49 protein-coding genes and 2 pseudogenes (2 of these 51 running past the window's edge) are annotated in these 57,205 nt (G+C 64.4%); 25 read left to right on the top strand and 26 right to left on the bottom strand.

Going from position 1 to position 57,205, the window contains the following annotated elements; all coding sequences use genetic code 11:
• Positions 1-1,924 carry the 5' portion of a [protein-PII] uridylyltransferase gene (locus tag LB532_RS16520; RefSeq protein ID WP_140643651.1) on the bottom strand. 878 nt of this gene lie to the left of the window's left edge, so 1,924 of the gene's 2,802 nt are visible here — the first part of the coding sequence; it begins with the start codon at positions 1,922-1,924; its stop codon lies off the left edge, out of view.
• 184 nt (positions 1,925-2,108) lie between these two features.
• Here LB532_RS16520 and LB532_RS16515 point away from each other — a divergent pair, with 184 nt between their 5' ends.
• The 3 genes from LB532_RS16515 to LB532_RS16505 all read left to right on the top strand — a co-directional run bounded on the left by LB532_RS16515 (position 2,109) and on the right by LB532_RS16505 (position 6,072).
• Positions 2,109-4,613, top strand: a complete 2,505-nt coding sequence (locus LB532_RS16515; protein ID WP_140643649.1) for a heavy metal translocating P-type ATPase — start codon at positions 2,109-2,111, stop codon at positions 4,611-4,613.
• A 44-nt stretch (positions 4,614-4,657) separates the two neighbouring features.
• Positions 4,658-5,050, top strand: coding sequence for a DUF305 domain-containing protein (locus LB532_RS16510; protein WP_140643648.1), 393 nt, complete (start codon positions 4,658-4,660; stop codon positions 5,048-5,050).
• 176 nt (positions 5,051-5,226) lie between these two features.
• Positions 5,227-6,072, top strand: coding sequence for an aldo/keto reductase (locus LB532_RS16505; protein WP_140643646.1), 846 nt, complete (start codon positions 5,227-5,229; stop codon positions 6,070-6,072).
• Positions 6,073-6,156: 84 nt separating this feature from the next.
• Here LB532_RS16505 and mutS read toward each other — a convergent pair whose 3' ends face one another.
• Complete coding sequence (gene mutS / locus LB532_RS16500; RefSeq protein WP_140643644.1) at positions 6,157-8,919, bottom strand: DNA mismatch repair protein MutS; 2,763 nt, start codon at positions 8,917-8,919, stop codon at positions 6,157-6,159.
• 217 nt (positions 8,920-9,136) lie between these two features.
• Between mutS and LB532_RS16495 the strand changes: the two genes are divergently transcribed.
• On the top strand, positions 9,137-11,416 hold the full coding sequence (locus tag LB532_RS16495; protein WP_140497115.1) for an NADP-dependent malic enzyme: 2,280 nt from the start codon (positions 9,137-9,139) through the stop codon (positions 11,414-11,416).
• 49 nt (positions 11,417-11,465) lie between these two features.
• Here LB532_RS16495 and LB532_RS16490 read toward each other — a convergent pair whose 3' ends face one another.
• Positions 11,466-12,167, bottom strand: coding sequence for a hypothetical protein (locus tag LB532_RS16490; protein ID WP_140643642.1), 702 nt, complete (start codon positions 12,165-12,167; stop codon positions 11,466-11,468).
• A gap of 397 nt (positions 12,168-12,564) precedes the next feature.
• Positions 12,565-13,557, bottom strand: coding sequence for an adenosine kinase (locus LB532_RS16485; RefSeq protein ID WP_140640172.1), 993 nt, complete (start codon positions 13,555-13,557; stop codon positions 12,565-12,567).
• A 199-nt stretch (positions 13,558-13,756) separates the two neighbouring features.
• Here LB532_RS16485 and LB532_RS16480 point away from each other — a divergent pair, with 199 nt between their 5' ends.
• Both LB532_RS16480 and LB532_RS16475 read left to right on the top strand, forming a co-directional pair.
• Positions 13,757-14,659: an EamA family transporter gene (locus tag LB532_RS16480; protein WP_140640171.1), complete on the top strand. Its 903-nt coding sequence runs from the start codon at positions 13,757-13,759 to the stop codon at positions 14,657-14,659.
• A gap of 157 nt (positions 14,660-14,816) precedes the next feature.
• Entirely contained in the window at positions 14,817-15,530 is a 714-nt protein-coding gene (locus LB532_RS16475; protein WP_140640170.1) for a sulfate transporter family protein, read from the top strand.
• An 11-nt stretch (positions 15,531-15,541) separates the two neighbouring features.
• Here the strand turns inward: LB532_RS16475 and LB532_RS16470 are convergent, their stop codons facing one another.
• From LB532_RS16470 to LB532_RS16450, 5 genes are all read right to left on the bottom strand, one after another.
• Complete coding sequence (locus LB532_RS16470) at positions 15,542-16,540, bottom strand: proline racemase family protein (protein ID WP_140640169.1); 999 nt, start codon at positions 16,538-16,540, stop codon at positions 15,542-15,544.
• Between the two features lie 13 nt (positions 16,541-16,553).
• Positions 16,554-17,354 carry an isocitrate lyase/phosphoenolpyruvate mutase family protein gene (locus LB532_RS16465; RefSeq protein WP_140640167.1) on the bottom strand — a complete coding sequence of 267 codons (801 nt, stop codon included), beginning with the start codon at positions 17,352-17,354 and terminating at the stop codon, positions 16,554-16,556.
• 153 nt (positions 17,355-17,507) lie between these two features.
• Positions 17,508-18,167 carry an HAD family hydrolase gene (locus LB532_RS16460; RefSeq protein WP_181169383.1) on the bottom strand — a complete coding sequence of 220 codons (660 nt, stop codon included), beginning with the start codon at positions 18,165-18,167 and terminating at the stop codon, positions 17,508-17,510.
• A complete protein-coding gene (gene dut, locus LB532_RS16455) occupies positions 18,167-18,652 on the bottom strand; it encodes a dUTP diphosphatase (RefSeq protein WP_140640163.1) in 486 nt (161 codons plus the stop codon). Before dut ends, LB532_RS16460 begins: the two co-directional genes overlap by 1 nt.
• 97 nt (positions 18,653-18,749) lie before the next feature.
• Positions 18,750-19,220, bottom strand: coding sequence for an Lrp/AsnC family transcriptional regulator (locus LB532_RS16450; protein WP_140497095.1), 471 nt, complete (start codon positions 19,218-19,220; stop codon positions 18,750-18,752).
• A gap of 116 nt (positions 19,221-19,336) precedes the next feature.
• On the opposite strand from LB532_RS16450, the gene LB532_RS16445 reads away from it, so the two are divergent.
• From LB532_RS16445 to LB532_RS16435, 3 genes are all read left to right on the top strand, one after another.
• On the top strand, positions 19,337-19,585 hold the full coding sequence (locus LB532_RS16445) for a DUF6356 family protein (RefSeq protein WP_140640161.1): 249 nt from the start codon (positions 19,337-19,339) through the stop codon (positions 19,583-19,585).
• A gap of 14 nt (positions 19,586-19,599) precedes the next feature.
• Positions 19,600-20,394 (top strand): class II glutamine amidotransferase, encoded by a 795-nt coding sequence (locus LB532_RS16440; protein ID WP_140640159.1) that lies wholly within the window; start codon positions 19,600-19,602, stop codon positions 20,392-20,394.
• Positions 20,395-20,573: 179 nt separating this feature from the next.
• Positions 20,574-21,947 (top strand): amidase, encoded by a 1,374-nt coding sequence (locus LB532_RS16435; RefSeq protein WP_140640157.1) that lies wholly within the window; start codon positions 20,574-20,576, stop codon positions 21,945-21,947.
• Here LB532_RS16435 and LB532_RS16430 read toward each other — a convergent pair.
• Positions 21,941-23,113: pseudogene (locus LB532_RS16430) on the bottom strand (FAD-dependent oxidoreductase); the annotation flags it as partial. The gene LB532_RS16435 and the pseudogene LB532_RS16430 sit on opposite strands and share 7 nt — an antisense overlap.
• A gap of 11 nt (positions 23,114-23,124) precedes the next feature.
• Positions 23,125-24,933, bottom strand: a complete 1,809-nt coding sequence (locus LB532_RS16425; RefSeq protein WP_181169382.1) for a winged helix-turn-helix domain-containing protein — start codon at positions 24,931-24,933, stop codon at positions 23,125-23,127.
• Between the two features lie 204 nt (positions 24,934-25,137).
• Between LB532_RS16425 and LB532_RS16420 the strand changes: the two genes are divergently transcribed.
• The 5 genes and pseudogenes from LB532_RS16420 (at position 25,138) to LB532_RS16400 (ending at position 28,891) form a co-directional block, all read left to right on the top strand.
• The gene (locus LB532_RS16420) at positions 25,138-25,419 is read left to right on the top strand and encodes a DUF4242 domain-containing protein (RefSeq protein WP_140640151.1); all 282 of its coding nucleotides are present in this window, start codon (positions 25,138-25,140) and stop codon (positions 25,417-25,419) included.
• Between the two features lie 16 nt (positions 25,420-25,435).
• Entirely contained in the window at positions 25,436-25,969 is a 534-nt protein-coding gene (locus LB532_RS16415; protein WP_140640149.1) for a hypothetical protein, read from the top strand.
• Between the two features lie 154 nt (positions 25,970-26,123).
• Positions 26,124-26,855 carry a methanethiol S-methyltransferase gene (mddA, locus tag LB532_RS16410; RefSeq protein WP_140640147.1) on the top strand — a complete coding sequence of 244 codons (732 nt, stop codon included), beginning with the start codon at positions 26,124-26,126 and terminating at the stop codon, positions 26,853-26,855.
• A gap of 135 nt (positions 26,856-26,990) precedes the next feature.
• Positions 26,991-27,179: pseudogene (locus LB532_RS30330) on the top strand (DUF1127 domain-containing protein); the annotation flags it as partial.
• A gap of 119 nt (positions 27,180-27,298) precedes the next feature.
• On the top strand, positions 27,299-28,891 hold the full coding sequence (locus LB532_RS16400) for a peptide chain release factor 3 (RefSeq protein ID WP_140550224.1): 1,593 nt from the start codon (positions 27,299-27,301) through the stop codon (positions 28,889-28,891).
• Positions 28,892-29,061: 170 nt separating this feature from the next.
• Here the strand turns inward: LB532_RS16400 and LB532_RS16395 are convergent, their stop codons facing one another.
• Entirely contained in the window at positions 29,062-29,529 is a 468-nt protein-coding gene (locus LB532_RS16395; protein WP_140497085.1) for a VOC family protein, read from the bottom strand.
• A gap of 269 nt (positions 29,530-29,798) precedes the next feature.
• On the opposite strand from LB532_RS16395, the gene ilvD reads away from it, so the two are divergent.
• From ilvD to LB532_RS16380, 3 genes are all read left to right on the top strand, one after another.
• Positions 29,799-31,643, top strand: a complete 1,845-nt coding sequence (ilvD, locus tag LB532_RS16390) for a dihydroxy-acid dehydratase (RefSeq protein WP_140640143.1) — start codon at positions 29,799-29,801, stop codon at positions 31,641-31,643.
• 272 nt (positions 31,644-31,915) lie between these two features.
• Positions 31,916-33,196 (top strand): amidohydrolase family protein, encoded by a 1,281-nt coding sequence (locus LB532_RS16385; protein WP_140640141.1) that lies wholly within the window; start codon positions 31,916-31,918, stop codon positions 33,194-33,196.
• A gap of 207 nt (positions 33,197-33,403) precedes the next feature.
• Complete coding sequence (locus LB532_RS16380) at positions 33,404-34,327, top strand: DMT family transporter (RefSeq protein ID WP_140640139.1); 924 nt, start codon at positions 33,404-33,406, stop codon at positions 34,325-34,327.
• Here the strand turns inward: LB532_RS16380 and LB532_RS16375 are convergent.
• On the bottom strand, positions 34,324-35,226 hold the full coding sequence (locus LB532_RS16375; RefSeq protein WP_140640137.1) for a phosphotransferase family protein: 903 nt from the start codon (positions 35,224-35,226) through the stop codon (positions 34,324-34,326). The two genes, LB532_RS16380 and LB532_RS16375, sit on opposite strands and share 4 nt — an antisense overlap.
• 104 nt (positions 35,227-35,330) lie before the next feature.
• Between LB532_RS16375 and LB532_RS16370 the strand changes: the two genes are divergently transcribed.
• Positions 35,331-35,963 carry a class I SAM-dependent DNA methyltransferase gene (locus LB532_RS16370; protein ID WP_181169387.1) on the top strand — a complete coding sequence of 211 codons (633 nt, stop codon included), beginning with the start codon at positions 35,331-35,333 and terminating at the stop codon, positions 35,961-35,963.
• Here LB532_RS16370 and LB532_RS16365 read toward each other — a convergent pair whose 3' ends face one another.
• Positions 35,964-38,417: an FAD-dependent oxidoreductase gene (locus tag LB532_RS16365; RefSeq protein WP_140640133.1), complete on the bottom strand. Its 2,454-nt coding sequence runs from the start codon at positions 38,415-38,417 to the stop codon at positions 35,964-35,966. It abuts the gene before it with no gap.
• Positions 38,418-38,421: 4 nt separating this feature from the next.
• Complete coding sequence (locus LB532_RS16360) at positions 38,422-39,300, bottom strand: phosphotransferase family protein (RefSeq protein ID WP_140640131.1); 879 nt, start codon at positions 39,298-39,300, stop codon at positions 38,422-38,424.
• A 443-nt stretch (positions 39,301-39,743) separates the two neighbouring features.
• Here LB532_RS16360 and LB532_RS16355 point away from each other — a divergent pair, with 443 nt between their 5' ends.
• A complete protein-coding gene (locus LB532_RS16355) occupies positions 39,744-40,514 on the top strand; it encodes a DeoR/GlpR family DNA-binding transcription regulator (RefSeq protein ID WP_140550215.1) in 771 nt (256 codons plus the stop codon).
• Position 40,515: 1 nt separating this feature from the next.
• Here LB532_RS16355 and LB532_RS16350 read toward each other — a convergent pair whose 3' ends face one another.
• Positions 40,516-41,415 (bottom strand): NAD(P)/FAD-dependent oxidoreductase, encoded by a 900-nt coding sequence (locus LB532_RS16350; protein WP_140640129.1) that lies wholly within the window; start codon positions 41,413-41,415, stop codon positions 40,516-40,518.
• On the bottom strand, positions 41,405-41,854 hold the full coding sequence (locus tag LB532_RS16345; protein ID WP_140640127.1) for an RrF2 family transcriptional regulator: 450 nt from the start codon (positions 41,852-41,854) through the stop codon (positions 41,405-41,407). The genes LB532_RS16350 and LB532_RS16345 overlap by 11 nt, the downstream gene beginning before the upstream one ends.
• Before the next feature lie 89 nt (positions 41,855-41,943).
• On the opposite strand from LB532_RS16345, the gene LB532_RS16340 reads away from it, so the two are divergent.
• The 6 genes from LB532_RS16340 to LB532_RS16315 all read left to right on the top strand — a co-directional run bounded on the left by LB532_RS16340 (position 41,944) and on the right by LB532_RS16315 (position 48,871).
• Positions 41,944-42,870 carry a LysR substrate-binding domain-containing protein gene (locus LB532_RS16340; protein WP_027023699.1) on the top strand — a complete coding sequence of 309 codons (927 nt, stop codon included), beginning with the start codon at positions 41,944-41,946 and terminating at the stop codon, positions 42,868-42,870.
• Between the two features lie 123 nt (positions 42,871-42,993).
• Positions 42,994-44,148, top strand: coding sequence for an ABC transporter substrate-binding protein (locus LB532_RS16335; RefSeq protein ID WP_140640125.1), 1,155 nt, complete (start codon positions 42,994-42,996; stop codon positions 44,146-44,148).
• A 204-nt stretch (positions 44,149-44,352) separates the two neighbouring features.
• The gene (locus tag LB532_RS16330) at positions 44,353-45,351 is read left to right on the top strand and encodes an ABC transporter ATP-binding protein (protein ID WP_140640123.1); all 999 of its coding nucleotides are present in this window, start codon (positions 44,353-44,355) and stop codon (positions 45,349-45,351) included.
• Between the two features lie 240 nt (positions 45,352-45,591).
• Positions 45,592-46,557 carry an ABC transporter permease gene (locus tag LB532_RS16325; protein WP_140640119.1) on the top strand — a complete coding sequence of 322 codons (966 nt, stop codon included), beginning with the start codon at positions 45,592-45,594 and terminating at the stop codon, positions 46,555-46,557.
• Positions 46,547-47,362: an ABC transporter permease gene (locus LB532_RS16320; RefSeq protein WP_140640117.1), complete on the top strand. Its 816-nt coding sequence runs from the start codon at positions 46,547-46,549 to the stop codon at positions 47,360-47,362. Before LB532_RS16325 ends, LB532_RS16320 begins: the two co-directional genes overlap by 11 nt.
• A gap of 81 nt (positions 47,363-47,443) precedes the next feature.
• Complete coding sequence (locus tag LB532_RS16315) at positions 47,444-48,871, top strand: gamma-aminobutyraldehyde dehydrogenase (protein WP_140640115.1); 1,428 nt, start codon at positions 47,444-47,446, stop codon at positions 48,869-48,871.
• Positions 48,872-49,022: 151 nt separating this feature from the next.
• Here the strand turns inward: LB532_RS16315 and LB532_RS16310 are convergent, their stop codons facing one another.
• The 9 genes from LB532_RS16310 to fdhF form a co-directional block, all read right to left on the bottom strand.
• Entirely contained in the window at positions 49,023-50,432 is a 1,410-nt protein-coding gene (locus LB532_RS16310) for an FAD-binding oxidoreductase (RefSeq protein WP_140640113.1), read from the bottom strand.
• A 286-nt stretch (positions 50,433-50,718) separates the two neighbouring features.
• The gene (locus tag LB532_RS16305) at positions 50,719-51,033 is read right to left on the bottom strand and encodes a hypothetical protein (protein ID WP_140640111.1); all 315 of its coding nucleotides are present in this window, start codon (positions 51,031-51,033) and stop codon (positions 50,719-50,721) included.
• Between the two features lie 39 nt (positions 51,034-51,072).
• The gene (locus tag LB532_RS16300; protein ID WP_140497301.1) at positions 51,073-51,435 is read right to left on the bottom strand and encodes a nuclear transport factor 2 family protein; all 363 of its coding nucleotides are present in this window, start codon (positions 51,433-51,435) and stop codon (positions 51,073-51,075) included.
• An 85-nt stretch (positions 51,436-51,520) separates the two neighbouring features.
• Complete coding sequence (locus LB532_RS16295; protein ID WP_140640109.1) at positions 51,521-52,000, bottom strand: carboxymuconolactone decarboxylase family protein; 480 nt, start codon at positions 51,998-52,000, stop codon at positions 51,521-51,523.
• A gap of 108 nt (positions 52,001-52,108) precedes the next feature.
• Positions 52,109-53,662: an alpha/beta fold hydrolase gene (locus LB532_RS16290; RefSeq protein WP_140640108.1), complete on the bottom strand. Its 1,554-nt coding sequence runs from the start codon at positions 53,660-53,662 to the stop codon at positions 52,109-52,111.
• A 112-nt stretch (positions 53,663-53,774) separates the two neighbouring features.
• Positions 53,775-54,086 (bottom strand): formate dehydrogenase subunit delta, encoded by a 312-nt coding sequence (locus tag LB532_RS16285; protein ID WP_140640106.1) that lies wholly within the window; start codon positions 54,084-54,086, stop codon positions 53,775-53,777.
• Positions 54,076-54,906, bottom strand: coding sequence for a formate dehydrogenase accessory sulfurtransferase FdhD (fdhD, locus tag LB532_RS16280; RefSeq protein ID WP_140640104.1), 831 nt, complete (start codon positions 54,904-54,906; stop codon positions 54,076-54,078). The genes LB532_RS16285 and fdhD overlap by 11 nt, the downstream gene beginning before the upstream one ends.
• Entirely contained in the window at positions 54,906-55,358 is a 453-nt protein-coding gene (locus tag LB532_RS16275) for a hypothetical protein (protein WP_140640102.1), read from the bottom strand. The genes fdhD and LB532_RS16275 overlap by 1 nt, the downstream gene beginning before the upstream one ends.
• A 14-nt stretch (positions 55,359-55,372) precedes the next feature.
• Positions 55,373-57,205 carry the 3' portion of a formate dehydrogenase subunit alpha gene (gene fdhF / locus LB532_RS16270; protein ID WP_140640100.1) on the bottom strand. It continues 1,077 nt past the right edge of the window, so only the last 1,833 of its 2,910 coding nucleotides appear in the window; the start codon falls outside the window, past its right edge; its stop codon occupies positions 55,373-55,375.

Genomic DNA, 57,205 nt, shown 5'->3' with positions numbered 1-57,205 from the left:
ACTGGCCCTTCCAGCCGTTCCAGACTCCCGGTCCGACGCCCCTGATGTCGCAGACGGTGAGGATGAGAAGCAGCTTCAGCCGCTCGACGGACTGCACGATCGAGGCGAAGTCCTCGATCGTCTTGCGATCGTTGAGATCGCGCGTCTGCGCCGTCATCGACATGACCAGATGGTTCTCGACCAGCCAGGCCACCGTTTCCGTGTCCGCCGTCGAAAGTCCCATATGCGGGCAGATGCGCCGGGCTATCCGGGCGCCGGCTTCCGAATGGTCCTCCGGCCTGCCCTTGGCGATGTCGTGCAGCAGCACGGCGACGTAGAGCGCCTCGCGGCTTTTTCTCAGTCCCGGCATCAGCGAATGCGACAGCGGATGCACCTTCTCGCCGTCGCCGCGCTCGATCTCGGCCAGCACGCCGATGCAGCGGATCAGATGCTCGTCGACCGTGTAGTGGTGATACATCGAGAACTGCATCATAGCGACGATCTTGCCGAAATCGGGGATCAGCCGGCCGAGCAGCCCCGCCTCGTTCATGCGGCGCAAATTGAGCTCGGCATTGCGGTCCGAGGTCAGGATGTCGAGGAACAGCCGATTGGCCTCCTCGTCGCGCCGCAGCGACTTGTTGACCAGGCCGAGCGAGCGGGTGAGCAGCTTCAGCGCGTCGGGGTGGAATTCCAGCCCGTGCTTGTCGGCGAACCAGAACAGCCGCAAGAGATTGACCGGGTCGCGCTCGAACACCTGGTCGTCGGCGATGTTGATGCGGTGGTTGTCGACGATGAAATCCGACGTGCCGGCAAGCTTGCGCTTGCGGCGCTGGAAGGTGAGAAAGATGCGGTTGAAGCCCGGCACATGCTTGGCCTGCTCCTCTTCGAGCGCGGCGCAGAAGATACGGGTCAGGTCGCCGACATCCTTGGCGACGAGGAAATAGTGCTTCATGAAGCGCTCGACCGCCGACAGGCCGGGATGGGTGGTGTAGCCCAGCCGCTCCGCGATCTCGCGCTGGATATCGAAATGCAGCCGCTCCTCGGCCTTGCCGGTGAGGAAATGCATGTGGCAGCGCACGGCCCACAGGAAATCCTCGGCCTTCTGGAATTCGCGGTATTCGGCCTGCGTGAAGACGCCCTTCTCGACCAACTCCTCGCCGGTGCGCACGCGGTAGAAATACTTGCCGATCCAGAACAGCGTCTGCAGGTCGCGCAGGCCGCCCTTGCCGTCCTTGACGTTGGGCTCGACCAGATAGCGGCTTTCGCCGGCCTTGGCATGGCGCTCATCGCGTTCGGCGAGCTTGGCCTGCACATATTCCGGTCCGGTGGTGCGCACCACCTCGTGGTCGAAGCGCAGCATCAGTTCGTCGTAGAGCTTCTGCTCACCCCACAGGAAGCGCGCTTCCAGGATCGAGGTGCGGATGGTGATGTCGGTGCGCGACAGCCGCAGGCATTCCTCGATGTTGCGGGTCGCGTGGCCGACCTTCAGCCCCAGGTCCCACAGCATGTAGAGCATGTATTCGACTGTCTGTTCGCCCCACGGCGTCTGCTTGTAGGGCAGCAGGAACAGAAGGTCGATGTCGGATCCCGGCGCCAGCGTGCCGCGGCCATAACCACCGACCGCGACGACGGCCATGCGTTCGGCGACCGAGCGGTTTTTCACCCGGTAGACATGGGTCGCGGCGAAATCGTAGAGCGCCCGGATCAGCTCATCCATCAGGTGCGACAGCCGCTCGGCGCAGGCATTGCCGCCGCCATCCTGCTTCAGCATGGCCTCGGCGACCTTTCGGCCCGCGGCGAGCCGGCCCTTGAGAAGCTGGAGAACCCCGGCGCGGGCCGCCGATCCGGAGCCGTCCCCGGCCGTGGCCGCCGTCAGAGCGGTCATCTCGCGGCGCAAGGCGTCGCCGTCGATCAGTTCATCGAGCTTCAGGGAGATTTTCGCCATGGTACCGGTTGGCCTTGCCTTTTGGGCGGCGTCTATAGCGCGTTTCCGCGGCGCTGGGTATGGGGGCGGGTTGACGCGTTTCCATGGTGGACACCCGCGACAATAAAATTCAAACCAGTCCTTGACCTTCCAGTTACTGGAAGGACTACCTCCGGCTCGAAGCAGTTTGATAGAGGCATTCGAAATGACGCATTCAGATCACGATCATCACGCGCATGGTGGTTGCTGCGCGGCAAAAGGTGCGGCCGTGGATGCTGGCGCCGTCACGCGCGATCCGGTCTGCGGCATGACCGTCGATCCAGCCGCCGGCAAGCCGACATCGGAGCATGGCGGCCGTCACTATCATTTCTGCAGCGAAAGCTGCCGTTCGAAATTCCAGGCCGAGCCGGAAGCATACCTGACCGCAACCGACCCCGTCTGCGGCATGAGCGTGGACCGCGCCACGGCAAAGCATTTTCTGCGCCATGACCGCCAGGGCTTCTATTTCTGCTCCGCCGGCTGCAAGTCGAAGTTCGAGGCGGCACCGCAAACCTATCTCGGCGACAGGCCGGCGCCTCAGGCGATGCCGAAGGGCACGCAATACACTTGCCCGATGCATCCCGAGATCATCCGCGACAAGCCCGGCTCCTGTCCGATCTGCGGCATGGCGCTCGAGCCGATGGGCGTTCCGACCGGTGACGAGGGGCCAAATCCCGAACTGGTCGATTTTACCAGGCGGTTCTGGGTCAGTGCAGTGCTCTCGGTGCCCCTTCTCATCGTCGCCATGGCGCCGATGATCGGTCTGTCGTTCGAGAAGCTGGTCGATGACCGGACAAAGGTCTGGATCGAGCTGGCGCTCGCAAGCCCCGTCGTGCTTTGGGCAGCATTTCCGTTCTTTCACCGCGGCTGGGACTCGATCCGCAACCGCAACCCGAACATGTGGACGCTGATTTCGCTCGGCGTCGGTGCGGCCTATCTCTACAGCGTCGTCGCGACGCTGTTCCCGGACATTTTTCCGCATCAGTTCCGCGGCCATGGCGGGGCGGTGCCGGTTTATTTCGAGGCCGCCGCCGTCATCGTCGCGCTGGTCTTTCTCGGCCAGGTGCTGGAACTGCGCGCCCGCGAAAAGACCGGCTCGGCGATTCGCGCCTTGCTAGATCTCGCGCCCAAGACCGCCCGCCGCATAGGAGAGGACGGTTCCGAGAGCGATGTGCCGCTGGACAGCGTCAAGGCCGGCGAGCGCCTGCGCATCCGGCCCGGCGATGCCGTGCCGGTCGACGGCACCGTGCTCGAAGGCCGCTCTTCCATCGACGAATCCATGATCACGGGCGAACCGTTGCCGGTCGAGAAAGCCGAAGGTGATACCCTCACCGGCGGCACGCTCAACAAGAACGGCTCGCTGATCATGCGCGCCGAGCGCATCGGCGCCGAGACCACGCTCTCGCGCATCGTCGAGCTGGTCGCCAAGGCGCAACGCTCGCGCGCGCCGATACAAGGGTTGGCCGATCGCGTTTCCTTCTACTTCGTCCCGGCTGTCGTTCTGGTCGCCATCGCTGCCTTTGTCGCCTGGGCGATCTTTGGGCCCTCGCCCAGCCTGATCTTCGCCATCGTCTCGGCGGTCTCCGTGTTGATCATTGCCTGTCCCTGCGCACTCGGCCTCGCCACGCCGATGTCGATCATGACCGCCACCGGACGTGGCGCCCACGCCGGCGTGCTGATCAAGGAGGCCGCCGCGCTCGAACGCTTCGCTTCCGTCGATACGCTGATCGTCGACAAGACGGGGACACTGACCGAAGGCCGGCCGAAACTGACGGATGTCGTAGCCGCCGATGGGTTTTCGGAGGAGGAATTGCTGGGCCTCGCCGCGAGCCTGGAGAAGGGCTCGGAGCATCCCCTGGCCGAGGCTATTGTCGAAGGCGCCGCGACCCGCGGTGTAAGGGTCGCCGAAGCCAGCGGCTTTGAGGCGGTCACCGGCAAGGGTGTTTCCGGTGCCGTTTCGGGCAGGAATGTAGCGCTCGGCAACGCCGCGATGATGCGTGATCTCGGCGTCGGCGTGTCCACCGTTTCGGCCGCGGCCGAGGCGCTGCAAGGCGATGGCAAGACGGCGATGTTCGTCGTCGTGGACAGGAAATTGGCCGGCATCGTCGCCGTCGCCGATCCGGTCAAGGCGACCACCGCCGAGGCGATCAAGGCCCTGCACGACAGCGGCTTGAGGATCATCATGGCGACCGGCGACAATGAGCGCACGGCAAACGCGATCGCCAGGAGTCTCGACATCGACGAAGTCCGCGCCGGCCTGTTGCCGGAACAGAAGGGCGCGCTGGTCGAGGAATTGCGCGGCAAGGGCGCCGGCGTCGCCATGGCCGGCGACGGCGTCAACGACGCACCGGCCTTGGCCGCCGCCGATGTCGGTATCGCCATGGGCACCGGCGCCGATGTCGCCGTCGAAAGCGCCGGCATCACTTTGGTCAAGGGCGACCTCAACGGCATCGTGCGTGCCCGCACACTGGCTCAGGCGACTATCCGCAATATCAGGCAGAACCTGTTCTTCGCCTTCCTCTACAATGTGCTTGGCGTGCCGGTCGCGGCCGGCGTGCTCTATCCGCTGACCGGCACGCTGTTGTCGCCGATGCTGGCAGCGGCGGCGATGAGCCTGTCCTCGGTTTCAGTGATCGCCAACGCGTTGCGGCTGAGGACATTGAAACTTTGAGCCGATCCCCCAAATACGAAAACCCAATGAACAGGAGACCGTCAATGACCTTGGCCAAGAAAATCGTACTGCTGCTGATGGCGGCTGGAATGCTGGTTGCCGTCTTCCTCGAAAGCGTTCCCGCACAGAGCGAGGAGATGAAGCACGACATGGCCGGCATGGCGACGGGGGCGGAAGGCCCATCGACCGCAGGCTACAAGGCGGCGATGGACAAGATGCACGCCGACATGATGGCCTCCAAATACACCGGCAATGCCGACGTCGATTTCGTCCGCGGCATGATCCCGCACCACCAGGGCGCCATCGACATGGCCAAGGTCGAACTCGCCAACGGCAAGGATCCCGAGATCCGCAAGCTGGCCGAGGCCGTCATCGCGGCGCAGGAAGCCGAGATCAAGCAGATGCAGGACTGGCTCGCCGCCCATCCGGTGAAGTAAGCTTTCGCGGCTCGGGCGAGAACGCCTCCGGATTTCTCGCCCAGAGCGGTTCAGCGTGATGGAATCGCCGACCCGCTCTAAATCTTGTTTACGCAATTCCGGACGGAAAGCCGCTACACACTTTTCCTGGAATTGCCCCAGACTGTGACGCGATCCGGTCTAAACTGGAGCCTGCCATGCCCTCGAGCGTCAGAACCACCACGCTGCCCTCCGGCGAAGCCGTTCCCGTTCTCGGCCAAGGCACTTGGAAGATGGGCGAGGATTCGCGCCGCCGCGCCGAGGAGGTGAATGCCCTCAAGCTAGGTCTCGATCTCGGCGTCAAGCTGATCGACACCGCCGAGATGTACGCCAGCGGCGGCGCCGAGGAGGTGGTGGCGGAAGCCATCGCCGGGCAGCGCGCCGAGGTCTTCCTGGTCTCGAAGGTGCTGCCGTCCAACGCCTCGCGCGCCGGTGTGCAGCGCGCCTGCGAGAACAGCCTGAAGCGCCTCGCCACCGACCGTATCGATCTTTATCTGCTGCATTGGCCAGGCAGCGTGCCCCTGGCCGAAACCGTCGAAGCCTTCGAGGCGCTGAAGAAAGCCGGCAAGATCCGCCACTGGGGCGTCAGCAATTTCGACACCGGGGAGATGGAAGAGCTGGTCGGCCTGCCCGACGGCGGTAACGTCCAGACCAACCAGGTGCTCTACAATCTGGTCCGGCGCGGCCTTGAGTTCGATCTGGCGCCTTGGAGCCGGAAACGCGGCATCCCTTTGATGGCCTATTCGCCGGTCGAGCAGGGCGCCTTGGCGCGCAATGCCAGTTTAGACGCGGTCGCCGCCCGCCACGGTGCGACCGCGGCACAAATCGCACTGGCCTGGGTGATGCACCAGGATGGCGTCATCGCCATTCCCAAGGCCAGCAGCCAGGACCATGTCCGCCAGAATGTCGCGGCGCTCGACATCGAGCTCACAGGCGAGGACCTCGCCGACCTCGACCGCGCCTTCCCGCCGCCGAGCCGCAAACGCGGGCTGGAGATGATCTGAGCGTTGTCGGTGAAGCTGCCAATCTCCCCCCTCGAGGGGGGAGATTGGCGGTTTCGGCGATACCGCCATGCCAGCAGGTTCAATCTACATTCCCGCCAGCCCCTTCAATCGATAAAGCGCTTCCAGCGCTTCCCTCGGCGTCATCTCATCGGGATTGATGTCACCGAGTGCGGCGCCCAGCGCGTCGCTCTTGACCGGCTTTGGCGCTTCCCGCTTCACCGCCACGGAAAACAGCGGCAGATCGTCGACCAGGCGGTTGGTCTTGCCCGAAACCTCGCCTTCCTCGAGCTGGTGCAGCACTTCCTTGGCACGGTCCACCACCGCCTCCGGCAGGCCGGCGAGCCGCGCCACCTGGACGCCGTAGGAGCGGTCGGCCGCGCCCTTGCCGACCTCGTGCAGGAAGACGACGTCGTTCTCCCATTCCTTGACCCGCATGGTGACGTTGTGGAGCCGCGCCAGCTTACCGGCAAGCGAGGTCATCTCGTGGAAATGCGTGGCGAAGATCGCCCGGCAGCGGTTCTTCTCGTGCAGATATTCCACCGCGGCCCAGGCGATCGACAGGCCGTCGAACGTGGCGGTGCCGCGGCCGATCTCGTCGAGGATCACCAGCGCGCGTTCGCCGGCTTGGTTGAGGATCGCCGCCGTCTCGACCATTTCGACCATGAAGGTCGATCGGCCGCGCGCCAGATCGTCCGAGGCGCCGACGCGGGAAAAGAGGCGGTCGACGACGCCGATATGGGCCGATGTCGCCGGCACGAAAGAGCCGGTCTGGGCCAGGATAGCGATCAGCGCGTTCTGCCGCAGGAATGTCGATTTACCGCCCATATTGGGGCCGGTCAGCAGCCAGATCGCGCCGTTCTTGGCGCTGCCCTCCGGCGACAGGTCGCAGTCATTGGCCACGAACGGCCCTTCGCCCGAGCGCCGCAGCGCCTGTTCGACCACGGGATGGCGCCCACCCGAAATCTCGAAGGCAAGGCTGGCATCGACCAGCGGCCGGCACCAGGCCTCGCTCTCGGACAAAAGCGCCAACGCCGCCGACACGTCCAGCACGGCGAGAGCATCGGCCCCGGCGCGGATCTTCTCCGCTTCGCCGACCGCTTCCGCCGTCAGCGCGTCGAAGGCGGCAAGCTCGATGCTCAGCGCCCGGTCGGCGGCATTGGCGATCTTCGTTTCAAGCTCAGCCAGCTCCGTCGTGGTGAAGCGCATGGCGTTGGCCATGGTCTGGCGGTGAATGAAGCGCGCCTTGGCGCCATCGCTGCCGGTCATCACGGCGTGATGGTTGGCGGTCACCTCGATATAGTAGCCGAGCACATTGTTGTGCCGGATCTTCAGGGACCGAATGCCGGTCTCCTCGATCAGCGAACGCTCCAGCCCGGCGATCACTTTTCGCGACTCGTCGCGCAGCGCCCGCATCTCGTCGAGCTCGGCGTTGTAGCCGCCTCGGATGAAGCCGCCGTCGCGCTTGAGCAGCGGCAGTTCCTCGCCAAGCGCATGCGTCAGATGCCCAGCAAGCGCTTGCGGCAGCGCCCGGATCGCTGCGAGCGCCGCCGCCAATTCACGGGGCAGGGCGGTCGCGGCAAAGATCTCCGCGATCGCGCCGGCGGCCTCGAAGCCGGCGCGCAGCGCGCCGAGGTCGCGCGGGCCGCCGCGGTTGAGCGCCAGCCGCGACAGCGCGCGCGGCATGTCGGCGACGCTCTTCAGGCTCGCCCGCACCGCCTGGCAAAGCTGCGTCTCGGAACGGAAGAACGACACCGAATCCAGCCGCGCGGCGATTGCCGCCGGGTCGGTCAGTGGCGCCATCAGCCGGTCGGCGAGCAGCCTGGCGCCGCCGCCGGTCACCGTGCGGTCGATCGCCTTGAACAATGAGCCTTCACGGCTGCCCGACAGCGTGCGCAGCAGCTCCAGGTTGCCGCGCGTCGCCGGGTCGATGAACAAAGTCGAGCCGGCCTCCTCGCGCTCGGGACGCGACAGCGGCGGCCGCTCGGCCTTCTGCGTCTTTTCGACATAGGCGATGGCGCCCGAAATCGCCGACAGTTCGGCACGCGAAAACGCACCAAAGCTGTCCGGCGTCGCCACCTCGAAGAAGCGGGCGATGCGCCCAGCGGCCGAGGCCGAATCGAACAGGCTCGGCGGCTGCGGGTTGGCGACGCGGCCGAGCACGTCGAATACCGGTCGCAATTCGGGATCGTGGAACACCGGCTCGGCGACGATCAGCTCGCGCGGATCGACGCGGAAAATGTCGGCGAGCAGCCGGTCGGCGGTGGTGTCGGTGACCCGGAAAGCCCCGGTCGAAATGTCGATCCAGGCCAGGGCAAAGCTTCCTTGGTTCCCGGTCGCGCCGCCGCGCTCCCCGCCTCTTGCATCGCCGCCGCCCTTCACCCGTCCCAGCGCCATCAGGAAACTCGATTCCGACGGCGCCAGCAATTTGTCCTCGGTGATGGTGCCAGGCGTCACCAGCCGTACCACATCGCGGCGCACCACCGATTTGGAGCCGCGCTTCTTGGCTTCGGCCGGATCCTCGATCTGCTCGCAGACGGCGACACGGAAACCCTGCGCGATCAGTTTCTGCAGATAGTCATCCGCCGCATGCACCGGCACGCCGCACATCGGGATGTCGTGGCCCTGATGCTTGCCGCGCTTGGTCAGCACGATGCCGAGCGCCCCGCTCGCCTTCTCCGCATCCTCGAAGAACAGCTCGTAGAAATCGCCCATCCGGTAGAACAGCAGCGAATCCGGGTTCGCCGCCTTGATCTCGATGAACTGCTCCATCATCGGGGTCACGCCGCCAGCGGCTGCCGGCGTGATCGCCTCGGGAGCGTCCGGTTCGTTTTGAATGTGCATGTTCATGCGCTCACGCTAGCAGATGTGGCGGCGGGGTTTAATGCCGGCCATTGGAAAAGCAGGGGAAGAACGGAGATCAACCACCATTGAACGCCATGCGTCCTTCCGACGCCAGTTCGGCAACGCTTGGCGGTTTACACGCGGCGGCGCGTGGTCTTAATTCGGAATCACACAAGGCACCCGCCTCAAGGAGGTGCCGCATGGCGAGGAAATCAAAAGCATCATGGCAAGGAAAACCGAAAACAGCGGTCCGTCCGTCAGCGCGCAGGAAGCGCTCGAATTCCACGCCATGGGGCGGCCCGGCAAGCTCGAGATCGTCGCCACCAAGCCGATGGCCACGCAGCGCGATTTGAGCCTCGCCTATTCGCCTGGCGTCGCCGTGCCGGTGCTGGCTATCGCGGAGGATCCCAGCCGCGCCTTCGACTACACGTCGCGCGGCAACATGGTCGCCGTCATCTCCAACGGCACCGCCATCCTGGGCTTGGGCAATCTCGGCGCGCTGGCCTCCAAGCCGGTCATGGAGGGCAAGGCGGTGCTGTTCAAGCGCTTCGCCGATGTCGATTCCATCGATCTCGAGGTCGACACCGAGGACGCCGACGAGTTCATCAACTGCGTGCGCTTCCTTGGGCCCTCCTTCGGCGGCATCAACCTGGAGGACATCAAGGCGCCGGAATGCTTCATCATCGAGCAGCGGCTGCGCGAACTGATGGACATCCCGGTCTTCCACGATGACCAGCACGGCACCGCCATCATCTCGGCCGCCGGCCTGATCAACGCGCTGGAGATCACCGGCCGCGACATGAAGACCACCAGGATGGTCTGCAACGGCGCCGGTGCGGCCGGCATCGCCTGTATCGAGCTGATGAAGGCGATGGGCTTTGCGCCCGAGAACATCATCCTGTGCGACACCAAGGGCGTGGTCTTCCAGGGCCGCACGGAAGGCATGAACCAGTGGAAGTCGGCGCATGCGGTCAAGACCGACGCGCGGTCGCTGGCCGAAGCGCTGGATGGCGCCGACGTCTTCCTCGGCCTTTCCGCCAAGGGCGCGCTGACCACCGCCATGGTGCGTTCCATGGCCAAGAACCCGATCATCTTCGCCATGGCCAACCCCGATCCCGAGATCACGCCCGAGGAAGTGGCGGAGATCCGCACCGACGCCATCATGGCGACCGGGCGTTCTGACTATCCCAATCAGGTCAACAACGTGCTCGGCTTTCCCTATATCTTTCGCGGTGCGCTGGATGTGCGGGCCACCACCATCAATGACGACATGAAGATCGCCGCCGCGCGTGCGCTTGCCGACCTGGCACGCAAGGACGTGCCCGACGACGTCGCGGCAGCCTACCAGGGCAACCGGCCGAAATTCGGCCCCAACTACATCATCCCGGTGCCGTTCGATCCGCGCCTGATCTCGGCCATTCCGCTGGCCGTCGCCAGGGCGGCGATGGATTCTGGCGTCGCCCGCAAGCCGATCCTCGATCTCGACCGCTACGCGCAGGAGCTGTCGGCCCGCCGCGACCCGATCGCCTCGACCTTGCAGCGCATCTACGACCGCGTGCGCCGCCAGCCCAAGCGCATCGTCTTCGCCGAGGGCGAGGAGGAGCAGGTGATGCGCGCCGCCGTCTCCTATGTGAACCAGCGGCTCGGCACCGCCATCCTGCTCGGCCGTGACGACGTCATCAAGGAGAACGCCAGGCACGCCGGCATTGATCTCGACAAGCAGGGCCTGGAGATCATCAATGCGCGCCTGTCGCGCCGCAATTCGGTCTATACCGATTATCTCTACGAGCGCATGCAGCGCAAAGGCTTCCTGTTCCGCGACTGCCAGCGCCTGATCAACAACGACCGCAACCATTTTGCCGCCTGCATGGTGGCGCTGGGCGATGCCGACGGCATCGTCACCGGCGTCACCCGCAACTATTCCACCGCGCTCGACGATGTCAGGCGCGTTATCGACGCCAAGCCCGGCCACCGCGTCATCGGCGTGTCGATCGTTTTGGCGCGCGGCCGCACCGTGATCGTCGCCGACACAGCCGTGCACGACATGCCGAACGCCGAGCAGATCGCCGACATCGCCGAGGAGGCGGCAGGCTTTGCCCGCCGCATGGGCTATGAGCCGAGGCTCGCCATGCTCGCCTATTCCACCTTCGGCCATCCCCACGGCGAGCGCTCCGAGCGCATCCAGGAAGCCGTGCGCATCCTCGACAAGCGCCGCGTCGATTTCGAGTATGACGGCGAGATGGCCGCCGACGTCGCGCTCAACGCCCGCGCCATGGCGCAATACCCGTTCATGAGGCTGACCGGCCCGGCCAATGTGCTGATCATGCCGGCCTTCCACTCTGCCTCGATCTCGACCAAGATGCTCCAGGAACTCGGCGGCTCGACGGTCATCGGCCCGCTGCTGGTCGGGCTGAACAAGCCGGTGCAGATCGTCTCGCTGAACGCCAAGGACAGCGATATCGTCAACATGGCGGCGATCGCGGCCTACACGGCGGGGACCTGAGGAAGGGGTTCGCGCGTCGGACGCGAAGCAGCGGCGGATCTGATCGCGCTTAACCCGCGGAAAAAACCCGCGCCGCCTCAACGACCTCCTTAACCTGATCTTGCCTCAGCAGGTCGATGGGAATGCGCTCGTCGAGCAGCGCGGAGGGGCGGGTCAGCCACAGCCACGCCAGCCTCGGATTGCCGATCAACGACAGCACGTCTCGAATACCCGCCACCGGTCTGCCATCGACGAACTGCGCCAGCGGGAAGACGTGCTTGCGGCCGCCCTTACGCAAGGCGACCACCTCGCCGCGCCTCTGCCAGCGGTGCAGGGTCGAGCGCGCAATGCGGAAGTTTTCTTCCAGATAGGTCGAGCCGGCGACGCGGCCGGCCCAGTCCTCGATCAGCATCGATTCGAGGTCGTCGGACTGGGTGCGCGGAAGCGGGGAGGCGGGGCCGTCGAAATCCGCCGACGGATTTGTGGCGCCCGCAGTACCGGTTTCGCTGCGGCGCGCGGCTTCCGCGGCCAGCGCACGCACGAATTTCGACGCCAGCCCCGGAAGGTCGGCATGGAGGGCATCGATGGCGCGCTGGTGCTTCGGCGACAGCAAGGTGACGGCGGACGCTATGCTGCCCGCGATCTTGCCAACCGAGACCATGGTGGGTTTGTTGATGGCCTCGTCATAGTGGGCGAGCGCCCGCTCGACCTTCTCCGCGACCATGTCCGCGAAGTCGTCTTGTTTAGGACCGGTTATGTGAAATCTGTTCATGCATCTGTCTTCTGGCCGCGAGCGCTCCTCCCCGATCGCGGCCCGTTGCTGAATTTCTAATGTAGAAAGCGGAAATCGCGGCGGCAACAAATCCGGCCGCCCGACAGCTTGCTGTCTTGCATCTTGGCACCCCAACTGGCTGAGGGCGCCCAAATGTCAGTCAAGGACGCCCAGATTGCGTGTAGGTGCGATGTGTGACAGCCGCGCGACGGTGAACGGCGGGCGCTTTTACCTTCTCCCCTTGTGGGAGAAGGTGGCCGAGCGAAGCTCGGTCGGATGAGGGGTGTTCCAGCTTGGCGCTAAGTTACCCCTCACCCGGATTGCCTTCCGATTTGCTAAGGACAAATCGGGGCAATCCGACCTCTCCCACAAGGGGAGAGGTACGAGGCACCGCCCTCTACAGCAACCCCGCCAATTCGGCTTCTTTGCGCAGATTCTGCCTTGGCCTGGGGCCGATCTGCTGGATCACCAGGCCGGCGGCCAGTGAGCCGAGATCGCCGCAGGTCTTGAGGGCGCGGCCTTGCGTGTAGCCATGCAGGAAACCGGCAGCGTAGAGATCGCCGGCGCCCGTCGTGTCGACCAGCTCCTTGATGGCGGTCGCCTGGATGACCACGGTCTCGTCGCCGCGCACGATGACCGAGCCTTTTTCCGAGCGCGTCACGGCTGCGATCTTGCAGTCCTTGCGGATCTGGGCAAGCGCCTCGTCGAAGGACGAGGTCTGGTAGAGCGACTTGATCTCATGGCTGTTGGCGAAGACGATGTCGACGGTGCCCGAGCGCATCAGGTCGAGGAATTCGTCACGGTAGCGGTCGACGCAAAACGAATCCGACAAGGTCATCGACACTTCGCGGCCCGCCGCGTGCGCCAGCTTGGCCGTCTGCCGGATCGCCTCCTTGGCGCGGGGCGGGTCCCACAAATACCCCTCGAAATAGGTGACCTTGGCGCCCGACGCCTTGTCGGCCTCGACATCCTCCGGTCCGAGCTCGACGCAGGCGCCGAGATAGGTGTTCATCGAGCGCTCGCCGTCGGGGGTAACGAAGATCATCGAGCGCGCCGTCGGCGGCTCGCCCTGAAGCGGCTTGGTGTCGAAGGCGACGCCCTGTGCGTGGATGTCGTGGGCATAGATTTCGCCCAAAGCATCGTTGGAGACCTTGCCGAAGAAGGCGGCGCGGCCACCGAAGGAGGCAACGCCGGCCGCCGTGTTGCCCGCGCTGCCACCGGACGCCTCGATCGCCGGGCCCATGCGGCTGTAGAGCAGTTCGGCGCGGTGCGTGTCGATGAGGTTCATCGCGCCCTTGATGATGCCGTTGGTCTTGAGGAATTCCTCTTCGCACTGGGCGATGATGTCGACAATCGCGTTGCCGATGCAAAGCACGTCATAGTCCGGCATCAATGTCTCCGCCAAAATCCGCGCCGGCTTCTTGCCATGCCGGCCGGGCGCGGGTCTAGCGATTTGCAACCGGTTTGCCTAGGCCATGTTCATACCGCGTGATGCCTAGGCGCTACGACAATTCGGTCGTGGCCGAAGCATTTCACCTCGGCTTTGCCTAAGAAGGGCCTTTCGATCCCGGCCCGAAGGCGGCAAGCCCATGCCTGCAAGAAACGACATGAACACCGATCTGGCGCTGCTCGGCGTCCTGGCGGTGCTTTGGGGCGCCTCCTACACCTTCATCAAGATCGGCGTCGAGACGATCCCGCCGGTGACGTTCATCGCCGCCCGCACCTTGATCGCCGGCGGCATCCTGTTCGCCGTCATCCGCTGGCGCGGGCTTGCCATGCCGGGCGATGCGGCGAGCTGGCGCCGGTTCGCCTTCCAGGCGTGCCTCAACAGCGTCATCCCGTTCACCCTGATCGCCGCCGCCGAGCGCTCGGTGGATGCCGGCCTCGCCACTATTCTCAACGCGACGTCGCCGATCTTCACCTTTCTGTTGACCGCGCTCATCACCCGCCATGAACCGGTGACGCTGCGCAAACTGATCGGCGTCGGCGCCGGCATTGCCGGGATCTGCCTCATCGTGGGCACACAGGCGCTGGGCGGTCTCGGCCATGAACTTTGGGCGCAGCTTGCCATCGTCCTTGCAACGGTCTGCTATGCGGGGGCGGCGATCTTCGGCCGAGGCTTCAAGGGCCTCGACCCGATGCTGCCCGCGGCCGGCTCGATGCTCTGCGGCGCCGTCATCCTGGTGCCGCTCAGCCTCGCCGTCGACCAGCCCTGGACGCTCGCGCCGTCGACGGCCTCGATCCTGGCCCTGCTCGGCCTGTCGGTGTTTTCGACCGCGCTGGCCTTCGTCATCTATTTCCGCCTGATCCACACGCTGGGCTCGGTCGGCACGACGTCACAGGCCTATCTGCGCGTGCCGATCGGCGTCGGCATCGGCGCAGTCTTCCTCGGCGAAAGCCTGGGTTCGACGGCCTGGCTCGGCATGGCGTTCGTCGTCGCCGGTGTCGCGGCCATGACCATTCCCACCCGCAAGCCGGCGCTCGCACAATAGGCAGCCAGGCAATCGCTTCAGACCAAATGGCGCCGACGCTCGCAAGAGGGTGGATGCGGAGAATTCGAGCCTCAAGCGATTGCCATGGCAACAGACGCTTGTGACGGGTGGACCTGCTGCCTATCCTCACGGCGTTCGAAGTGAGGTTGGAAGCACCGTGATCTCCAGCGCCGCCCGTGCCGCCGCCGGCCAGTTGTTGTCGCCCGAATTCCGCGCCGTCTTCCTTAAGACGCTGGGCCTGACTGTGCTTGCGCTGGTCGCCTTGTGGTTCGGGCTGACCAGCCTCGTCGAGTGGCTGGCGCTGCCGTGGCTGCACACGCTGTTTCCCGGTCTGCCGTCCTGGGCCGGTTGGCTGGGCGGCATCATCGCGGCCATCGCGCTTGCCTTCGGCATGGCGCTGCTCGTCGCGCCGGTCACGGCTGTCGTCGCCGGGCTGTTCCTCGACGATGTCGCCGACGTGGTGGAGCGTACCGATTATCCCGGCGATCCGCCCGGCCGCGCCATGCCGGCGCTGCGCTCGCTGGTGTTGGCGATAAAGTTCTTCGGCGTCGTCGTTCTGGGCAACATCGTCGCCCTGCTGCTCCTGCTGGTGCCGGGCGTCAACATCGCCGCCTTTTTCATCGTCAACGGCTACCTGCTCGGGCGCGAATTCTTCGAATTCGCCGCGATGCGTTTCCGTCCGGAAGAAGAGGCCAGGGCCTTGCGCCGGCACCATGCCGGGACGGTCTTTCTCGCCGGCCTGGTCATCGCGGCCTTCCTTGCCGTGCCGGTGCTCAACCTGGTGACGCCGCTCTTCGCCGCAGCCATGATGGTGCATCTGCACAAGGCGATCTCGGCCCGGCCCGATCGGCGGAGCAAGCCGTCCCGTTGATGCGTCAATCCCTACCGCAGCAGAAAGCCGCGCCCCAGTTCGTCGTCGGGCTCGACGATGAATTCCGCGCGGCCGCAATAGTAGGCGCGGCCACCCACCTGGGCGATGACCGCTTCATGCGGTCCGGCTTTCGCCGTCCGCGCCACCGCGCCGGAAAAGCGCGAGCCGGCGATGCTCTCGAAAGTGCGTGTCCGGCCTGGTGCGATCCCGCCCTTGGCATGCATCGCCGCCAGCCGGGCGCTGACGCCGGAACCGGTCGGCGAGCGGTCGACCTGCGCCTCGGCGAAGACACAGACGTTTTTCGTCGGCTCATCCGAAAACGCGTCCCGCCCATCCGTCAAAATGGTGCCGTAGAGGAAGGCGAGGTCGGCATGGTCGGGATGCGACAAGGGGAACCCGCTCTTCAGCCTTTCGGTCAGCGCCGTCGCCGCATCGACGAAATCGCGTACGCGGTCGCGGCCGAATTCGAGCCCGAACTGGCGGCAGTCGGCCAGCGCGTAGAAAGCCCCGCCATAAGCGATGTCGAAGCCGATCGCGCCGTAGCCCGGTAGCTCGATCCTGCGGTCGCGTGCGAACAAGAAAGCCGGCACGCTTTCGAACGACACAGCACCGGCCTTGCCGTCGCGCACCTCGACCGAGGCGACGACCATGCCGCAGGGCGCCTCGATGTTGACCATCGTCACCGGTTCCTGCTTGGCCACCAGCCCTTCGTCGACGGCATAGCGGCCGAGCGCGACGATGGCGTGGCCGCACATGGTCGAATAGCCCTCATTGTGCATGAACAGCACGGCAAGGTCGGCGCCCGGCAAATCGGGCTCGACCAGCAGCGCGCCATACATATCGTAATGGCCGCGTGGCTCGAACATCAGGATTTTCCGGAGATGATCGAGATGGTCGCGCACATAGGCGCGCTTTTCCAGGATCGTGCCCTTCGGGATATCGGGATAACCCCCGGTGACGATCCTCAGCGGCTCGCCGCCGGTGTGCATGTCGACGACGGTCAGCGTCATGTGTTCGGCCCGCTTATCCCGATTTGCCAAACAGCGCCTGCAACTTGCCGAAGGGCATGGCGGCGCGGGTGAAGCCGAACGTGCCGTCCTGCTGGATCTCGCGCGCCGCCGTTTCCAGCATGCCATAGGCGAAATTGGTCAACCAAGGCCCAAGCGAAACGCGCTTTGCCCCGGCCTTGGTCAGATCGGCGATGGTGAAGTCGGGCCTTGCCATGACGTTGACCGGCTTGCTCACTGCCGAGCAGAGCTTGCGCACCATCTCGACGTCGCCGATGCCCGGCGCGTAGAGCACGTCGGCGCCCGCCTTCTCGAATGCCTGCAGCCGCTTGATCGTGTCGTCGAGGTCGGACTTGCCCCAGAGGAAGTTCTCCGCTCGCGCGGTGAAGACGAAATCGCGTTTCAGCGCGCGGGCCGCTTCCGCCGCCGCCGCGACGCGCTCCACCGCGTGCGAAAAATCATAGATCGGCTTGTTCGGGTCGCCGGTGTGGTCCTCGATCGAGCAGCCGGCAAGGCCGGCGGCTTCAGCCGCGAAGATGGTTTCGGCGGCCTGCTCGGCGCTGTCGCCCTTGCCGCGTTCGAGGTCGGCCGAAACCGGCAGTTCGGTTGCCGCCGTCACCTCGCGGCAATGATGGATCATCTGGTCGAAGGTCACCGCGCCGTCCGGCAGGCCGCGCGAGAAGGCGAAACCGGCGCTGGTCGTCGCCAGCGCCTTGAAACCGAAGGATCCAAGCAGCTTCGTCGTGCCGACATCCCAAGGGTTGGGCATGACGAAGGTCGAGGCATGCAGGTCGCGAAAGATCTTGCCCTTGTCCATGGAAGTTCCCCCATCATGTTGAGTGCGATGGCGCGGATTTTAGCTTGCCCGCCTTGCCCGGGCAAACGAATGCAGTTGGCTCAGAAGCGTTTCGCCTTCTCTGCTGACAATTCGTCCGGCGCGTCCATGCAACCCCGTCAAAATCGGCGCCGATCAGTGGATCGGCACCAGTCCGGCCAGTGTGCGCATGTCGTCGAACAGGATGCCGCCGGCTCGCACCAAGCCGTCACGGTCGCTGTAGGGATCGCCATGATAGGAAAATACCCGCATGCCGGCGGCGATGCCGGCCTGTGTGCCGGCGACGCTGTCCTCGATGACGATACAGTCGGCAGGCGCAAAGCCCATCGTCTTGGCCGCATGCAGGAACAGGTCCGGGAACGGCTTGCCGCGCGCGACCATGGTCGAGGAAAACATCGCATGTTCGAACAGCGGCAGCAGGCCGGTCTGGCCAAGCGTGATGTGCATTTTCGACACCCTGGCCGAGGTGGCGACGCAATAGGCGATGCCGGCCGCGCGGACAGCCTCGACGAACTCCCGGACATAGGGAATCGCCTCGACCCCATGGGCGAACAGGTCCGGCAGCCCTGCGTTCCAGCGCTCGACGAAATCGGCGCCGAGCCTGACGCCGGTCTCTTCTTCGATCTGCTTCTGCACCGAGACCATGCTGCGGCCGGAGAAGTTCTTGCGGCAATATTCAAAGCTGGTGGGATACCCGGCTTCGCTCAGCCATTCGGCGAGACGCCGGTTGGCCAGGTTCTCGGTATCGACCAGAATTCCGTCGCAGTCGAAGATGACAAGTTTCGGTATGTTCATCAGGCCGTGCCGGTCGAGCCGAACCCGCCCGAACCGCGCGCCGTGCCGCCTGCCAGGGCGCGCTCTTCAACGCCCGCCTGCGTCACTGCGGCGAACACGATCTGGGCAATGCGCATGCCGCGCGTCACCGCAAAATCCTCGTCGCCGAGATTGACCAGCAGCACCTTCACCTCGCCGCGATAGTCGCTGTCGATCGTGCCCGGCGTGTTGAGGACGGTCAGCCCGTGTTTGAAGGCAAGGCCGGAGCGCGGCCGCACCTGGCCTTCCATCCCTTCGGGGATTTCCAGGATCAGTCCGGTCGGCACCAGAGCGCGTTTTCCCGGCAGGATCAGCAGCGGCCGATCGTCGGGCACCGCCGCGCGCAGATCCATGCCGGCCGCGCCGGTGCTTTCATAGGCAGGAAGGGGGAGTCCTTCCGCATGCGGCAACCTGACGAAGCCGACAGTCGGACCGATGACGGAGGAATTTTGGATGGCTGCGCGCATAAAATCGATCCTATCGGCGCGATTGCCGATTCGGTCAATTCGCCCGCAACCCTATCAACGGCTTTCTTTCGGGCATCACTATGGCCGGAGCCAACCCTTAGCGCACTTCCATCGGCACCACCGTCGTCTCCTTGATCTCCTCCATCACGAAGGATGCCGAAACGTCCGACAGCGCCACCTTGGCGATCAGCCGCTGGTAGAGCCGGTCATACGCCTTCACGTCGGCGACGCGGGCGCGCAGGACATAGTCGAGGTCGCCGGACATGCGGTAGACTCCGGTGATCTCGGAAAACCCCGTCACCGCCGCCCGGAATTTCTGCAACCACTCGGGATCATGATTTGAAGTTCGGACCAGGATGAACACGGAGAGGCCGAGCCCGAGCTTCTCGGCATCGACCAACGCCACCCGGCCGGTGATGACGCCATCCTCCTCCAGCCGCTTGACGCGCCGCCAGCAGGCGTTGCGCGACAAGGCCACCCGTTCGGACAGCTGATCGACCGACAACGTGCCGTCGCGTTGCAATTCGGCGAGCAATTTCCGATCAATTTCGTCGATCTCGATAGCCATGTGGGATGTTTGTCCCATGAACAAGCAAAATACAAGGATATTTTGAGACCGATGAACCAACGAACCGTGCCAGGATACCCGATATCAGGAACTTTAAGCGCTGAAGGGGAAGCAGCATGTCGTTTGCAAGGATTTTCACCTCCCATCCGGCCAAGGTCGGCGAAACCTATTTCGGTCACATGGCCTTTGCCGCCTGGTTTTCCTCGCGCCTGCTGACGGCCGCCGGGGCCGCCCTCGTTCACGCTTTCTTGCCATTTCTGTTCGAGACTACCGCCAGCCGAATCGTCCGCGAGCTTTACGAGCGGACGCACAACAGAGGTTCGCACGCGGTCACGGAGCCCAAGGCCCTTCTCGATCGCGCTTAGGAACGGAAGAAGCGATGTGCCGGTGGGCGGCCTATCTCGGTGAAGCGGTCTTCCTCGAAGACATCCTCACGGCGCCCTGCCACTCGCTGATCGCCCAGAGCCATTGCGCCGAGGAAGCCAAGTCGCCGACCAATGGCGATGGTTTCGGCCTTGCCTGGTATGGCGACCGGTCCGAGCCCGGCCTCTACCGCGACATCCTGCCGGCCTGGTCCGATCCCAACCTGAAGAGCCTGTGCCGGCAGATCAAATCCGGATTGTTCCTCGCCCATGTGCGCGCCTCGACCGGCGGCGCCACCAGCCGCATGAACTGCCATCCCTTCATCTCAGGCCCTTGGTCGTTCATGCACAACGGCCAGATCGGCGGCTTCGAGAAGATCCGCCGCGCGCTGGAAAATTCGCTGTCCGACGCCGTCTTCGACCAGCGCGAGGGCACTACCGATTCCGAGCTGTTTTTTCTCCTGATGATCGACGAAGGGTTGGCCGCCGATCCGCAAGGCGCCGTCGCCCGTGCCACCAGCCGCGTGCTGGAGACTTCGCGGCGTGCCGGCATCGAGCCGGCGCTGAAGCTGACGGCCGCCTTTTCCGACGGGCAGGCGCTCCACGCGGTCCGCTACGCCACGGATGACCACGCGCCCACCCTCTATACCGCCGCCAAGGGCGGCGGCCGCTGCATCGTCTCCGAACCCTTCGACCGTGAAGGCGGCGACTGGCAGGCGATCCCGCCATCGAGCTTCGTCACCATGACCAGGCGCGGCGTGAGTATTCAGCCGTTTGCGCCGGCCCCGGCGAAGTTGGCGCTGGCCGGGTAGTCTTCGTCAAACTGCAACGTCGCGGGACAAAAGGGCTCGCCGTAAAGCGCTGACCTCGATAGTGCAGCCTGCACAATTCCGATCAGGCACAGCCGATCCTCAAACGCTCAACTCCGCTTGAAACCGTGCCGTTGTCCGCCATCTTGACGGACAAGCGCGGCCAAGTCGGAGCATTCACCATGGAACTCGTCTTCTCCTCAACCGTCGACCTCGCCGCCGCCATCGCCGCGCGCGAAATCTCCGCCGTTGAAGCGCTCGATGCCCATCTGGCGCAGATCGACAGTCATAACGAAGCAGTCAACGCGGTCGTCTCGCTCGACAGGGAAGGTGCGCGCGAACGCGCCAACCAATCCGATGCGACACTCGCAAGCGGCGCTGCGCTCGGACCGCTGCACGGCATCCCGTTCGCCCTGAAGGACATGCACCAGACATCAGGCATGACGACCACGGTCGGCTTCCCGCCTTTCGCCGATTATGCGGCGAAAGAAGACAGCCCGGTCGTTGCCAGGCTGAAGGCGGCCGGCGGCGTGCTGATGGCCAAGACCAATGTCGCCAGCATGCTGTCCGACTGGCAATCGAAAAATCCGCTGTTCGGCCGGACCAGCAACCCCTGGAATCTTGAGCGCACCGCAGGCGGTTCCAGCGGCGGCGCTGCGGCCGCGATTTGCGCCGGGATGACACCGTTCGATGTCGGCACCGACATGCAGGATTCGATCCGTCTCCCCGCCGCGTTTTGCGGTGTTTATGGCCTGAAACCAACGGAGCATCGCGTCTCGCTGGCCGGCGCTTTTCCGGACCCGGGCGACGCCGCGCGCAGCGTCCGGTTGATGTCCTGTCTCGGGCCGCTGGCGCGCAGCGTGGACGATTTGTCCTTGATCTATCAAATCATCGCCGGAGCGGACGGGCGCGACACCGATGTCGCCCCGGTGCCGGTCGAAGACATGCCGAAGCTCGACCTCAAGACACTACGCATCGCCTTCGCGTCGTCGTTTCCCGGCTTCCCGGTGGCTGGCGACATCAGTGCAGCGGTCGACAACCTTGCAGGGCAGTTGCAATCGGCTGGTGCCATTGTCGAGGAAGCGAAACTGCCCAAGCTCGATCTGCGTGATGATCTAAGGCACGGCGGAGCTCTGATTGGCATGATGATGGAGGCGACGCAACCCGGGCCGCCGGAACAGCCGACCCCCGTCTCGCGCTGGTTCGAAGCGCTCGCCCGTCGCGACAAATCCATCCTCGCCTGGGACGCCTTCTTCGACAGTTGCGACGCGCTGCTCTGCCCGGTGGCCATGACTAGCGCGTTTCCTCATTGCGAGCCCGGCGCACCGGTCAAGGTCGATGGCAAGGACCAAGACTACTGGATGCTCCCGGCCTATGGCGCGGTGTTCAATTACAGTGGCCATCCGGCACTTTCGATGCCGTACGGACAGGACCGAGACCGCCTGCCGATCGGTCTGCAACTGGTCGGCAAACGCTGGTCGGAATCACGGCTGCTCGCTATTGCCGGGGCTATGGCGCCGTTGACCGGCGGCTTCAGCCGTCCACCAAACTATTGAGCGAACCGATCCAACCCGTAGGGCGCCAGCAGCGGATCGCGCTCGCCGTCGAGGATTTCGCGCGCGGCGAACAAGCCGACCGCCGGCGCCAGCGTGATGCCGGAATGCGTGACCGCGATATAGAGGCCGTCCATGCCCTCGGCGCGGCCGATGATCGGGAAGCCGTCGATCGGCGTCGGCCGGTAACCGACCGTATGGAAATCGAGCTCCAGGCCGTCGCCGCCGCGCAGCATCGCTTGCAGCGCCGCAAACAGCTCGCGCGCCGTCGCCGCCGCATCCACCCCCGGATCGGCACCGCCAAAATCCGACCCGGCGATGATGCGGCCTTGCGCCGTCTGGCGCATGTGCAGCCGCTCGGCCAGCACCAGCCCGTTTAGCAATTTTCTGTAAGGCCGCGAATGGACGATCAGGCCGGGCGGCATTTCGATCGGTAGCTTTATGCCGGCCGTCGCGGCAATCTCCGGCGAGCCGACGCCGGCCGCGATCACCACCTCATCGGCGGCGAGCAGGCCATGGGCGGTGTCCACGCCCGTCGTCCTGCCCCCGGTCTGAACAAGCGCTGTAACCGTGCTGGAGACGATGCGCGCACCGCGCTGTTCGGCGTCGGCCAGCAGCGCTTTTGTTGCCGCGACCGGCTCGGCGACGCCCTCCTCGGCGACATGCAAGGCAAAGTCGGGAAGCTCGGCGAGATTGGGCTCGATGCCAGCCGCGCCGGCACCGTCGACGCGCCTGATGCCATAACCCCAGGACGAATGCTCCGCCGCATAGGCCTCCAATTTGTCCGCCGGCAAGTCCCAGCACAGCCCGCCGCACCAGGCGAGCGGAAGGCCGGGCAGCTCGTTTGCCAGCCGTTTCCACTCCGCCATGGCGCGGGTGCGCAGCCGGAAATAGACTTCCGGATTGCCCCAGCTGGCATTGATCCAGGCGAAGGAATTCGGCGTGGCGATCCCGCCGGCGCCGCTCTCGGAAACGACGGTGACCCGTGCCCCGGCCTTGGCCAGGTGCCGGGCGATGGAAGCGCCGATGATACCGGCGCCGATGACGATGACTTCCTTCGCGCTGCTCATGCTCTGGCTCTTGATGGGAGTTGTCCCGTCATGCCATCGCATCGGTTCGATCTCAAGGGTAAGGTCAGGACTGGCACCGGTTGCGGATATGACGATCCGCTTTGCGAGAGCTACGCGCTGTCCAGCCGTTCTTCCTGCACGTCGGCGAGCAGTCGCTTCAACTCGTCATGACGCCGCATGAGCCGTGAGGAGTCTACTTTCCTTGCAGCGGCCAGCGCGGTGCCGAGTTCCAGCTCGGCGCCTGTGCGATCCCCAAGCTGGATAAGCAGCGCCGCCAGCGACAGGCGGGCATCGGCGGCACCGATCGGCGAACCGATCTCGCTCCAGCGCGAGCAAGCGATCTGCAGTTCGCGGGCTGCATCGGCCAAACGGTTTTCGCGTGAAAACAGCTCGGCCTTGGCTTCCGCCGTCAGCGCCCGGATCGATGCCATGGGCCAACGCTGTGGCTGACTCTCCAACTCGGCGATGACTTCCTTCGCCCGCTCCGGCCGGTCTGTCCTTGCCGCCACCTTGGCAAGCGTGGCGAGAACCAGCCCCTTGCGCTGCAGGGTCGGCCAGCTGCTGCCGACAAGGGAACGCTCGAGAGCGGCGAAAGCGGCCTCGGCCTGTCCCAGTTCCAGTTGCAACAGGGCAAGGCCCGGCTGCGGATCCCAGCCTGCGGCATGGGACGCACGATAGGCCACCTCCGCCTCGGTGAGATCACCGGCAGCCAGATGAATATCGCCGAGAACACGCAATGCATCGCCCGTTGCCCAAGGCGCGTCAAGCGCAAGCTGGTCGATAGCCGCGCGCACCAGCGCCTCGGCCTCCTTCAGCGTTCCGTGCACTCCGAGCACTTCTGCGCGGTGCAGCCGGCACGAGCCCGACAGGTCGTCGAGCCCGTGTCCCTTGCACCAGCTTTCGTAGCCGAGCGTCCATTGATTGGCTCTCGTCCAGTCGCCGAAACTCCGGCAGGCCCACAGTATATTGCAATAGAGAATGCCGCCGACGATGGGATCAATGTCGCTCGACAGACCAAGAGCAGCCGCGAAGTCCTGGTCTTCCTCTCCGGCCTTGGTTTCCCCAAGGCAGAGCTTGAAGAAGCCGCGATAGATCAGCCCGAGCGATTCCACGACCGGATCTTCGAGATGCTTGCCGACTTCGAACGCCTGTTCGGCCAACGCCAGCGCCTGTTCGGGCTGGGCTTCCGCGCCCATGATGCGCGCGCCCATCCAGCACCACAGGCCATGCTCCCGGCTGTCGGTGGCCGCATCGATCAACTGTGCAGCACGCTTGTGCCAGCCCTTCGCCACTGGGAGTTCGCCTCTTTCAAGGTGTATCCGCGCAAGGGTGATCGCCGGGGAAGCCGCCCGCAGTCGGTCTCCGGCGACGCTATGGGCCGCCACCGCACGCGTCAACTGCGGAATGGCTTCGGATGGCCGCCCCATGCACTCCAGGGCCAGCGCCCATTCCTCAAGGTCGGCGGTGAGAACCTCCTGTTGGGCATCCGCTTCGACGAAACAGGCCACGGCCTCTTGCCATTTCCTGGCCGTGGCTGCCGCGCGTGCACGCAAGATCTGCGACCCGGCGATCGCGGCAACTGGGTCGGCCGGGCTCGAGTTTGGATTGGAAGAGGCCGGTCTGTCGAGGCAAATCCGGTAGCCGAACCGTGGCAGGTTGCGCATCGCCGTTTCCATGCCGCCTTGGCGCAGGATGGTGCGAGCGAGGCTGGCAACGCGCTGCAACGAGGCTTCGGTTACCGTGACTCCCGGCCACAGTGTTTCGAGCAATTCGTCCTTGCTCAAGGCACGGTCCTGATACCGCAGCAGAACAGCCAGGAAATCGAACACCAGCGGCTGCACCTCGATTTCTCTGCCTGTGAGACGAAGGGTGCGCGATTCCTCGTTCAGCTCGAAATCGCCGAAACTATAGACCCCCATCGACAGCATTTCCTCCTGCGACAATAGGCAAAGGATCAGAACAAGGTAAGGGCGCCGTAAGGACTGTTGGCCGCCCCTCCCGTAATTCTCCGTGTGCCTGGTGAGCCAAGCTGCACTTTAGCGCAGTGATCCCAGGAATGTCACCGGTAGCGACACGATCGCCCGTCCGGCGGCATTTGAACCCAGACAAGGAGAACTACGGACATGCAAAAGTATATCATCGAACGCGAAATTCCCAAGGTCGGTACTTTCGAGCGCGAGCAGCTTCGCGAAGCATCCAGGGCCTCGAACACCGTTCTCGCCGAACTCGGCCCGGAAATTCAGTGGGTCGAATCCTTCGTCGCCGACGACAAGACGTTCTGCGTCTATCTCGCCAAGGATGAAGAGATCATCCAGCGCCACGCGAAGATGAGCGGCTTCCCGGCCACGAAGATCACGCAGGTCAAGCGCCTGTTCGATCCGACGACGGCACATGCCGGCGCCTGACGGGGAGGGAGCTGTCGTGAAACTCCTCGCAAATCTGATCCTCGGCACCGCTTTGTCCGCAGGCATATGGGCGTCCGCGCTCGCCTGCGGCACCGCGGATGCCCACGATACGCCAGATCCGGCGCTTAACCGGTCCCGGGAAATGGCGTCCAGGTACGTCAATATCGAGGTCGCCAAGGCCGAGGGTTACCAGCAGCTGTTCGAATGCACCACCCATGACGAGCACGGCACGATGGGCGTTCATTTCATCAACCCCGCGCGGGCAGGAGACGGCAAGCTGGTGCTGGGCGAGCCGGACGTGCTGACCTACGAGCCGGAACAGGATGGATCCATGCAGCTTGTCGGCATGGAATACATCGTCTTCGAGAAGGACTGGAAGGGGAAGGGCGTTCCCGAGTTCCTCGGCCGCACCCTCCAGCGCAAGACCACGGTGGGTGTCCACCCGGTGGACCCCTACTACGAGCTTCACGTCTGGCATTGGCGGCATAACCCGGCCGGCATGTTCGCCGACTGGAACCCTTATGTGAGCTGCAAACACGACATGTCTTGAGGGGCATCAGGCAGCGCCTGGGAGGGGCATTGCGTGGCCCTCCCAGGTATCTCGCGGCGATCTGGATGGTCGCCGGAGGGTTCGTTGCTCTCGTCGAGGGGCTCGTCGTCCGACCGACGCGGCCAACAACCATCAACTTGGAGGGAGATCGACCATGGGTCGCATTTTCGCATTCACCTACGGCTTGGCCGCATATCTCGTCTTCTTCGGTACGATTGTCTACGCCATCGGCTTCGTAAGCGGCCTGGTCGTTCCCAAGGCCATCGATACCGGAGCGGTTGCTCCGCTTGCCGAGGCTCTCACCGTCAACCTCCTGTTGATGGTTCTCTTCGCCGTCCAGCACAGCGTGATGGCCCGCAAGCCGTTCAAGAACTGGTGGGTGCGCTGGATTCCGAAGCCGATCGAGCGCAGCACCTACGTACTGCTCGCGAGCCTCGCGCTCGACCTGTTGTTCTGGCAGTGGCGCCCGATACCGGCCGTGGCGTGGCAGGTCACCGATCCGACCGTCGCCACGGTGATCCTTGGCATGTCATTCGTCGGTTGGGTGCTGGTCTTCACCAGCACCTTTCTGATCAACCATTTCGAGCTGTTCGGCCTGCATCAGGTCGCCAACAACCTCATCGGTCGCGACATGCCCTCGGTGCGTTTCAAGACGCCGGTGCTCTACAAATTTGTCCGCCATCCGATCTATCTGGGTTTTATCATCGCGTTCTGGATGGCGCCGATCATGACTTTCGGCCACCTCTTCTTTGCCGCCGTGACCACGACCTACATCTTGGTCGGCATCTTTCTCGAAGAGCGCGACCTGATCGAAATGTTTGGCGACGAATATCGGCGTTACCGCGAGCGTGTCTCGATGCTCATCCCCTGGCGCAAGTCGGCCTGAGCAGCGGGCATTCGCCAACAAACGCCATGCGACCACCGCTCGCGGTCCTTGCAAACAGCTCATGCCTACAGCGACCCGTCGCCGCGCCAACGCAGCGTGCGCTTATCCCATCACTTGAACGGAGGAAATACAGCCATGACAACAGGACATATAAAACCGGATCTCATCGTCGATCATCCCATCAGCTCGCGGCTCGTCACAGCCGCCACCGAATTGTGTCTTTCCGTCCTGCGCGCCATCGCTCGCATCATCCGAATTCGGCGCGACCGTGCACGGCTCTGGGAATTGCCGGATTACCTGCTGCGCGACATCGGCATCAACCGCTCCGAAATCCAGTCATCACCTGGTTCGGCGACAGGGACGCCAGTCGCCGTCGGTCCAAAACCGTCGACAGGCCGGGAAAGCGCTGCTAGAAGCCCGCGCCACAGACAGGATTTCATAAATTGGCTGAAGACATCGAACAGGCGGTATCGCGCCGCCGTACTTTCGCGATCATCGCCCACCCGGACGCCGGCAAGACGACGCTCACCGAAAAGCTGCTGCTGTTCGGTGGCGCCATCCAGCTTGCCGGCGAGGTCAAGGCCAAGAAGGACCGCATCCAGACCCGGTCGGACTGGATGAAGATCGAGCGCGAACGCGGCATTTCGGTCGTCACCTCGGTGATGACGTTCGAGTATGAGGACAATGTCTTCAATCTGCTCGATACGCCCGGCCACGAGGATTTCGCCGACGACACCTACCGCACGCTGTCGGCGGTCGACTCGGCGGTCATGGTCATCGACGCCGCCAAGGGCATCGAGCCGCGCACGCTGAAGCTGTTCGAGGTCTGCCGCTTGCGCGACATCCCGATCATCACCTTCGTCAACAAGATGGACCGCGAGAGCCGCGACCCCTTCGAGATCCTCGACGAAATCGAGCAGAAGCTGGCGCTCGATACCGCGCCCATCACCTGGCCCATCGGCCGTGGCAGGACGTTTTCAGGCACTTACCACCTGGCGCTGAACGCCGTGCGCAAGGGTGACGACGAGAAGGAGCGCACGCCGGTCAACGGTCCCGATTCCAACCGCGTCGCCGGCCTGTTGCCGGAAAACGAGCGTGAGGCCTTCATCGAGGAGCTGGAGCTCGCGCGAGAAGCCTGCAGGCCCCTTGATATCGACGCTTTCCGTGAGGGCCATCTGACGCCGGTCTATTTCGGCTCGGCGCTGCGCAATTACGGCGTGCGCGACCTGATCGAGGCGCTCGGCGCTTTCGGGCCGCCGCCGCGCGCGCAGGATGCCGACACCCGGATGGTGGAGGCGACCGAGGAGAAGATGACCTCCTTCGTTTTCAAGATCCAGGCCAACATGGATCCCAACCACCGCGACCGCATCGCCTTCGTGCGCGTCTGCTCGGGCAAGCTCGAGCGCGGCATGAAGGCCAAGCTGGTGCGCACCGGCAAGCCGATGAGCCTGTCTGCGCCGCAATTCTTCTTCGCCCGCACCCGCGTCACCGCCGACGAGGCCTTTGCCGGCGACGTCGTCGGCATCCCCAACCACGGCACGTTGCGCATCGGCGACACGCTGACCGAGGGCGAGGAAATCCTGTTCCGCGGCGTGCCGAACTTCGCCCCGGAAATCCTGCGTCGTGTGCGCCTCGGTGATGCGATGAAGGCCAAGAAGCTGAAGGAGGCGCTGCACCAGATGGCCGAGGAGGGCGTCGTGCAGCTGTTTTCGCCCGAAGACGGCTCGCCAGCCATCGTCGGCGTCGTCGGTGCGCTGCAGCTCGACGTGCTGAAGGAGCGGCTGAACTTCGAATACACGCTGCCGGTCGAATTCGAGATGTCGCGTTTTTCGGTCTGCCGCTGGATATCGGCCGACGACAAGACGGAAGTGCAGCGCTTCATCGAAGCCCACCGCGGCGACATTGCCCGCGATCTCGATAACGACCCGGTGTTCCTCGCCCAGCACGCCTTTTCGCTGAACTACGAAGCCGAGCGCTGGAAGGCGATCCGCTTCGCCACGATCAAGGACTATCAAGTCCGCGACAAGGCGGCTTGAGGCGCGGTCTTCCCTTCTCCCCGTTCACGGGGAGAAGGTGCCCGAGAGGCGGATGAGGGGCAGCGCCGGCCTCAAAAAATCAATGGACAGCCCTGCCCTTCGCGGGCTCAGGGCGTTCGAAGCTCGGAAAGCCAAGGAATTGGCTTTCCGTCCGCTACGCGGACCACTTCTCACCCCTTCGCTGCCTCTTCGATCTTGGCGATGTCGATCTTGCCCATCTTCATCATCGCACTCATCACCCGGCCGGCCTTTTCCCGGTCCGGATCCTGTAGCAGGCGCGGCAGCTGTTCCGGCACCACTTGCCAGGAGACGCCGAACTTGTCCTTTAGCCAGCTGCACGGGCCGGGCTCGCCGCCCTCGGTGAGCCTCTCCCAGAAATAGTCGACCTCTTCCTGCGTCTTGCAGTCGATCGACTGCGACATCGCCTCGTTGAACTTGAATTGCGGTCCGCCGTTGAGCGCCTGGAACGGCACGCCGTCGAGCTCGAACGTGGTCAGCAGCACTTTGCCTTCATCGGCGTGGCCCTTGGGCCAACGCATGACGCTCAGCACCTTCGAATTCTTGAAGATGGAGACATAGTGGTTCATCGCCTCTTCGGCCTGTCCATCGAACCACAGGCAGGTGGTGATCTTTTGCATGTCGTGCTCCTCGGTTGCTTCTTGCTGCTACAATGGAACGGCTGTCTGAGAAAATGGTCCCACTCCCTTGCCGTTGATCCAAGGACGGGCGTCCGGCAGGCGATCCGACACGGGAGGCGATCTTTTTCGCAAACTCTGAATTTTTCTGGAGAATCTGGCGCATAGCAAAAATGTGGCCAGACCATATTTGCCGGTCTATAACGCCTGCGATCCATATTCAGGGCCGCGACGCTCCGCATCGGGCGCAGCCAGCCAGCTAAGGAAAGTTCATGCCTGCCTATCGCTCCCGCACCACCACCCATGGCCGCAACATGGCCGGCGCCCGCGGCCTCTGGCGCGCCACCGGCATGAAGGACTCGGATTTCGGCAAGCCGATCATCGCCGTGGTCAACTCCTTTACCCAGTTCGTGCCGGGCCACGTCCACCTGAAGGATCTCGGCCAGCTGGTCGCGCGCGAGATCGAGAAGGCCGGCGGCGTCGCCAAGGAATTCAACACCATCGCCGTCGATGACGGCATCGCCATGGGCCATGACGGCATGCTCTATTCGCTGCCGTCGCGCGAGCTGATCGCCGATTCCGTCGAGTACATGGTCAACGCCCACTGCGCCGACGCCATGGTCTGCATCTCCAATTGCGACAAGATCACGCCCGGCATGCTGATGGCCTCGCTGCGCCTCAACATCCCGACCGTCTTCGTCTCCGGCGGGCCGATGGAAGCGGGCAAAGTGGTGCTCGCCGGAAAGGCGCAGGCGCTCGACCTGGTCGACGCCATGGTCGCCGCCGCCGACGACAAGATCTCCGACGAGGACGTCAAGGTCATCGAGCGCTCCGCCTGCCCGACCTGCGGTTCCTGCTCGGGCATGTTCACCGCCAATTCGATGAACTGCCTGACCGAAGCGCTCGGCTTGTCGCTGCCGGGCAACGGTTCGACACTGGCGACACACGCCGACCGCAAGCGGCTGTTCGTCGAGGCCGGACACTTGATCGTCGATCTCGCCCAGCGCTATTACGAGCAGGACGACGAAAAGGCGCTGCCGCGCAGCATCGCTTCAAAAGGCGCGTTCGAGAACGCCATGACGCTCGACATCGCAATGGGCGGGTCGACCAACACCGTGCTGCACATCCTGGCCGCGGCGCATGAGGGCGAGGTCGACTTTACCATGGAGGACATCGACCGGCTGTCGCGGCGGGTGCCCGTGCTGTGCAAGGTGGCGCCGGCCAAGTCCGACGTGCACATGGAGGACGTCCACCGCGCCGGCGGCATCATGGCGATTCTCGGCCAGCTCGACCAAGCCGGACTGATCAACCGCGACCTGCCGACCGTGCACACATCAAGCCTGGGCGAAGCGCTCGATCATTGGGATATTTCCCGCACCTCCAGCCAGAACGTGCGCGATTTCTTCCTCGCCGCGCCCGGCGGCGTGCCGACGCAGGTCGCCTTCAGCCAGGACCGTCGATGGGACGAGCTCGATCTAGACCGCGAGACGGGCGTTATCCGCTCGGCGAAGACGCCTTTTTCCAAAGACGGCGGCCTTGCCGTGCTCAAGGGCAACCTGGCGCTCGACGGCTGCATCGTGAAGACGGCCGGCGTCGACGAGTCGATCCTGAAATTCACCGGCCCGGCGCGGGTGTTCGAAAGCCAGGATGCCTCGGTCAAGGCGATTCTCTCGAACGAGATCAAGGCCGGCGACGTCGTGGTCATCCGCTATGAAGGACCGCGCGGCGGCCCCGGCATGCAGGAAATGCTCTATCCGACCAGCTATCTGAAATCGAAGGGCCTGGGCAAGGCTTGCGCGCTGATCACCGACGGGCGCTTCTCCGGCGGCACGTCGGGGCTCTCGATCGGCCATGTCTCGCCGGAAGCCGCCGAAGGCGGCACGATCGGGCTGGTGCGGGAAGGCGACACGATCGAGATCGACATCCCTAACCGCTCGATCCGCCTCGCCGTCAGCGATGAGGAGCTCGCCAGCCGCCGGGCGGCAATGGCGGCCAAGGGCGCTCTGGCCTGGAAGCCCGAAGAGAAGCGCAAGCGCAAGGTGACGACCGCATTGCGTGCCTACGCCGCCTTCGCCACCAGCGCTGACAAAGGTGCGGTGAGGCACGTTCCGGAGTAGGGCTCGAATCGGCCAGGTTCGTGCTGCCCCTCATTGTCCTGCCGGACATTTCTCCCCGTAAGTGACGGGGAGAAAGGGCTATAACCAAAGATTTCGCCAATTGTAGACGTTGCAAAAATGGCGGCGAGGTCGCAGCATCTCCCTTCTCCCTGTCTCTATACGGGGAGAAGGTGCCGGCAGGCGGATGAGGGGCGGCGCCACGTGGCAAGATTTTTCGCCCGCCGCGATCACTGCGGCAGCCGACAGGCGCTGATTCTTCGGGGATGACACAGATGGACTTCGACCTCATTGTGCGCGGCGGCACATTGCCTGACGGCAGGGTTGCCGACATCGGCATCGTCGGCGAGACGATCGCGACGATCGAGCCGAAGCTCGATGGCAACGCCGGCACGACGATCGACGCGCGGGGCAATCTGGTCTCTGCGCCCTTCGTCGACCCGCACTTCCATATGGATGCGACGCTCTCCTACGGCATTCCGCGGATAAACGCCTCGGGCACGCTGCTCGAAGGCATCGCTCTTTGGGGCGAACTGAAGCCGCTTCTGACGCATGAGGCGGTGCGTGATCGCGCGCTCGCCTATTGCGACTGGGCGGCGTCGATGGGATTGCTCGCCATCCGCACCCATGTCGACGTTTGCGACGACAGGCTGCTGGCGGTCGAAGCCCTGCTCGACGTCAAGAAGACGGTGGCGCCCTATATCGACCTGCAGTTGGTCGCCTTTCCGCAGGATGGGCTCTACCGCTCGCCCGGGGCACGGGAAAACACCATTCGCGCGCTGGATCTGGGCGTCGATGTCGTCGGCGGCATTCCGCATTTCGAGCGCACCATGGCCGACGGCACCCGCTCGGTGACCGAGCTTTGCGAAATCGCGGCAAAACGCGGCCTGATGGTCGACCTGCATTGCGACGAGACCGACGACCCGCTGTCGCGTCACATCGAGCAACTGGCCTATGAGACGCAGCGCCTCGGCCTTCAGGGCAAGGTGGCCGGCTCGCATCTCACCTCGATGCATTCGATGGACAATTACTACGTCTCGAAGCTTCTGCCGCTGATCGCCGAGGCCGGCGTCTCCGCCATCCCCAATCCTTTGATCAACATCATGCTGCAGGGGCGCCACGACACGTTTCCCAAGCGCCGCGGCATGACTCGGGTCAAGGAGATGCTGGCGCTGGGCATCCGCGTCGGCTGGGGCCAGGATTGCGTGCTCGATCCCTGGTATTCGCTGGGCACCGCCGACATGCTCGACGTCGCCTTCATGGGGCTTCACGTCGCCCAGATGTCGAGCCCGGCCGACATGGCGCGCTGTTTCGACATGGTCACCAACGTCAATGCCGCCATCATGGGGCTCGATCATCTGGGCCTCGCCGTCGGCAAGCGCGCAAGCCTCGTGGTCCTCGACGCCGGCAATCCGGTCGAGGCCATTCGCCTGCGCCCCGAACGCATTTGCGTCATCGCCAGGGGCAAGGTTGTGGCGGAACGAACCAGGCAGGACACCCGGCTTGCCATCCCCGGCAGGCCGGCATTGGTGAACCGGCGGCACGTATCGCCCTAGACCCAGCCGATTCCCGGCACTGGCCTTGCCGATTCCCGGATTTCTCCTCGTCAAAACGGCCGCTTCCGTCTACGACGCGGCCTGGAGCAATTTCAGGAAAGTGTGTACGGTTTTCCGTCCGGAATTGCGCGAAATAAAGAGATAGAGCGGTTCGCCGTTTTCGTAAAACGGTGAACCGCCCTAGACAGGCAAGGAATCGGGATCGGCATGACGCAACCCGTGGCGCAGAATTCCACAATCAGGAACGTGCTTCTGGCCGGCATTCTTTTGATGCTGGCCGGCGACTTCCTGTTTGCGCTGAACGACGCCATGGGCAAATGGCTGGTCGCCAGCTTTTCCGTCGGCCAGGTGGTGCTGATCAGGTCGATCGGCGCGTTTTTCGTGCTCGGTCCGATGATCGCCCACCAGGGCGCCACCAAGCTGTTCCGCATGGAACGGCCCGAATTGCAGGTCCTACGCGTCATCATGACCACGCTCGATACCGGGCTCTTCTATGCCGCCGTTGTCTATCTGCCGCTTGCGGATGTGATGAGCTTCTACATGGCCGGGCCGATCTATGTGGCGGCACTCTCGCATCTCCTGCTTGGCGAGAAGGTCGGCTGGCGCCGCTGGATGGCGATCCTGCTCGGCTTCTGCGGCGTGCTGATCATGCTCCAGCCCTCCTCGGCGGCTTTCTCGCTGTCGTCGGGCTTCGCGCTGGCGGGCAGCATTGCCTTCGCCTTCGCCATCATCCTCAACCGGCGTTTGCGCGGCACCAGCGACACCAATCTGGTGACATGGCAGACCGTCGGCACGCTGCTGGTCGGCGGCGCCCTGACCATCGGCGCCTGGCAGACGCCGTCGGCGCTCGATTTCGGCGCCATGCTGCTGCTCGGCATCGTCTCCTGCGGCGCCCATCTGATGATCACGCGGGCGCTCAAGCTGGCGCCGGCCTCGACGCTGGCGCCGCTGCACTACACGCTGCTTCTATGGGCGGTGGTCTTCGGGCTGGTGTTCTTCGGCGACGTTCCCGGCCCGCGCATCCTCATCGGCTCGGGCATCGTCGTACTGGCTGGCCTGTTCATCTTCCACCGCCAGAAGGTGGTCGACACGACGGTGCCGCCTGAAAACGTGCCGAAGGGTGTGAATTAGCCCTCGCGGATCGCTGCCAGGTGGCGCGAAAATTCCGGCGTCTCCATCAGCGCCCTGCAGCGCGCGAAGCGGCCGTCGGCATAGGCCCGGAAATCGTCGACGGGGTTGTCGTTGGCGAGCTGGATCAGTCCCCACAGCGTCCACAACAGGTCGCACATCGCCTTGTAGATGACGATGCGGCCGCGCTCCGCCGGTTTCGCCTCGCCGCCGAAATAGGCGCGCATCATCTCCTCGTCCTGCGCGGCATCGAACCTGCCTTCGACGGAAAGGTCGCCAAGATCCCAGAGCGGATCGTTCATTCCTGAATATTCCCAGTCGACGATCCACATCCTGTCACCCGCATCGAGGAAATTCTCGCACAGCGGGTCGCAATGACAGGCAACGACGGGCAGCGGGTGGGCCGACAGCGCCGCGCGCACGCCACCGGCCTCGCGCACCACGTCGTGATAGCCGGCGGGCAGGGCGACCTCCTTGGTCGACAGCACCTTGAGATAGTCGTCGATCATCGCGAACAGTTCGAAACGGAACGGAAACACAGCACCGGACGAATGCAGCTTGCGGAAGGCCTCTCCGGCACGCGCCGGGCTGCCCGGCCGAACCCTGAATTTTTCCGGCGACATCGTCACCGCTCCGGCGATGAAGCGCGTCACCATCACCCCCGTACCCGGATCGACATGCAGCACCTCGGGGCTGACGCCTGCCTTAGCCGCCTCGCGCGCTGCCACCGCCTCATTCGCGCGGTTGATGTATTCCTCGGTCCCTTTGCCTGGAATGCGCAGGCAGAAGTCCCCGGCCTTGAAAACCAGGTTGGTGAGGCCGCCAAGCCGCTCCAGCGGCCCGCTATAGCCGGCCAGCATGGGAATAGCGGCAAGTTCTGTCCGTGCCTCGTCCATTGTCATGCCTGCTCCCCCGCTGTTATTTGTCGCAGCGACGGTTCCACAAAATTCGTGCTTTGGCTATTATCCGTACGAGACCAATTTAGGGCATGGCGGACAGGACAGAAGTGACCGACAGCAAGCATAAGGGCGCGCTTGGCGCTGCCTACGCGGCCAAGCGCCCGGAAGAAGTGGCGGCGCTCTATGACCGTTGGTCGCAGACCTACGACAGCGACATGTCGGCCGCCGGCTATCGCCATCCCACCATCTGCCTGGCCTTGCTGGCCCGCCATCTGCCGCGCGGTTCGGCCCCGCTGCTCGATGCGGGGGCCGGCACGGGGCTCATCGGCGAATGGCTTGACATTGCCGGCTACCCCGAGGTCGAGGCGCTCGACATCTCGCAAGGCATGCTGGATCAGGCCGCGCGCAAGGGCGTCTATTCGGCCCTGCATTGTCTGGCGCTTGGCGGGCCGCTACCCTTTGCCGACAACGCCTATGCCGGGGTGATCTCGGCCGGCGTCTTTACCTCGGGCCATGTCGGTGCCGAAGGACTGGACGAACTGATCCGCATCTGCCGGCCGGGCGGCGTGATCGTGCTGACGGTCAAGAACACGCTCTGGGATCTGGGCTTTGCCGCGCGTGTCGCGGAGCTGGAGGCGCAGGGGCTGGTCACCCGCATCGAGGAAACGCGCCCGTACGTCTCGATGCCGGGCGAGGCCGATACGGTGCCCAGCCGCTGCCTAGCCTTGCGTGTGACCTGATTACGCTTTGATCCTGATCCCCGCCGGATCATACATCGGCTTGAGATGGATTTCTGCCGGCGTGCGCTGCATCGCCACGACCAGCTCATAGCGGCCCGAGGCGAGAAAATCGTCGCTCACGCCGTCGGCATTGCGCACATAGCCGTAGCCGATGTTCTTCTCCACGGAGTAGCCATAGCCGCCGCTGCTGAGATAGCCGACCGGCTCGCCATTGCGCAGGATCGTCTCGCGCCCGACGAGCACGATTTCAGGATCGTCGACCGTGAAGCCGACGAAACGCTTCTTCAGTGCACCGCCAGTGATTTTCTCCAAGGCGCGTCGCCCGATGAAATCCGTATTCTTGCGAAGCTTCACCGCCCAGCCGAGGCCGGCCTCCAGCGGCGTGTCGTTGGGGGTGATGTCGGATCCCCAGGCGCGATAGCCCTTTTCCAGCCGCAGCGATTCCAGCGCCCGGTAGCCGACCGGGCGGATGTCATGTTGCTTGCCTGCCGCCATCAACGCGTCGAAGATCTCGCCGGTTGCCGAGATCGGCACATGCAGCTCCCAGCCGAGTTCCCCGACATAGGTGACGCGCAACGCCCGCACGGTGTGGCCGGCAATGACAATCTCGCGGGCATGGCCGAATGGGAAGCCGCTGTTGGAAACGTCGGCATCGGTCACGCCGGCGAGCACCTCGCGGGCGCGCGGTCCCATCAGCGACAGCGTGCCGAAATCCTCGGTGACGTCGGTGAGCGTGACGTCGAGCTCCTTTTCGACGTGGTCGCCGATCCAGGACAGGTCATGGGTGCGGAAACCGGTGCCGGTGACGATGTAGAACCTTTCCTCGCCGAACCGCGATACGGTGAGGTCGGCCTCTATGCCGCCGCGCGTGTTGAGAAGCTGCGTATAGGTCAGCCGGCCGGCCGGCTTGTTGACGTCATTGGCGCAGATCCAGTCCAGCGCCTTCAGCGCGTCGGGCCCGCTCAGTTCGTATTTGGCGAAGGACGACTGGTCGAAGATGCCGACATGCTCGCGCACATGGCGATGTTCGTCGCCGACGGCCGAAAACCAGTTCTGCCGGCCCATGGAATAGATGTCACGCGGCTCGACGCCTTCGGGGGCGAACCAGTTCGGCCGCTCCCAGCCGAGCTTCGAGCCGAACACGGCGCGGTGCTGCTTCAGCCTGTTGTACAGCGGCGAAACGATGCGCGGCCGGCCGGAAAGATACTCCTCATGCGGAAAGCCGATCGTGTAGTGCTTGCCATAGGCTTCCAGCGTGCGCTCGCGGACCCAGTGCCGGTCGCGATGCAGGCTGGAAAAACGCCTGATGTCGACGACCCACAGATCGAACGGCGCCTCGCCATCGACTACCCATTGCGCCAGCACCCAGCCCGCGCCGCCGCCCGAAGCGATGCCGAAGGCGTTGAAGCCGGCGCCGACGAACATGTTGGCGCATTCGGGCGCCACGCCGAGGATGAAATTGCCGTCCGGCGTGAAACTCTCGGCCCCGTTGATCATCTGCTTGACGCCGACGGTTTCCAGCGCCGGGACGCGCGCGATCGCTTGGCTCATATGCTGTTCGAAATGATCATAATCGTCGTCGAACAGCCTGAACTCCCAGTCGTTGGGCACGTCGCCCCCGGGGAGATCAGTCGTCCAGGCCTGCGGGTTCGGCTCATAGCCGCCCATTACCAACCCGCCGACCTCTTCCTTGAAATAGGTGCGCCGGTCCGGGTCGCGGATGGTGGGGACATCGGTCGCCAGCCCGTCGATCTTCTCAGTGACGATAAACTGGTGCTTCACCGGTTGCAGCGGCACGTTGATGCCGGCCATGGCGCCAACCTGCCGCGCCCATTGTCCGGCGCAGTTCACCACCTTGTCGCAGGCGATGTCACCCTTGCTGGTTTTCACCGCAAGGATGCGGCCGTCCTTGATCTCGAAGCCGGTGACGCGCACATCCTCGTAAAGCCTTGCACCATGCATGCGCGCTCCCTTGGCCAGCGACTGGGTGACGTCGGATGGGCTCGCCTGACCGTCGGTCGGCAACCAGGAGGCGCCGACGAGATCGCCGGTTTCCATCAGCGGCCACATGGTCTTGACCTCCGCCGGTGACAGCAATTGCATGTCCATGCCGAAACTCTTCGCCGTCGTCGCCAGCCTCTCGTACTCGGTCCAGCGGTCGGCATTGGTGGCAAGGCGCAGGCACCCGCTCATCTTCCAGCCGGTGGCAAGGCCGGTCTCGGCCTCCAGCCCCTTGTAGAGGTCGACCGAATATTTCAGCACGCGCGTGATCGAGGCCGACGAGCGCAGCTGCCCGACCAGCCCGGCGGCGTGCCAGGTCGAACCCGAGGTCAGCTTGCCCTGTTCGAGCAGCACCACATCTGCCTTGTGGTCGCGCGCCAGATGGTAGGCCGTCGAGCAGCCGATAATACCGCCGCCGATGACGACGATCGCTGCCTGGGTTGGCAAAGTCATGGGTTCAGGTCCCGTATTTTGTCCGGTAGTTTTCCAGCGCGGCGTCGAGCCGGGTCAGGTTTTCTTCCGTGTAGGCGACGTAGTCGATGCCGGGCACGTCGAGGTAGAGTTCCGAAACCATGCTCCACATCGCCTCGCGCAGCAGGGAGGCGCATTGCATGGCCGCATGCGAGCGGCGGATCGCCTCATCTGGCTCCTTCATGAAATAGGCAGTCAGGAAGGCGAAGGATTCCTCGTCGCTCATGCCGGCGTTCGAGGCGACGCCGGCAAGGTCGAACATCGCGGTGTTGAAGCCGGCATATTCGAAGTCGATCAGCCATAGCCTGCTGCCGTCGTCGAGAATATTCGCCGGCAAAAGATCATTGTGGCCGAACACGATAGGCAGCAGTTTCTGGGCGCGTTCGAGTTCGTCGGCCAGCACCAGCAGGCGCGGCAGGTCGCCCGCCTTGCGGCTGCCGGCGTCCTCCAGCGTGCGCGCATAGTCGCGGATGACGTGGAACACCCAGAACATGAAGCCGGCACCGGAGACGTGGTTGGGCATCTCGCGGTGGAAGCCCCGCATCAGGGCGGCGACACGGCCGAGATTGGCGCGCACGTCCTCAGCCAGACAGGTCTTGGCGCCGAGATACTCCGTCACCAGAATGCCAGGTTCGGCATGGCGGACCGCAGGCGCGAAACCGGCGGCATGCGCGGCGCGTGCGGTCATCACCTCACGCTCGCGAAAGACGTGGTGGAAGGGATAGTCCCTGCCAAAGCGCACGACATGTCTCCCGGCCGCGTCCTTGACCAAGTAGTTGGCATTGCTCAGTCCGCCGGGCAGCGGCTCGATCTCGACGCTGCCTGTCCAGCAAGGCAGGGCACGGATGCGGTCCTCGGCCGTCATGAATTCGCCCTTCGTCCGGCAAGGCGCCGACGGAGCGGCGCCGCCGCGGCGGCCCGCCGTTTGTCCGGACGCTCGTTCTGGCAAAGACCTCGCCGGCGCGGCATTCGGGATCGGTATCCCGCGCCGCACCGACGAGCCCCACGTGCCGGGCTCTTCGAGGCCGGCATCCGCCCCCGCGGATGAGAAAATTCTTCCAGTCGCCCTCGCGTCAGGCAGTTTCCAGACCTTGGGGCACACAAATTCAGATCAGGCTCCGCTATCGCTCTTCCGTGGCAGTGCGAGCCTGACACGGCATCAGTGTCACGCCGGGTAAGCCATGTTGTCAACGAGATTCTGTGGCTTTTTCTGCTTTCCTGCCCGTATTCTTTCGAGATTCCGTGTAATATGCGGCAGATTTGCCATAGAAGCGGTCACTGCATCATGGCGCGACCGGAAATGACCCGATGAGCCATTCCAAGCGACACGGCGAAATCCTGCGGTTTCTGCAGGAGGAAGGCACCGTCACCATCGCGAGTCTGGCCGACCGCCTGGGCGTTTCGCTGGAAACCGTGCGCCGCGACGTCAAGCCCCTCACCAGCGACGGCTCGCTCCTGAAGATGCATGGCGCCGTGGGGCTGCCGTCGACGATCGGCGAAGCGCCGTTCGAACGGCGCATGCGCGAGAACGCCGAGGCCAAGCGTCTCATCGCCCGCATGGTCGCCGCCACCATCCGCGACGGCGAATCGATCATGCTCGACACGGGAACGACCACCTCGTTCCTGGCGCGTGAACTGCTCGGCCATCGGCGGCTGACGGTCGTCACCAACTCATCAGACATCGCCCGCACGCTGGCCACCGTCAACGGCAACAAGGTCTACATGGCCGGCGGCGAGCTGCGTAGCGATTCCGGCGCCGCCTTTGGCGCCTCGGCCATCGACTTCGTCAGCCGCTTCTCGGTCAGCCATGCGGTGATCTCGACGGGCGCGGTCGATGCGGTGACGGGTGTCATGGATTACGACCTCGACGAGGCCGAGTTCGCCCGCATGGTGCTGTCGCGCGGCCAGCGTTCGCTCGTCGTCACCGATCATTCCAAGTTCGGGCGCCAGGGCCTGGTGCAGGTCTGCGGCTTCGACGGCTTTTCTGAACTGGCCACCGACCGGCCGCCGCCGCGCGACATCGCTGCTGGCCTGGCGCAGGCCGGCGCGCGGCTCAGCATCGCGGGCGACGCAGCCTGACCTAACCGAATACCAGCGACTGGTGGGCGCATATGCCGGCGAAGGCGCCGCCCGCCACGGCGAAGGCGATGTTGTGCATCGCGCGTGACGCGTCCCCCGCGGCGTAGACGCCGGGAACCGTCGTCTGCTGCCTGTCATCGACTGATATCACCGGGCCGAGGGGACCGTCCGTGAAGCCGCAACCGAGCTGTTCGGCCACCGGGCTCGCCATGCTATTGCGCGGCGCGGTGAATATCGCGCGAACCCCGGCCTTTCGGCCGCCGTCGAGGATCACCGTCAAGCCGCCCGCGCCATCCTCCCGCAGTTCGGCGACCGCAGCGGGTTCGAACTTCACATTCTTGCCTTCCAGGAGAGACATCTGTTCAGCATCGGGCTCGATCAGGCCGTTGCCGAACAGCGTGACGTCGCCCCAGTCGGCGATCAACTGCGCCTGATGCAGGGACATGGGCCCGGTCGCGAGCACGCCAAGCGGTCTGCCGGAAACTTCGTAGCCGTGGCAATAGGGGCAGTGCAGCACGGTCTTGCCCCACTGCTCGGCAAGCCCGGGAACCTCCGGCAGGATGTCGCGCACGCCGGTGGCCAGAACCACCCGCGCGGCGCCGAAGGTCTCGCCGCCCTCTGTGCTGATTTCGAAGTCGCTGCTGCTATTGGCGACTGCCTTGTCCGCACGTCCCTTGACAAGCCGGGCTGTCGGATAGGCCAGCAATTGCCGTCTTGCCTCTTCCAGGATGGCGCCGGGCGTGCGCCCGTCCTGGCCGAGGAAACCGTGCGAATGCGTGGCAAACCGATTTCGGGGCTGGCCGGCGTCGATCACCAGGACGTTGCGCCGGGCCCGGGCCGCCTGGATGGCGGCGGACAGGCCGGCAAAGCTGCCGCCGACGACGGCAAGATCATACTGCATGGCTGGAGACTCCGATGAGGTCGTAACGGCGGCGGAAGTCGGCGGTCAGGTCGGCCAGCGTGATGCGGCTGAGCTTCTCCGCCAGCAGCTTCTCCGCCGCGATGCGAAAATCGTCGAGGACGGCGATCACGGCCTGCTCGACAAGGCAGCCGGGGCTCTCCGGCTCGGTGCCGAACGGCAGCAGCGTCTCGCCAAGCGCGGCGCTGATTTCGGCCAGCGAGATCTTGTCGGGCCGGCGCCCGAGCAGCCAACCGCCGCCATGGCCGCGTGAAGAGGTGACGATGCCGGCGTCCCGCAACCCTGCGATGGTGCGGCGCACCACGACCGGATTGGTGTGGATGAAGGTGGCAAGCTGCTCCGAAGTCAGCGCCTGCTCGGGCTTCTCGGCCATGTGGACCAGAATGTGCAAGGTGGACGACAGCCGGCTGTTGCGTTTCATGTAACTTATTTAGTTACGAGTTCGGAAGCCGTCAAGTTGCCGATCCGTTTCCACTTCCCAGCGCCGTCTCCGCCGTGTTTAGTCGGGCCATGGCTTTCACCATCCGCCAGTTGCAGTTCTTCATCGCCGTCGCCGAGCAGGGCACGGTGTCGGGTGCCGCGCAGAACCTCTCCATTTCGCAATCCTCGGTCACCGAAGCGATCAAGGAGCTCGAAGGCGATCTCGGCGTCGAATTGTTCGACCGCCATCCTCGCGGCCTCAACATCACCCACAAGGGCCACCAGTTCCTGCGTCATGCCACCAAGATCCTGGCCGATGTGTCCGATGCGCGCCGCGCCTTCCTCGGCGAGCAGGCGACAGCGGGCGGCCGGCTGCAGCTCGGCGTCACCTCGCTGGTCGCCGGCTACGTGCTGTCGGACCTGCTTGCCCGCTACCGTCGTGCCTATCCCGGCGTGGAGGTCTCCGCCATCGAGGACAATGGTGACTATCTCGAGCATCTGCTGATCGGCGGCAAGCTGGACATCGCCGTGATGGTCACCTCCAATCTGCGCGACCGAACCGCGCTGCAATCCGAAATCCTCGAAGTCTCGGCCTACCGCCTGTGGCTGCCGCTCGGGCATCCGCTCGCCGGCGCCGACATCATCGGCATCGGCGACATCGCTTCGGAGCCGCTGATCATGCTGACCGTCGACGAGATCGAGGAGAATACCGGCAAGCTGCTGACGGCAATCGGCGCCAAACCGCATGTCGCCTTCCGCACCCGTTCGGTCGAAGCGGTGCGCAGCCTTGTCGCCACCGGCGCGGGCGTGGCGCTGCTGCCCGACCTCGTCTACCGGCCGTGGTCGCTCGAAGGCGACCGTATCGAGTCGCGCGACGTCTCCGGCGCCTTGCCTGTCGTCCAGGTCGGCATGGTCTGGCGCCGCGGCTCCGGCCTGCCGCAGGCCGCGCGCGATTTCATCGGCCTCGCGCAGTCGCAGCGCATGGTTCGCCAGCGCCCCGACAAGAACGGCCGCTGATCTATCGGAAAAACCGATATCCCCCTTCTGATAAATGAATTTGCGAAACCGGGATTTTCACAGCAACTTCGTTTCAGGGAACAAAGCCGCCGAAGCGCGGGCCCTATCAATGGGAGATAGACGATGAATTCATTCCTGAAGTCATGCACTGCACTGACGGTCGCGCTGACCTTCGCCGGCCAGGCCGTCGCTCAGGTCACTGAGCTCGGCAAGGGTGAAGGCGAGGTCAACATCGTCGCCTGGCCGGGCTATATCGAGCGTGGCGAAACCGACAAGGGCTATGACTGGGTCACCGCATTCGAGAAGGAAAGCGGCTGCAAGGTCAACGTCAAGACCGCCAACACGTCGGACGAGATGGTCTCGCTGATGAACGAGGGCGGCTTCGACCTCGTCACCGCTTCGGGCGACGCGTCGCTGCGCCTCGTCGCCGGCAAGCGCGTGCAGCCGATCAACACCGATCTCATCCCGAGCTGGAAGACGGTCGACGACCGCATCAAGGACGCCCCCTGGTTCACCGTCGACAAGGTGCATTACGGCATTCCCTACCAGTGGGGGCCGAACGTGCTGATGTACAATACCGATGTCTTCAAGGAAGCGCCCAAGAGCTGGAACGTCGTCTTCGAGGAGATGAAGCTGCCGGACGGCAAGTCCAACAAGGGCCGTGTCCAGGCCTATGATGGTCCGATCCACATTGCCGATGCCGCCAACTACCTGATGTTCCACAAGCCGGAGCTCGGCATCAAGGACCCCTATGAATTGAACGAGGACCAGTACAAGGCCGCGCTTGAGTTGCTGCGCGTCCAGCGCACGCTGGTCGGCCGCTACTGGCACGACGCCGCCATCCAGGTCGACGATTTCCAGAACGAAGGCGTGGTTGCTTCCGGCTCGTGGCCATACCAGGTCAACACGCTGATCGCGGCCAAGAAGCCCGTCGCCTCGACCGTGCCGGAGGAAGGCGTCACCGGCTGGGCCGACACCACCATGATGGAGGCCGACGCGGCACATCCGAACTGCGCCTATATGTGGCTCGAACACTCACTTTCGCCCAAGGTGCAGGGCGACGTCTCGGCCTGGTTCGGCTCGCTGCCGGTCGTCCCCGCCGCCTGCAAGGGCAACGAGCTGCTGACCGACGAAGGCTGCAAGACCAACGGCTACGAAAATTTCGACAAGATCAAGTTCTGGAAGACGCCGGTGACCAAATGCGCCACCCAGAACGACCAGTGCGTGCCCTATTACCGCTGGGTGTCGGATTATATCGGCGTCATCGGCGGGCGGTGATTTTCTTTACCCTCCCCCTTGTGGGGAGGGTCGACGCGCAGCGTCGGGGTGGGGGCGGCGCGGCGGTCCATGCCAGAGCACCCCCACCCGCGACTTCGCCGCGACCTCCCGCATCGAGGGGGAGGTAAGTGGCGCGCGCGTTCGCCGTCCAGCCACGATTGCGGGCGACCGAACAGAACCCAATCGGCAAGAGACTGACACCCCATGACCTCAGCCGTTTCCTTTCAGAAAGTCTCGCGCCATTTCGGCAGCGTGCGCGCCGTCGACACGGTCGACCTCGAAATCGTGCCTGGCGAGTTCTTCGCCATGCTCGGGCCGTCGGGCTCCGGCAAAACGACCTGCCTGCGTCTCATTGCCGGCTTCGAGCAGCCGACGACGGGTTCGATCTCGATCTTCGGCGAGCGCGCCGAGGGTGTTCCGCCCTATCGCCGCAACGTCAACACCGTCTTCCAGGACTATGCGCTGTTCCCGCATCTCGATGTGCTCGACAATGTCGCCTATGGGTTGATGGTCAAGGGCATCGGCAAGGCCGGGCGGCACAAGGCAGCGGAAGAGGCGCTGTCTTTGGTCAGGCTGCCCGGCTACGGCGCTCGCCGCCCTGGCCAGCTTTCCGGCGGCCAGCGCCAGCGCGTCGCGCTGGCCCGCGCACTGGTCAACCAGCCCAAGGTGCTGCTGCTCGACGAGCCCCTCGGCGCGCTCGACCTCAAATTGCGCGAGAACATGCAGGAAGAGCTGAAGTCGCTGCAAAAGGCGCTCGGCATAACCTTCATCTTCGTCACCCACGATCAAGGCGAGGCGCTGTCGATGGCCGATCGCGTCGCCGTCTTCAACGACGGCAGGATCATGCAGATCGGCACGCCGGAAGATATCTACCAGCGGCCGAGCACCCGCTTCGTCGCCGATTTCGTCGGTTCCTCCAACGTGCTGCCGCCGGATTTCGTCCAGCGCTATTGCGGCCAGCGCCGCTGGGGCAGCCTGCGACCCGAATCGATCCGCGTCGGCCGCGCCGCGAAAGGCGACGGCGTGGCCGCGCGCCTGGTCGGCACGAACTATCTTGGAGCCACGACCAGGCTGGCGCTCGACGCCGACGGGCTGAAGCTGCACGCCATCGTACCGGCCGGCACCGCCCTGCCCGGGGAAGGCGAGGCGGTGGTGCTCACCTTCAACCGGGAGAGCCTGCATTTGATGGACGAAGCGGTGTGATGGCTAATAGGCTTACCGAGGTGCTCTACGGGGCCCTCCTCTGTCCTGCCGGACATCTCCCCCACGAGGGGGGAGATTGGATTTCACCTCGGCTTTCGCCAATCACCAACGTCGCAGAACAGGCGCCGCGGGCCAAGCTGCCGATCTCCCCCCTTGTGGGGGAGATGGCCGGCAGTCCAGAGGGGGGCGCCGTAGAGCGCGGCCTTGCTGGCCTTGATCCGGTGAGAACGTAGGCGCGTCATGACCATTGCCGCGCTCAACCCCAATCCAGCCCCTGCCATCCTGCCCGGCAGCGGCGGCCTGCGTGGTGCGCTGTCGGACCTCTTCTGGCGCAGGCCGCAACTGCTCCTTCTGCTCATGCTTTTGCCGCCGGTCCTGTGGCTCGGCATCGTCTATATCGGTTCGTTGTTCGCGCTTCTGGCGCAGAGCTTTTTCTCGATCGACGAGTTCTCCGGCCTCATCAACCGTGAGTTCACGTTGAAGACCTATGGCGACCTGTTGCAGGCCGCCAATCTCGACATCATTCTGCGCACGGTGACGATGGCGGCCCTGGTGACGCTGGCCGCGGCCGTCGTTGCGTTCCCCATCGCCTATTACGCGGCGCGCTATGCGCGCGGCCGCTGGAAGGCGCTGTTCTATCTCGGCGTCATGCTGCCGCTGTGGTCAAGCTACCTGGTCAAGATCTACGCCTGGAAATTGATCCTGGCCAAGGAAGGCATTCTCACCTGGCTGCTCGCCAAGCTGAACCTGTTGTGGTTGCTCGATGCGTGGCTGTCGCTGCCGGTCGTCGGCGGCAACTCGCTGTCGGTGTCGTTCACCGGCACCTTCATCGTTTTCGTCTATGTCTGGCTGCCCTTCATGATCCTGCCGGTGCAGGCTGCCCTCGAGCGCGTGCCCGGCAACCTGGTCGAGGCCTCTTCCGACCTCGGCGCCTCGCCAGGCCAGACTTTTCGCAATGTGCTGTTCCCGCTGGCGCTGCCCGGCATTGTCGCCGGTTCGATCTTCACCTTTTCGCTGACGCTTGGTGACTACATCATCCCGCAGATCATCGGCACGTCGCGCCTGTTCATCGGCCAGGCCGTCTATTCGCAGCAAGGCACCGCCGGCAACATCCCGCTCGCCGCCGCCTTCACAGTGGTGCCGATCGTCATCATGGGCTTCTACCTCTGGGGCGCCAAACGCATGGGGGCTTTCGATGCGCTCTGACCGTGCCCAATCGGCTCCGCTTGGCCTCAAAGTCGCCGCCGCCTGTGGGCTGCTGTTCCTGCATCTGCCGATTCTGCTGATCTTCGTCTATGCCTTCACGACGGAGGAGAAGAGCTTCGTCTGGCCGCCGCCGGGGCTCACCACGCAGTGGTTCGCCGTCACCTGGAACCGGCCGGACGTGTGGGAAGCGCTGTCGCTCTCGGTGCGCGTCGCCGCCATCTCGACGGCCATCGCGCTGGTTCTCGGCACGCTGTGCGCCGCCGCGGTGTCACGGACGAAATTCTTCGGCCGTGAAACCATTTCGCTTCTGGTCATCCTGCCGATCGCGCTGCCCGGCATCATCACCGGCATTGCGCTGCGTTCGGCTTTCGCGCTGGCCGACATTCCGTTCTCGTTCTGGACGGTCGTGCTCGGCCACGCCACCTTCTGCGTGGTTGTCGTCTACAACAATGCCGTTGCCCGCTTCCGTCGCACCTCCGGCTCGATGATCGAGGCCTCGATGGATCTCGGCGCGGATGGTTTTCAGACCTTCCGGCATATCGTGTTGCCCAACATCGCCACGGCGCTGCTGGCCGGCGGCATGCTGGCCTTTGCGCTGTCGTTCGACGAGGTCATCGTCACCACCTTCACCGCCGGCCAGCAGCAGACGCTGCCGATCTGGATGCTTGAAGAACTGATCCGCCCGCGCCAGCGCCCGGTCACCAATGTCGTGGCCATGGTGGTGGTGCTGGTGACGCTGCTGCCGATCCTCGCCGCCTATTACCTGACCCGCGACGGCGACCAGATCGCCGGCAGCGGGAAATGAAAACAGCGAATAGCGAGTAGCGAATAGGGAAATCGTTAGCCAAACCCTATTCGCTACTCGCTCCTCTTCAAGGAGAAACCAATGGACGCCCAGATGCTGATCGGCTCGAAGTTCGAGAAAGGCACCGAGACCGAGGAGCCGGTCCTCAATCCGAAGACCGGGGCGACCATTCTCAATCTCCCCGAGGCAAGCCCGGCGCAGATCGAGGCGGCGGTGACGGCGGCCGGCAAGGCGTTCGCGGCTTGGTCGCGAACCACGCCCGCGCAGCGCTCGGGCTATCTTCTTAAGATCGCCGACCGCATAGAGGCGGAAGCCAATGAATTCGCGGCGCTCGAGGCGCTGAACTGTGGCAAGCCGATCAATGCCGTGCTCAAGGACGAAATCCCGGCGATCGTCGATTGCTACCGTTTCTTCGCCGGCGCCGTCCGCTCCATGCCGGGCCAGGTGGCCGGCGAGTACCTGCCGGGCCACACCTCGATGGTCAGACGCGATCCGATCGGCATCGTCGCCTCCATCGCGCCGTGGAATTACCCCTTGATGATGATGGCCTGGAAGCTGGCGCCGGCGATCGGCGGCGGCAACACGGTCGTCTTCAAGCCGTCGGAGCAGACGCCGCTGACGGCGCTGAAACTGGCGAAGATCCTGGCCGAAATCCTGCCCGAAGGGGTCGTCAATGTCGTGCTCGGACGCGGGGACAGCGTCGGCAACACGCTGATCAACCATCCCAAGGTCAACATGATCTCGATCACCGGCGATGTCGCCACCGGCAAGAAGGTGCTCCAGGCGGCCGCCAAGTCGGTCAAGCGCACGCATCTGGAACTCGGCGGCAAGGCCCCGGTCATCGTCTTCGACGATGCCGACCTCGGCGCCGTGGTCAATGGCCTGCGCGCCTTCGGCTACTACAATGCCGGCCAGGACTGCACCGCCGCCTGCCGCATCTATGCCGGCAAGAAGGTCTACGATAAGCTTGTCGCGGACCTCTCCTCGGCGGTCTCGACCATCAAATACAACCGTCCCGACGATACCGAAAACGAGATCGGACCATTGATCTCGCGCCGCCAGCGCGACCGTGTCTCGAGTTTCGTCGAGCGCGCCTCGGAATTGAAGCACATCGAGATCACCACCGGCGGCAAGCCGGGCGAGGGCACCGGCTTCTACTACCAGCCGACCGTCGTCGCCGGCGCCTTGCAGGAGGACGAGATCGTGCGCCGCGAAGTGTTTGGTCCGGTCGTCTCGGTGACCCGTTTCTCGGATGTCGATGAGGCGGTGAACTGGGCCAATGACAGCGATTATGGCCTGGCATCGTCGGTGTGGACCAGGGACGTCTCGCGCGCCATGGCGACCGCCGCTCGCCTGCAATATGGCTGCACCTGGATCAACACCCACTTCATGCTGACCAACGAGATGCCGCATGGCGGGCTGAAGCAATCCGGTTACGGCAAGGACATGTCGCTCTACGCGCTGGAGGATTATACAGCCGTGCGCCATGTGATGGTGGCGCACGGATAATCTGTCTGCTTCCGGCAAAGGCGGATCTTATATGGCTGTGGCCGGCGCCGGCGACCCCGCTTGAGAGGGTCGTCAGCGTCATTCCACTTCGCGATTGCACTGCATCTGACAGGCACGGCCGCCGAACGGCATCAGTGGCGAGACCCCCGCACTACGCGGCCGTCCGGCCCTGCATCGCCGATGTCGCGGGCTTGATGTTCAGGTTGACCCGGAAGACATTGGATGGGTCGTAGGTTCGCTTAACCTGGCTCAGCCGCTCGTAATTCGCGCCATAGCTCGCCTGCAAGCGCGCGTCCCCTTCATCGTCCATCATGAAGTTCACGTAGCCGCCCTCGCCATTATGGGGATGGACGTTCGCCCAGTAGTTCCGGGCCCACGCGGTCAGGTCGGCGGCTTTGCCCGGGTCGGGATCGATGGCGGCGATGACCATCGACCAGCTTGCGTCACGCGCGTTCCAGGCGGTCTCGTCCTTGCCGACGCGGCGGACGGCGCCGTCAATCGGGTATAGATGCATAAGCGACAATTCGCTGGGCGCCTGGGCGGCCTGTGCGATATGGGTCGCGATCGCTTCGTCGGGAAGCGCCTTGACGAAATCGCCCTTCCAGTACCATTGCAGGCCTTTCGGAAGGAGCGGGTCGAACAGCGACTGCATCGCCGGGAACGGCATTACGCCCATCCAGTTGAACATTGGCGGCGGCAAGGTGTCCAGCAGCGGCGCCATGGCCTTGCGCCCATCCTCCTCCGTGCCGTTGTAGCACGAGATGATGGCACAGGCGCGCTTGCCCCAATGCTCGCGCGGGAACGGATCGGTCGAAGGGACGGATTTCAGGCCGACGAAAGCGCCGAGGTCTTCCGGCGCTTTCGGCAGGTAGTCGCGATAGGTACGCATCACCGCCGGTGCGTGCCTGGCGTCCCAGAATACCGGACCGCCGAAGACCATGTTCACCGGATGAGCCTGGAACAGGAAGCTGGTCACCACGCCGAAATTGCCGCCGCCGCCCCGGAGTGCCCAGAACAGATCGGGATTCTCGCTTTTGCTGGCCTTCGCCATGCTGCCATCGGCCAGCACAAGATCGGCCTCGATCAGATTATCGATGGTGAGACCGTATTTGCGCGTGAGATAGCCCGTTCCTCCACCAAGGGTTAGACCTGCGACGCCCGTGGTCGAAACGATGCCGAACGGAACGGCGAGCGCGAAAGGATGGGTGGCGTGGTCCACGTCGCCCGAAGTGCAGCCGGGCGCGACCCTCACGGTCCGGGTTTTCGGGTCGACATGGACGCCTTTCATCATCGACAGGTCGATGACGAGACCGTTGTCGCAAATCCCCAATCCCGCGCCGTTGTGGCCGCCGCTGCGCACGGCGATGAGGAGGTCGTTTATGCGCGCGAACCTTACGGCGGTGATCACGTCGGCGACATCGACGCAGCGTGCAATCAGCGCCGGGCTCTTGTCGATCATGCCGTTGTAGACCTTGCGAGCCTCCTCATAGCCGGCTTCGCCGCGAAGGATCAGCTCTCCGCGCAAGCCTTCACGCAGTTTTGCATAGGTTTCGTCGGTCATCGGTTTCCTCCCTGATCGCGCCTGCGCCATATGGCTCGACGCGACGATTGATCTTGTTGCTTTGCTTGTGCCGTCCATCCGTCGGGTGCGCAGGATGGTGCAGGAGAGCACATTGCACCGATCCGGCTCCTCGCTGCTTCGCCCGAAAGGGCCAGTGGGGAAATGGCCCAGGAGAGCCATAGTGGGCAGGCGGAAGCCGTCATGGTAGCGAAGCGCGTCGCGCCGAAAGGGACCGATGCGGCGCGCTTCAGATCGTCGTTCTATGGGCACCTTTGGGCGACATGCATTATTCCACGATGCGGAAAATCTGCCAGAGGCTGGTGCCCGACACGACGTAAGGCTCGATCTCCTTGCCCCATTTGGCGTGCGCGTCGATCTTGCCGATCCTGGCGAAGAACTCTTCCAACTGGGCCAGGCTTTCGACCTGGTGGTGAGATTCGACCGTCCCCTCCCGCGCGCCGACCGAACCCGTCATGATCTGGAACTTCAGGTCGGCGACGCCGACCTGCGAACCGATCTCGGATTCCCATTTCCGCATGAGGTCGAGCACGGTCTGCTTGTGTCCGAACCTGGCATCGATCTGCCATCTGGCGCTGAACATTTTTTCCTCCTCCGAAGGTGCGGCTGATGCCGCGATTGATTACTCGTCCCAGGCCTGAACGACGGTCTGCCGTGCAATCCGCCCGCCCTTGAGTTCCAGCATCGCCGCGCAGAACACCTTGGTCCCGTCCGGGTAGGCGCAGGCCTGGGTGAAGGCGAGGTTGTCGCCATCGGCGATGGTGGTGTCGACCTTGTGGGTCATTGCCCGGCTGCAGATGTCGTCCCAGAACGTGCTGATCGCCGCTCGGCCGCGGATCTCGCGCGGCTTGCTCGGCGGATTGTTGCGGTCGACGACCCGCAACACCGCATCGTCGGCGTAAAAGCTCGACAGCATCTGTCCGTCGCGCCCTTCGATGGCTTTCTTGATTGCCGCGCCGTCAACGGTCTGTGTCTTGGTCAGCATTTTTATCCTCCATGGGCCTGTCTTCCCGATCGGGCGGTTGATGAGCAAAGTGCTGCCCGGCGGTCATCGCCGTGCAGCGATAGTGTCACTGCGACTTGGCCTTCACGGCCGCGAACACGTCGTCGGTCTGCTTCTTGAAGGCTGCGAGGTCGACCTGGCTGCCGTTGAGCATCGTCGACCAGTGGCGAACGATCGCCGCCATCGCCACCGCTTCCTTGATCTCCTCGTCGGTCGCGCCGTTGAGCTTGGCGGCCTCGGTGTGGAAGTAGACGCAGTATTGGCAAGGGATCTGCGAGGCGACGGCAAGTCCCATGAGTTCCTTGGTCTTGCCGTCGAGTGCGGTCTTGGGGTTGAGCTGCATCGACTTTATCTCGGCCCAGGCGCCGGCGACCGCCACGTCAGGCAAAGTCTTGAACATGTCCGGTACGGAGCCGAGCGTGGCCTCTATGTCCTTGTATGCTGCCGTCGCGGAGGCATCCTCGGCCCGCGCCGGAGCCAGGGCCAGCAAGGCGCCGGCGCCCGCCGCGATGACGAGCAATCTGGTCTTGCGACTTGATTCCACCATTTCATCCTCCCTTCGCAGTGCCGTCATGGCGATATCGCCTGGCCTGCATGCGGAAGAATTGATAGTCCCCGACGCCTTCGGCCGCTTCGCCCGAAAGCGCCATGGCCTTCATGGCCCGTGCGGGCCAGGGTTCCGTGCCGAAAACGCGGCCGCCGCCGCCCGCGATGGCAGGTCGAGCTTGAGCAATATGTTGGCGACGTGACGCTTGACCGTATGCTCGCTGAGGTTGAGCTCGGCAGCGATCGCGGCATTGCTTTTGCCGTCGGCGATCAGGCTCACCACCTCGCTTTCGCGCGCCGTCAGCACAGCCGGTTCGGCAGGCCTGGGCTTGGATCGGCAGGCGGGTTCCAGATGCTGCTCGGACGTCGCAAGGACAAGTGCCAGCGGCTCGTCCAATTCGTCCAGCGCGATGCGTCCGCCATCGATGAAATGGAGGCCTGAGCCGGTCGCCAGGTCGGCAACCAGCCGCGACGCCAGGATGTCGCCGCGGCTGGCATGGGCGGCAAGTTGTATGGCGACGCGTGCGGTCAGGCCGACCGGCGGTCCGCGCATCTCGATCTCGCCGACATGCACGCCCTGCGCGCTGGCCACGCCGATCTCCTGCGCCGCTTCGCGCAATGCGGCCGCGCAACGTATGGCGCGCGCCGGACCGTCGAAGCGCGAGACCATCAGTTCGCCATGCGTGCCCGCGGGCCGTCCGCCATGGCGCCCAACCAGCAGTCGCCAGGTCTCCTGGAAGCGCTGGCTGCGCTCGCTCCACATGCGGTCGCCGAGGCGCGCCGTGTCGTAGATACGCGTCACCAGCAATGCGGCGAGCACGCGTTCGCTGTCGGCCACGGCCGGCTCGCCGGTCAGGAATTCCTCGATCAGGTCGGCGACCCGGTCGACGTCACCGGTCCATACCGGGTGGTCGCGCCCGGGGATTTCGACAAGCCGGGCGTTCGGGATCTTCCGGGCGAGGAAGCGGCTGGCATCGGGATCGACGCGCGCGTCGTTGCGGCGGTGGATCAGCAGCGTTGGCGCGCTGATCGCCGAGAGTATGCCGCGCACGTCTATGCCGGCGTTCATGCGCGCCAGTGCCGCCGCCGCCGTCGGGCTTGCCGACAACCGTTCGAACCGCGACCACCAGGCGGCAAAGTGACTGTCCTCCACGCGCCCGGGCGCAAAATGCGGCAAGGTGGCGCCAGTGCCCCAGGCGGTTTCCGTCGTCGCGATGAATGCGTCCAGCCGTTCCGGCGGCATCACCCATCGGTGGAAATGGGCATAGCCGCCATAGAGCACCAGGGCGCGCGTCCGCTCCGGATAGGTAGCCGCGAACAGCATGGCCATCGGAGCGCCTTCCGAGGCGCCGAGCAGGGCCGCGCGGCCGCTGCCGGCGGCGTCCATCACCGCACGCACGTCGTCCATGCGCGTTTCGAGGCTGGGGAGGTGGTTGGCATCGACGCGGTCGGACAGGCCGGTGCCGCGCTTGTCGAACAGGATCAGCCTTGAGAAGGCGGAAAGCCGTTTCAGCAGCCTGCTATAGCCTTCATCTTCCCAATGCAGATCGAGGTTGGAGATGAAGCCCGGCACGAAGACGAGATCGAACGCGCCCTGGCCGACCACCTGATAGGCGATCCGCACGTCGCCGCTACGGGCATATCGGGTCTCGATCGGCCTCACGAGTTGTTCCGCCCGGCCTGACGATTTCGGATCGCCGACCATAGCAGAGCTGCGTCGCTTGCGGCAGCTTAAACTTTAGCGGAAGGAAATATAAGCGGACGCGAACCAATGGCTATTTTTGCGAGGCGGCTACGTCGCCTGGGGGAAGCTTGAGCCCGAGCTTCAGATCAGCTTCGGCGGGCGTGACCGGCCGCTTGATCCTGGTCGAGGCAGCCACGACGAGTTCATCGAAGCCATCGCCGCCGCTGTCCAACATCTCGAAGAACTGACGCCGCATCCTCGGTTCCCAGAATTTGTTGATATGCTCGGCCACGCCGGCCACGCCTTCTTCGCGCGGCCTGGAGTGGAAAAAGGCCGCGATCTGGTTGGCCATCCGCACCAGCTTCTCGCCGGTGCTCATGATATGGTCTTCGTCATGCGACATGCTTGGCAGCTCCGGTAGCCACCCGGTCGGGGTGGGTGAAAATATCGAAATCGTCGCCGCGAACCAACGCCACCAGCGTCATGCCGGCCTCTTCGGCGGTGCGGATGGCAAGCGCGGTCGGCGCCGACACGGCGATGATGAAGGCCGAGCCGATCGCCGCCGTCTTCTGCACCATCTCGACGGAGACGCGCGACGTCACCACCACCGCGCCGGTCGCGCCGTCGATGCCGGCCTTGGCCAATGCGCCGGCCAGCTTGTCCAGTGCGTTGTGACGGCCGACATCCTCGCGCGCAATGACGGTGCCCTTGCCGGGAATATAGAAGCCGGCGGCGTGCACCGCGCCCGTCTCGCTGTGCAGCGGCTGCATCTTGGCGAGAAGCTTGACGGAACGGACGATGTCGCCGGCATCAAGCGTAAGCTTAGGCGCACCAACCGTATCGACCGAGCGCATCGCTTCCTCGATGGATTCGATGCCGCAGAGCCCGCAGCCGACCGGTCCGGCGAGCCTGCGCCGCCGCGCCTCGAAGCGCGTGTTGGCCTGGTCCTTCAGTCGAATCTGGATGTCGATGCCGGCGCCGAGATCCTCGACCTCGATCGCCTCGATTTCGTCGGGTGAAGCGATGATGCCTTCGGTCAGCGAGAAACCGAGCGCGAAATCCTTCAAATCGGCCGGGCTCGCCATCATCACCGCGTGCGTCGTGCCGGCAAAGGAGAACGCCACCGGCGTCTCCTCCGGTACCATACGGGTTGCCGAAATTGTGCCGGACGCGCGTCTGGCAATACGGCTGGCCGGCGTAGTGGCAGGCGGACGAGGCAACATCAGCTATCCTCCTTCGCGGTAAGCTCTTCGGAAGAAAGCTTCTTCGTCCTGTGAAAGACCCAACCGCTCACGGTTCCCGGCGCAATGCTCAATAGTGCTGCTGCTAAATGATCATGTCGGGGGAACGGCGGCAACAGCTGGCCCATCACTTCAAATCCGAAGAAGGCAACTGCGACACCAAACAAAATAGCCGCGTATTTGGCAGCAGTTCCATTCAATTGCTTATAGGCGCTCTGGAAATACGCGAACGGCACCACCGATATCACAATCGCGAAAAAGAAGACGATGAACGGCAACAGGAACACGCCGGCGAGCAGTCCGTCCCGAAATGGATCCAACGAGAAACCTTTTCCAGCGATCAGGTCTTTCGATATCGAAACCGCCAAAAACTCCAACGGAATTACCACTGAAGCGGTAAGGACAGCGAGCAGATAGGCAGGCAAGGCATACATTGCGACCTTGCCTCCTACTCCGCCGCTTCCAGCGGAGCGATGCGACGGCTCTGGCGAGCCTGCTCGTCATAGTCGCGCTGCCATTCCGACGGCCCGTTGGAGGCACCGACCTGCACCGCCGTCACCTTATATTCCGGACAGTTGGTCGCCCAGTCCGAAAAGTCCGTGGTGATGACGTTGGCCTGCGTGTCGGGATGGTGGAAGGTCGTGTAGACCACGCCCGGTGACACCCTGTCGGTGACCTGCGCGCGCAGCGTCGTCTCGCCGGAGCGGCTGGTCAGCCGCACCCAGTCGCCGTCGCGCAGGCCACGGTTCTCGGCGTCGTGCGGATGGATCTCCAGCCGGTCCTCGGAGTGCCACATGATATTATCAGTGCGCCGCGTTTGCGCGCCGACATTGTACTGCGACAGGATCCGGCCGGTGGTCAAAAGCAGCGGGAAGCGCGGCCCGGTTCGCTCGTCCGTCGCCACATATTCGGTGCGGATGAACTTGCCCTTGCCGCGCACGAAGCCGTCTACATGCATGATCGGGGTGCCGAGCGGCGCCTTCTCATTGCAGGGCCATTGCACCGACCCGACGCGGTCGAGCAACTCGAACGAGACGCCGGCGAAGCTCGGCGTCGTCTTGGCGATCTCGTCCATGATCTCGGAGGGGTGCGTATAGTTCCAGTCGAGCCCGATGGCGCGGGCAAGCTCCTGCGTCGCTTCCCAGTCGGCGTAGCGCGCCTTCGGTTCCAGCACCTTGCGCACCATGTTGATACGGCGCTCGGCATTGGTGAAGGTGCCGTCCTTCTCGAGGAAGGTCGAGCCCGGCAGGAACACATGCGCGTAGTTCGCCGTCTCGTTGAGGAAGAGATCGTGCACGACCACGCATTCCATCGCGGCCAGACCGGCGGCGACATGCTTGGTGTCGGGATCGGACTGCAGGATGTCCTCGCCCTGGATGTAGATGCCCTTGAAGGAGCCGTCGACGGCTGCATCCAGCATGTTGGGGATGCGCAGCCCCGGTTCGTCGTCCAGCTTCACGCCCCACAGGCTTTCATAGATGTCGCGCACCGCGTCGCCCGAAATATGGCGATAGCCCGGCAGTTCGTGCGGGAAGGAGCCCATGTCGCACGAGCCCTGCACATTGTTCTGGCCGCGCAGCGGGTTCACCCCGACGCCCGGGCGGCCGATATTGCCGGTGGCCATGGCGAGATTGGCAATCGCCATCACCGTGGTCGAGCCCTGGCTGTGCTCGGTGACGCCGAGGCCATAGTAGATCGCGCCGTTGCCGCCCTTGGAGTAGAGACGTGCCGCACCGCGGATCAGTTCGGGATCGACGCCCGACAGCTTGCCGACGGTTTCGGGGCTGTTCTCCGGCAGGGCGACGAAGGACGCCCAGTCCTGGAATTCCGTCCAGTCGCAGCGCTCGCGGATGAAGGCCTCGTCGAACAGGCCTTCGGTGACGATGACATGTGCCAGCGCCGTCAGCACGGCGACATTGGTGCCGGGCTTCAGCGGCAGGTGGTAGTCGGCTTCGATATGCGCCGACTTGACCATCTCGGTGCGGCGCGGGTCGAGCACGATCAGCTTGGCGCCTTCGCGCAGCCGCTTCTTCAGCCGCGAGGCGAAAACCGGGTGTGCGGAAGCCGGATTGGCGCCGATGATGACGGCGACGTCGGTGAATTCGACGGAATCGAAATCCTGCGTGCCGGCCGAGGTGCCATAGGTCTGGCCGAGCCCGTAGCCGGTCGGCGAATGGCAGACGCGCGCGCAGGTGTCGACATTGTTGTTGCGGAAGCCCTGGCGCACCAGCTTCTGGACGAGATAGGTCTCCTCATTGGTGCAGCGCGACGAGGTGATGCC

The organism is Mesorhizobium sp. ESP-6-2 (assembly GCF_020164675.1).
Lineage (GTDB): Bacteria > Pseudomonadota > Alphaproteobacteria > Rhizobiales > Rhizobiaceae > Mesorhizobium.
This window is presented reverse-complemented; position numbering and strand designations above follow the sequence as displayed.

Excerpts from the sequence above, each read along its gene's own strand:
- LB532_RS16375 (WP_140640137.1), bottom strand. The coding sequence starts at position 35,226 with ATGACAATGGACGAGGCACGGACAGAACTTGCCGCTATTCCCATGCTG.
- LB532_RS16285 (WP_140640106.1), bottom strand. The coding sequence starts at position 54,086 with ATGTCGCATGACGAAGACCATATCATGAGCACCGGCGAGAAGCTGGTG.
- LB532_RS16275 (WP_140640102.1), bottom strand. The coding sequence starts at position 55,358 with ATGTATGCCTTGCCTGCCTATCTGCTCGCTGTCCTTACCGCTTCAGTG.
- LB532_RS16440 (WP_140640159.1), top strand. The coding sequence starts at position 19,600 with ATGTGCCGGTGGGCGGCCTATCTCGGTGAAGCGGTCTTCCTCGAAGAC.
- LB532_RS16515 (WP_140643649.1), top strand. The coding sequence starts at position 2,109 with ATGACGCATTCAGATCACGATCATCACGCGCATGGTGGTTGCTGCGCG.
- LB532_RS16425 (WP_181169382.1), bottom strand. The coding sequence starts at position 24,933 with ATGGGGGTCTATAGTTTCGGCGATTTCGAGCTGAACGAGGAATCGCGC.
- LB532_RS16345 (WP_140640127.1), bottom strand. The coding sequence starts at position 41,854 with ATGAAACGCAACAGCCGGCTGTCGTCCACCTTGCACATTCTGGTCCAC.
- ilvD (WP_140640143.1), top strand. The coding sequence starts at position 29,799 with ATGCCTGCCTATCGCTCCCGCACCACCACCCATGGCCGCAACATGGCC.
- LB532_RS16380 (WP_140640139.1), top strand. The coding sequence starts at position 33,404 with ATGACGCAACCCGTGGCGCAGAATTCCACAATCAGGAACGTGCTTCTG.
- LB532_RS16310 (WP_140640113.1), bottom strand. The coding sequence starts at position 50,432 with ATGACCGACGAAACCTATGCAAAACTGCGTGAAGGCTTGCGCGGAGAG.
- mutS (WP_140643644.1), bottom strand. The coding sequence starts at position 8,919 with ATGAACATGCACATTCAAAACGAACCGGACGCTCCCGAGGCGATCACG.
- dut (WP_140640163.1), bottom strand. The coding sequence starts at position 18,652 with ATGCGCGCAGCCATCCAAAATTCCTCCGTCATCGGTCCGACTGTCGGC.
- LB532_RS16360 (WP_140640131.1), bottom strand. The coding sequence starts at position 39,300 with ATGACGGCCGAGGACCGCATCCGTGCCCTGCCTTGCTGGACAGGCAGC.
- LB532_RS16505 (WP_140643646.1), top strand. The coding sequence starts at position 5,227 with ATGCCCTCGAGCGTCAGAACCACCACGCTGCCCTCCGGCGAAGCCGTT.
- LB532_RS16480 (WP_140640171.1), top strand. The coding sequence starts at position 13,757 with ATGCCTGCAAGAAACGACATGAACACCGATCTGGCGCTGCTCGGCGTC.
- LB532_RS16510 (WP_140643648.1), top strand. The coding sequence starts at position 4,658 with ATGACCTTGGCCAAGAAAATCGTACTGCTGCTGATGGCGGCTGGAATG.
- LB532_RS16420 (WP_140640151.1), top strand. The coding sequence starts at position 25,138 with ATGCAAAAGTATATCATCGAACGCGAAATTCCCAAGGTCGGTACTTTC.
- LB532_RS16305 (WP_140640111.1), bottom strand. The coding sequence starts at position 51,033 with ATGTTCAGCGCCAGATGGCAGATCGATGCCAGGTTCGGACACAAGCAG.
- LB532_RS16355 (WP_140550215.1), top strand. The coding sequence starts at position 39,744 with ATGAGCCATTCCAAGCGACACGGCGAAATCCTGCGGTTTCTGCAGGAG.
- LB532_RS16365 (WP_140640133.1), bottom strand. The coding sequence starts at position 38,417 with ATGACTTTGCCAACCCAGGCAGCGATCGTCGTCATCGGCGGCGGTATT.
- LB532_RS16385 (WP_140640141.1), top strand. The coding sequence starts at position 31,916 with ATGGACTTCGACCTCATTGTGCGCGGCGGCACATTGCCTGACGGCAGG.
- LB532_RS16330 (WP_140640123.1), top strand. The coding sequence starts at position 44,353 with ATGACCTCAGCCGTTTCCTTTCAGAAAGTCTCGCGCCATTTCGGCAGC.
- LB532_RS16315 (WP_140640115.1), top strand. The coding sequence starts at position 47,444 with ATGGACGCCCAGATGCTGATCGGCTCGAAGTTCGAGAAAGGCACCGAG.
- LB532_RS16445 (WP_140640161.1), top strand. The coding sequence starts at position 19,337 with ATGTCGTTTGCAAGGATTTTCACCTCCCATCCGGCCAAGGTCGGCGAA.
- LB532_RS16350 (WP_140640129.1), bottom strand. The coding sequence starts at position 41,415 with ATGCAGTATGATCTTGCCGTCGTCGGCGGCAGCTTTGCCGGCCTGTCC.
- LB532_RS16325 (WP_140640119.1), top strand. The coding sequence starts at position 45,592 with ATGACCATTGCCGCGCTCAACCCCAATCCAGCCCCTGCCATCCTGCCC.
- LB532_RS16300 (WP_140497301.1), bottom strand. The coding sequence starts at position 51,435 with ATGCTGACCAAGACACAGACCGTTGACGGCGCGGCAATCAAGAAAGCC.
- fdhD (WP_140640104.1), bottom strand. The coding sequence starts at position 54,906 with ATGTTGCCTCGTCCGCCTGCCACTACGCCGGCCAGCCGTATTGCCAGA.
- LB532_RS16490 (WP_140643642.1), bottom strand. The coding sequence starts at position 12,167 with ATGAACAGATTTCACATAACCGGTCCTAAACAAGACGACTTCGCGGAC.
- LB532_RS16460 (WP_181169383.1), bottom strand. The coding sequence starts at position 18,167 with ATGAACATACCGAAACTTGTCATCTTCGACTGCGACGGAATTCTGGTC.
- LB532_RS16465 (WP_140640167.1), bottom strand. The coding sequence starts at position 17,354 with ATGGACAAGGGCAAGATCTTTCGCGACCTGCATGCCTCGACCTTCGTC.
- LB532_RS16395 (WP_140497085.1), bottom strand. The coding sequence starts at position 29,529 with ATGCAAAAGATCACCACCTGCCTGTGGTTCGATGGACAGGCCGAAGAG.
- LB532_RS16450 (WP_140497095.1), bottom strand. The coding sequence starts at position 19,220 with ATGGCTATCGAGATCGACGAAATTGATCGGAAATTGCTCGCCGAATTG.
- LB532_RS16485 (WP_140640172.1), bottom strand. The coding sequence starts at position 13,557 with ATGCCGGACTATGACGTGCTTTGCATCGGCAACGCGATTGTCGACATC.
- LB532_RS16320 (WP_140640117.1), top strand. The coding sequence starts at position 46,547 with ATGCGCTCTGACCGTGCCCAATCGGCTCCGCTTGGCCTCAAAGTCGCC.
- mddA (WP_140640147.1), top strand. The coding sequence starts at position 26,124 with ATGGGTCGCATTTTCGCATTCACCTACGGCTTGGCCGCATATCTCGTC.
- LB532_RS16335 (WP_140640125.1), top strand. The coding sequence starts at position 42,994 with ATGAATTCATTCCTGAAGTCATGCACTGCACTGACGGTCGCGCTGACC.
- LB532_RS16435 (WP_140640157.1), top strand. The coding sequence starts at position 20,574 with ATGGAACTCGTCTTCTCCTCAACCGTCGACCTCGCCGCCGCCATCGCC.
- LB532_RS16295 (WP_140640109.1), bottom strand. The coding sequence starts at position 52,000 with ATGGTGGAATCAAGTCGCAAGACCAGATTGCTCGTCATCGCGGCGGGC.
- LB532_RS16340 (WP_027023699.1), top strand. The coding sequence starts at position 41,944 with ATGGCTTTCACCATCCGCCAGTTGCAGTTCTTCATCGCCGTCGCCGAG.
- LB532_RS16495 (WP_140497115.1), top strand. The coding sequence starts at position 9,137 with ATGGCAAGGAAAACCGAAAACAGCGGTCCGTCCGTCAGCGCGCAGGAA.
- LB532_RS16470 (WP_140640169.1), bottom strand. The coding sequence starts at position 16,540 with ATGACGCTGACCGTCGTCGACATGCACACCGGCGGCGAGCCGCTGAGG.